General features: G+C 67.0%; 52 protein-coding genes, 5 tRNA genes, 1 other RNA gene and 1 pseudogene (2 of these 59 cut by a window edge). 30 read left to right on the plus strand and 29 right to left on the minus strand.

Features of this window, described 5'->3' with window-relative positions; genetic code table 11:
* Positions 1-156, minus strand: partial view of a neutral zinc metallopeptidase gene (locus BJ987_RS04470; protein ID WP_245365812.1) — the beginning only. Its footprint begins 777 nt before the window's first position; the window shows 156 of its 933 coding nt (coding positions 1-156); its start codon is at positions 154-156; its stop codon lies off the left edge, out of view.
* 345 nt (positions 157-501) lie between these two features.
* Between BJ987_RS04470 and BJ987_RS04475 the strand changes: the two genes are divergently transcribed.
* On the plus strand, positions 502-2,115 hold the full coding sequence (locus tag BJ987_RS04475; protein ID WP_209884948.1) for a DUF2207 family protein: 1,614 nt from the start codon (positions 502-504) through the stop codon (positions 2,113-2,115).
* A 44-nt stretch (positions 2,116-2,159) separates the two neighbouring features.
* On the opposite strand, the gene BJ987_RS04480 is transcribed toward BJ987_RS04475, so the two are convergent.
* The 3 genes from BJ987_RS04480 to BJ987_RS04490 form a co-directional block, all read right to left on the minus strand.
* On the minus strand, positions 2,160-3,119 hold the full coding sequence (locus BJ987_RS04480) for an acyl-ACP desaturase (RefSeq protein ID WP_209884949.1): 960 nt from the start codon (positions 3,117-3,119) through the stop codon (positions 2,160-2,162).
* Between the two features lie 109 nt (positions 3,120-3,228).
* Positions 3,229-3,317, minus strand: a tRNA-Ser gene (locus tag BJ987_RS04485).
* Between the two features lie 54 nt (positions 3,318-3,371).
* Positions 3,372-4,334 carry a hypothetical protein gene (locus BJ987_RS04490; RefSeq protein WP_209884951.1) on the minus strand — a complete coding sequence of 321 codons (963 nt, stop codon included), beginning with the start codon at positions 4,332-4,334 and terminating at the stop codon, positions 3,372-3,374.
* A gap of 119 nt (positions 4,335-4,453) precedes the next feature.
* Here BJ987_RS04490 and ffs point away from each other — a divergent pair.
* Positions 4,454-4,548, plus strand: an RNA gene (ffs, locus tag BJ987_RS04495) — signal recognition particle sRNA small type.
* A gap of 111 nt (positions 4,549-4,659) precedes the next feature.
* Complete coding sequence (locus BJ987_RS04500; protein ID WP_209884953.1) at positions 4,660-5,949, plus strand: aspartate aminotransferase type Ic; 1,290 nt, start codon at positions 4,660-4,662, stop codon at positions 5,947-5,949.
* 48 nt (positions 5,950-5,997) lie between these two features.
* On the opposite strand, the gene BJ987_RS04505 is transcribed toward BJ987_RS04500, so the two are convergent.
* Positions 5,998-6,840: a methyltransferase domain-containing protein gene (locus BJ987_RS04505; RefSeq protein ID WP_209884955.1), complete on the minus strand. Its 843-nt coding sequence runs from the start codon at positions 6,838-6,840 to the stop codon at positions 5,998-6,000.
* Positions 6,841-6,915: 75 nt separating this feature from the next.
* Here BJ987_RS04505 and BJ987_RS04510 point away from each other — a divergent pair, with 75 nt between their 5' ends.
* The 3 genes from BJ987_RS04510 (at position 6,916) to BJ987_RS04520 (ending at position 9,916) form a co-directional block, all read left to right on the plus strand.
* A complete protein-coding gene (locus BJ987_RS04510; RefSeq protein ID WP_209884957.1) occupies positions 6,916-7,497 on the plus strand; it encodes an HhH-GPD-type base excision DNA repair protein in 582 nt (193 codons plus the stop codon).
* A gap of 92 nt (positions 7,498-7,589) precedes the next feature.
* On the plus strand, positions 7,590-8,303 hold the full coding sequence (locus BJ987_RS04515; protein ID WP_209884959.1) for a DUF8020 domain-containing protein: 714 nt from the start codon (positions 7,590-7,592) through the stop codon (positions 8,301-8,303).
* A gap of 341 nt (positions 8,304-8,644) precedes the next feature.
* Complete coding sequence (locus BJ987_RS04520; protein WP_209884960.1) at positions 8,645-9,916, plus strand: ROK family protein; 1,272 nt, start codon at positions 8,645-8,647, stop codon at positions 9,914-9,916.
* Between the two features lie 18 nt (positions 9,917-9,934).
* Here the strand turns inward: BJ987_RS04520 and BJ987_RS04525 are convergent, their stop codons facing one another.
* Positions 9,935-11,389: a wax ester/triacylglycerol synthase domain-containing protein gene (locus tag BJ987_RS04525; protein ID WP_209884962.1), complete on the minus strand. Its 1,455-nt coding sequence runs from the start codon at positions 11,387-11,389 to the stop codon at positions 9,935-9,937.
* Between the two features lie 132 nt (positions 11,390-11,521).
* Here BJ987_RS04525 and qcrB point away from each other — a divergent pair, with 132 nt between their 5' ends.
* Entirely contained in the window at positions 11,522-13,159 is a 1,638-nt protein-coding gene (qcrB, locus tag BJ987_RS04530; RefSeq protein WP_209884964.1) for a cytochrome bc1 complex cytochrome b subunit, read from the plus strand.
* 65 nt (positions 13,160-13,224) lie between these two features.
* Here qcrB and BJ987_RS04535 read toward each other — a convergent pair whose 3' ends face one another.
* A complete protein-coding gene (locus tag BJ987_RS04535; RefSeq protein WP_209884966.1) occupies positions 13,225-13,434 on the minus strand; it encodes a DUF397 domain-containing protein in 210 nt (69 codons plus the stop codon).
* 413 nt (positions 13,435-13,847) lie between these two features.
* On the opposite strand from BJ987_RS04535, the pseudogene BJ987_RS37130 reads away from it, so the two are divergent.
* The 3 genes and pseudogenes from BJ987_RS37130 to BJ987_RS04550 all read left to right on the plus strand — a co-directional run.
* A pseudogene (locus BJ987_RS37130) lies at positions 13,848-14,186 on the plus strand (DUF309 domain-containing protein); the annotation flags it as partial.
* A gap of 284 nt (positions 14,187-14,470) precedes the next feature.
* A complete protein-coding gene (gluQRS, locus tag BJ987_RS04545; protein WP_209884970.1) occupies positions 14,471-15,418 on the plus strand; it encodes a tRNA glutamyl-Q(34) synthetase GluQRS in 948 nt (315 codons plus the stop codon).
* A 131-nt stretch (positions 15,419-15,549) separates the two neighbouring features.
* The gene (locus tag BJ987_RS04550; protein WP_209884972.1) at positions 15,550-16,269 is read left to right on the plus strand and encodes an RDD family protein; all 720 of its coding nucleotides are present in this window, start codon (positions 15,550-15,552) and stop codon (positions 16,267-16,269) included.
* 4 nt (positions 16,270-16,273) lie between these two features.
* On the opposite strand, the gene BJ987_RS04555 is transcribed toward BJ987_RS04550, so the two are convergent.
* Entirely contained in the window at positions 16,274-16,789 is a 516-nt protein-coding gene (locus BJ987_RS04555; protein ID WP_209884974.1) for a DUF4190 domain-containing protein, read from the minus strand.
* Between the two features lie 37 nt (positions 16,790-16,826).
* Here BJ987_RS04555 and BJ987_RS04560 point away from each other — a divergent pair, with 37 nt between their 5' ends.
* Complete coding sequence (locus tag BJ987_RS04560; protein WP_307869474.1) at positions 16,827-17,600, plus strand: queuosine precursor transporter; 774 nt, start codon at positions 16,827-16,829, stop codon at positions 17,598-17,600.
* Positions 17,601-17,666: 66 nt separating this feature from the next.
* The gene (locus BJ987_RS04565; RefSeq protein WP_209884977.1) at positions 17,667-17,978 is read left to right on the plus strand and encodes a chorismate mutase; all 312 of its coding nucleotides are present in this window, start codon (positions 17,667-17,669) and stop codon (positions 17,976-17,978) included.
* Here the strand turns inward: BJ987_RS04565 and tgt are convergent.
* From tgt to BJ987_RS04590, 5 genes are all read right to left on the minus strand, one after another.
* Entirely contained in the window at positions 17,962-19,221 is a 1,260-nt protein-coding gene (gene tgt / locus BJ987_RS04570) for a tRNA guanosine(34) transglycosylase Tgt (protein WP_209884979.1), read from the minus strand. The two genes, BJ987_RS04565 and tgt, sit on opposite strands and share 17 nt — an antisense overlap.
* 28 nt (positions 19,222-19,249) lie before the next feature.
* Complete coding sequence (locus BJ987_RS04575; protein ID WP_209884981.1) at positions 19,250-21,211, minus strand: ABC transporter ATP-binding protein; 1,962 nt, start codon at positions 21,209-21,211, stop codon at positions 19,250-19,252.
* On the minus strand, positions 21,208-22,941 hold the full coding sequence (locus BJ987_RS04580) for an ABC transporter ATP-binding protein (protein ID WP_209884983.1): 1,734 nt from the start codon (positions 22,939-22,941) through the stop codon (positions 21,208-21,210). Before BJ987_RS04580 ends, BJ987_RS04575 begins: the two co-directional genes overlap by 4 nt.
* Before the next feature lie 72 nt (positions 22,942-23,013).
* Complete coding sequence (locus tag BJ987_RS04585) at positions 23,014-23,532, minus strand: RrF2 family transcriptional regulator (RefSeq protein ID WP_209884985.1); 519 nt, start codon at positions 23,530-23,532, stop codon at positions 23,014-23,016.
* Between the two features lie 48 nt (positions 23,533-23,580).
* Positions 23,581-24,174 carry a TetR/AcrR family transcriptional regulator gene (locus tag BJ987_RS04590; RefSeq protein ID WP_209884987.1) on the minus strand — a complete coding sequence of 198 codons (594 nt, stop codon included), beginning with the start codon at positions 24,172-24,174 and terminating at the stop codon, positions 23,581-23,583.
* Positions 24,175-24,381: 207 nt separating this feature from the next.
* Between BJ987_RS04590 and BJ987_RS04595 the strand changes: the two genes are divergently transcribed.
* Both BJ987_RS04595 and BJ987_RS04600 read left to right on the plus strand, forming a co-directional pair.
* The gene (locus BJ987_RS04595) at positions 24,382-26,721 is read left to right on the plus strand and encodes an MMPL family transporter (RefSeq protein WP_209884990.1); all 2,340 of its coding nucleotides are present in this window, start codon (positions 24,382-24,384) and stop codon (positions 26,719-26,721) included.
* Between the two features lie 216 nt (positions 26,722-26,937).
* Positions 26,938-29,235, plus strand: a complete 2,298-nt coding sequence (locus tag BJ987_RS04600) for an MMPL family transporter (RefSeq protein WP_209884991.1) — start codon at positions 26,938-26,940, stop codon at positions 29,233-29,235.
* Between the two features lie 67 nt (positions 29,236-29,302).
* Here BJ987_RS04600 and BJ987_RS04605 read toward each other — a convergent pair whose 3' ends face one another.
* Positions 29,303-29,554 (minus strand): hypothetical protein, encoded by a 252-nt coding sequence (locus tag BJ987_RS04605; RefSeq protein ID WP_372446835.1) that lies wholly within the window; start codon positions 29,552-29,554, stop codon positions 29,303-29,305.
* Between the two features lie 124 nt (positions 29,555-29,678).
* The gene (locus BJ987_RS04610; RefSeq protein WP_209897830.1) at positions 29,679-29,879 is read right to left on the minus strand and encodes a hypothetical protein; all 201 of its coding nucleotides are present in this window, start codon (positions 29,877-29,879) and stop codon (positions 29,679-29,681) included.
* Between the two features lie 305 nt (positions 29,880-30,184).
* Here BJ987_RS04610 and BJ987_RS04615 point away from each other — a divergent pair, with 305 nt between their 5' ends.
* From BJ987_RS04615 to BJ987_RS04625, 3 genes are all read left to right on the plus strand, one after another.
* Positions 30,185-32,008: an ABC transporter ATP-binding protein gene (locus BJ987_RS04615; RefSeq protein WP_209884993.1), complete on the plus strand. Its 1,824-nt coding sequence runs from the start codon at positions 30,185-30,187 to the stop codon at positions 32,006-32,008.
* Entirely contained in the window at positions 32,008-33,945 is a 1,938-nt protein-coding gene (locus BJ987_RS04620) for an ABC transporter ATP-binding protein (RefSeq protein WP_209884995.1), read from the plus strand. Before BJ987_RS04615 ends, BJ987_RS04620 begins: the two co-directional genes overlap by 1 nt.
* A gap of 236 nt (positions 33,946-34,181) precedes the next feature.
* On the plus strand, positions 34,182-34,730 hold the full coding sequence (locus tag BJ987_RS04625; protein WP_209897833.1) for a putative glycolipid-binding domain-containing protein: 549 nt from the start codon (positions 34,182-34,184) through the stop codon (positions 34,728-34,730).
* A gap of 18 nt (positions 34,731-34,748) precedes the next feature.
* Here the strand turns inward: BJ987_RS04625 and BJ987_RS04630 are convergent, their stop codons facing one another.
* On the minus strand, positions 34,749-35,699 hold the full coding sequence (locus tag BJ987_RS04630; RefSeq protein ID WP_209884997.1) for a prephenate dehydrogenase: 951 nt from the start codon (positions 35,697-35,699) through the stop codon (positions 34,749-34,751).
* Positions 35,700-35,757: 58 nt separating this feature from the next.
* Between BJ987_RS04630 and BJ987_RS04635 the strand changes: the two genes are divergently transcribed.
* The 5 genes from BJ987_RS04635 to BJ987_RS04650 all read left to right on the plus strand — a co-directional run bounded on the left by BJ987_RS04635 (position 35,758) and on the right by BJ987_RS04650 (position 37,780).
* Complete coding sequence (locus BJ987_RS04635) at positions 35,758-36,297, plus strand: tRNA adenosine deaminase-associated protein (protein WP_209884999.1); 540 nt, start codon at positions 35,758-35,760, stop codon at positions 36,295-36,297.
* A 47-nt stretch (positions 36,298-36,344) separates the two neighbouring features.
* Positions 36,345-36,779, plus strand: coding sequence for a nucleoside deaminase (locus BJ987_RS04640; RefSeq protein ID WP_245366537.1), 435 nt, complete (start codon positions 36,345-36,347; stop codon positions 36,777-36,779).
* Between the two features lie 48 nt (positions 36,780-36,827).
* Positions 36,828-36,918, plus strand: a tRNA-Ser gene (locus BJ987_RS04645).
* A gap of 78 nt (positions 36,919-36,996) precedes the next feature.
* Positions 36,997-37,125 (plus strand): hypothetical protein, encoded by a 129-nt coding sequence (locus tag BJ987_RS37680; protein WP_281070354.1) that lies wholly within the window; start codon positions 36,997-36,999, stop codon positions 37,123-37,125.
* Positions 37,126-37,198: 73 nt separating this feature from the next.
* Positions 37,199-37,780 (plus strand): hypothetical protein, encoded by a 582-nt coding sequence (locus BJ987_RS04650; protein ID WP_209885001.1) that lies wholly within the window; start codon positions 37,199-37,201, stop codon positions 37,778-37,780.
* Positions 37,781-38,043: 263 nt separating this feature from the next.
* On the opposite strand, the gene BJ987_RS04655 is transcribed toward BJ987_RS04650, so the two are convergent.
* Entirely contained in the window at positions 38,044-38,283 is a 240-nt protein-coding gene (locus BJ987_RS04655) for a hypothetical protein (protein ID WP_209885003.1), read from the minus strand.
* A 206-nt stretch (positions 38,284-38,489) separates the two neighbouring features.
* Between BJ987_RS04655 and BJ987_RS04660 the strand changes: the two genes are divergently transcribed.
* On the plus strand, positions 38,490-39,716 hold the full coding sequence (locus BJ987_RS04660) for a helix-turn-helix domain-containing protein (RefSeq protein ID WP_209885005.1): 1,227 nt from the start codon (positions 38,490-38,492) through the stop codon (positions 39,714-39,716).
* Between the two features lie 15 nt (positions 39,717-39,731).
* Here the strand turns inward: BJ987_RS04660 and BJ987_RS37685 are convergent, their stop codons facing one another.
* The 3 genes from BJ987_RS37685 to BJ987_RS04670 form a co-directional block, all read right to left on the minus strand.
* Entirely contained in the window at positions 39,732-39,863 is a 132-nt protein-coding gene (locus BJ987_RS37685; RefSeq protein ID WP_281070355.1) for a hypothetical protein, read from the minus strand.
* Between the two features lie 9 nt (positions 39,864-39,872).
* Positions 39,873-41,795 (minus strand): long-chain-fatty-acid--AMP ligase FadD32, encoded by a 1,923-nt coding sequence (gene fadD32, locus BJ987_RS04665; protein WP_209885007.1) that lies wholly within the window; start codon positions 41,793-41,795, stop codon positions 39,873-39,875.
* A 132-nt stretch (positions 41,796-41,927) separates the two neighbouring features.
* The gene (locus BJ987_RS04670; protein WP_209885009.1) at positions 41,928-43,178 is read right to left on the minus strand and encodes a KasA/KasB family beta-ketoacyl-ACP synthase; all 1,251 of its coding nucleotides are present in this window, start codon (positions 43,176-43,178) and stop codon (positions 41,928-41,930) included.
* Positions 43,179-43,456: 278 nt separating this feature from the next.
* On the opposite strand from BJ987_RS04670, the gene BJ987_RS04675 reads away from it, so the two are divergent.
* The 4 genes from BJ987_RS04675 to BJ987_RS04690 all read left to right on the plus strand — a co-directional run bounded on the left by BJ987_RS04675 (position 43,457) and on the right by BJ987_RS04690 (position 46,403).
* Complete coding sequence (locus tag BJ987_RS04675; protein WP_209897836.1) at positions 43,457-44,581, plus strand: DNA cytosine methyltransferase; 1,125 nt, start codon at positions 43,457-43,459, stop codon at positions 44,579-44,581.
* A gap of 15 nt (positions 44,582-44,596) precedes the next feature.
* The gene (locus BJ987_RS04680; RefSeq protein ID WP_209885011.1) at positions 44,597-45,010 is read left to right on the plus strand and encodes a very short patch repair endonuclease; all 414 of its coding nucleotides are present in this window, start codon (positions 44,597-44,599) and stop codon (positions 45,008-45,010) included.
* A 359-nt stretch (positions 45,011-45,369) separates the two neighbouring features.
* Positions 45,370-46,014 (plus strand): DUF998 domain-containing protein, encoded by a 645-nt coding sequence (locus tag BJ987_RS04685; protein ID WP_245365818.1) that lies wholly within the window; start codon positions 45,370-45,372, stop codon positions 46,012-46,014.
* Positions 46,011-46,403, plus strand: coding sequence for a RidA family protein (locus BJ987_RS04690; RefSeq protein ID WP_209885013.1), 393 nt, complete (start codon positions 46,011-46,013; stop codon positions 46,401-46,403). Before BJ987_RS04685 ends, BJ987_RS04690 begins: the two co-directional genes overlap by 4 nt.
* A 5-nt stretch (positions 46,404-46,408) precedes the next feature.
* Here BJ987_RS04690 and BJ987_RS04695 read toward each other — a convergent pair whose 3' ends face one another.
* From BJ987_RS04695 to BJ987_RS04710, 4 genes are all read right to left on the minus strand, one after another.
* Positions 46,409-47,143 (minus strand): maleylpyruvate isomerase family mycothiol-dependent enzyme, encoded by a 735-nt coding sequence (locus BJ987_RS04695; protein ID WP_209885015.1) that lies wholly within the window; start codon positions 47,141-47,143, stop codon positions 46,409-46,411.
* A 177-nt stretch (positions 47,144-47,320) separates the two neighbouring features.
* Positions 47,321-47,393 (minus strand) — tRNA-Arg (locus BJ987_RS04700).
* Positions 47,394-47,410: 17 nt separating this feature from the next.
* Positions 47,411-47,500, minus strand: a tRNA-Ser gene (locus BJ987_RS04705).
* A gap of 92 nt (positions 47,501-47,592) precedes the next feature.
* Complete coding sequence (locus BJ987_RS04710) at positions 47,593-48,309, minus strand: dienelactone hydrolase family protein (RefSeq protein WP_209885017.1); 717 nt, start codon at positions 48,307-48,309, stop codon at positions 47,593-47,595.
* 178 nt (positions 48,310-48,487) lie between these two features.
* On the opposite strand from BJ987_RS04710, the gene hisC reads away from it, so the two are divergent.
* The gene (gene hisC, locus BJ987_RS04715) at positions 48,488-49,567 is read left to right on the plus strand and encodes a histidinol-phosphate transaminase (RefSeq protein WP_209885019.1); all 1,080 of its coding nucleotides are present in this window, start codon (positions 48,488-48,490) and stop codon (positions 49,565-49,567) included.
* On the opposite strand, the gene BJ987_RS04720 is transcribed toward hisC, so the two are convergent.
* Positions 49,560-50,654 carry an alpha/beta hydrolase gene (locus BJ987_RS04720; RefSeq protein ID WP_209885021.1) on the minus strand — a complete coding sequence of 365 codons (1,095 nt, stop codon included), beginning with the start codon at positions 50,652-50,654 and terminating at the stop codon, positions 49,560-49,562. The two genes, hisC and BJ987_RS04720, sit on opposite strands and share 8 nt — an antisense overlap.
* Positions 50,655-50,714: 60 nt before the next feature.
* The gene (gene nicT, locus BJ987_RS04725; RefSeq protein WP_209897840.1) at positions 50,715-51,749 is read right to left on the minus strand and encodes a Nickel transporter NicT; all 1,035 of its coding nucleotides are present in this window, start codon (positions 51,747-51,749) and stop codon (positions 50,715-50,717) included.
* Between the two features lie 593 nt (positions 51,750-52,342).
* Here nicT and BJ987_RS04730 point away from each other — a divergent pair.
* Entirely contained in the window at positions 52,343-53,464 is a 1,122-nt protein-coding gene (locus BJ987_RS04730) for a nitric oxide synthase oxygenase (protein ID WP_209885023.1), read from the plus strand.
* Between the two features lie 35 nt (positions 53,465-53,499).
* Here BJ987_RS04730 and BJ987_RS04735 read toward each other — a convergent pair.
* Positions 53,500-53,587: transfer RNA gene (locus BJ987_RS04735), tRNA-Ser, on the minus strand.
* 33 nt (positions 53,588-53,620) lie between these two features.
* Positions 53,621-54,796 (minus strand): lactate 2-monooxygenase, encoded by a 1,176-nt coding sequence (locus tag BJ987_RS04740; protein ID WP_209885025.1) that lies wholly within the window; start codon positions 54,794-54,796, stop codon positions 53,621-53,623.
* Between the two features lie 309 nt (positions 54,797-55,105).
* On the opposite strand from BJ987_RS04740, the gene BJ987_RS04745 reads away from it, so the two are divergent.
* The gene (locus BJ987_RS04745) at positions 55,106-56,107 is read left to right on the plus strand and encodes an NAD(P)H-quinone oxidoreductase (protein WP_209885027.1); all 1,002 of its coding nucleotides are present in this window, start codon (positions 55,106-55,108) and stop codon (positions 56,105-56,107) included.
* Between the two features lie 20 nt (positions 56,108-56,127).
* Here BJ987_RS04745 and BJ987_RS04750 read toward each other — a convergent pair whose 3' ends face one another.
* A protein-coding gene (locus BJ987_RS04750; protein WP_209885029.1) for a cysteine desulfurase-like protein crosses the window boundary here: on the minus strand, positions 56,128-56,473 show its final stretch. The gene runs 857 nt beyond the window's last position; 346 of the gene's 1,203 nt are visible here — the last part of the coding sequence; its start codon lies off the right edge, out of view; its stop codon occupies positions 56,128-56,130.

Consider the following 56,473-nt stretch of genomic DNA (forward strand, 5'->3'; position numbering starts at 1 on the left):
CAGACCGCCGGTCACCAGGACGATCACCGCCAGCAGCAGCGCGAGCACACCGCCACCGCCACGCTTCCGGGGTGGCCGCGGCGCACCACCGGACGGGCCGTAGGGCATGGGCGGCGGCATCGGCGGGCGCGGTGGGGGCGGCTGATTCGGACGCAATGCCGGAAAACCTTGCGGCGGAACATATCCCGGAGGCGGCAGGTGCCCCGGCGCTTCGCGATATCCCGGCGGTTGGGGGCGTTCGACGCGGTGCGTCGGAACATATTCCTCGGCGGACTCGGGACGATCGATGCGCCGAGTCGGGCCGTCGTCGGCCGGGTTGTACCCCGGACCTGGCCCGTAGGGCGGCTGCGAGCGATATCCGGGTGCCGGAAACCGTTGTCCACCAGGTGGAATCGGCCCCTGGCCGTACGGTGGCTGGCTCACTCCCCCGTACCCCCTCGTCTCAGTATCGTCGTCATGCTCCGCTGACGCAGGATAGCAACCTGTCTAAAGTGAGCGACCATGCTGACATTTCGGGGGCTCCGAGCCGGGGTGCTACTGCTCACCGGCCTGGGGATGATCGCGACCGCACCCCTGGCGCACAGCCAGCCGGCGGCGCCCGGCGCGACCATCGTGGCCGACCTGACCCTCACCCGCGACGGCGTGCTGCGCGTCGAGGAAACGATCATCGTCCCGGAGGGCGGTGATTTCGCCATGTCGCTGCCGCTGCGCCTGCAGGTGCGGGACGACGTGGTGCGCACCTTCCAGGTCACCGATGTCACCGCGACCGGCACGGGCACCACGAAGATCGCGAACGATCAGTTCACCATCGACGCCGACCCCGGCGAGTCCAAGTACACCTACACCATCCACAACATGGTCACCGACGAGCCGGGCACCCAGGAGCTGCGCTGGCTCGGCGTGGTGAACAACGACATCGCGTCGATCAGCGTCGCGATGATCAGCCCGAGCTTCGAAATGGGCATCGTGGACTGCAAACTCGGGCCGCCGGGCGCAACCCGGCCGTGCGCCGATGTGAAGGTCGAGTTCGACGGCGCGCTGTACCTGGAGCAGACCGACCTGCGCAAGGGCGATGCCATCGACCTCACCGTGCAGTTGCCGCCCGGCACCGTGGCGACCGCCGCCGACGCGCGGAACCCGTTCGCCCTCACCCAACCGGTGCTGCTCGCCTTCGGTGTGCTGCTGCTCGCGCTGGCCGGACTCGCCGCCTACGCCGCGCGCGCCCGTCGCGAAAATGCCCGCGCCACAGCCGGTTCCGACGTCATCGATCCGCTCCGCCGGGTCGGCGACCAGGTGCAGTTCACCTCACCGGGTGGTCTGCTGCCCGGCGAGGCGGGCCTGGTCGTCGACGAGTACGCCGACCCGATCGACATCGCGGCCACCGTGGTCGATCTCGCCGTTCGCCGCTACCTGTGGATAACGCCGCTGGGGGCCGACTCGAACGATTGGCAGATCAGCCGGGTGAACACCCCCGACGATCAGCTGCGCGACTACGAAAAGGCCGTCTACGCCGCGCTGCTGCCGGCGGGCACGGATTCGGTGCGGGTCAGCGAACTGCGGGTGCCGGGCCGGATCCCGGCCGCGCGGATCGGCAAAACCGTCATCGCCGACGCCGTGCACCGCGATGCGATCGTCGACCGCAACCGCACGGGGCCGGCCACCTGGCTCGGCGGCGGGCTGATCCTCGCGGGCGCCACGGCCGCTGTCGTCCTCGCGTTCACCGTGGGGCACGCGCTGGTGGGTGTGGCGATCCTGCTCGCCGGCGTGGCCACCGTGCTGCTGCCCAAGTACCTGCCCGCGCGGACCGCGCTCGGCCGGGAGCTGGCCGGGCAGGTGCGGGCACTGCAGCGCGGGCTGGATGCCATTCGGCCGGAACAGATTCCGCCCGCGGATCAGGAAACGGTGTTCTCCCGCGCGCTGCCCTTCGCGGTCGTCGCCGGTCGCGCCGACAATTGGGTCCGCACCTTCCGGGACCTCAATCCGTCCGCCGACTCGCAGCCGGGCATCTACTGGTTCGGCGGCTTCGATCGTGATCGCGATCTGCGCCGTTTCGCGGGCCACTTCCCCTACTTCATCACCGCCATGGAAAGCCTGTTCGGCAAGCAGGGCGGCTGACAGACAGAGCGCCGGAGCTGGTCGGCTCCGGCGCTCGTCGCGCGCTACACCGCGGCGGTCGCGGCTTCGGCTCGGGCGGCTTCGCGGGCCAGCAGACGATCTCGCTGCTCCTCGAAACGGACCACGTCCTTCTCCAGCTTCGCCAGGTAGGCGAGCAGTTCCTCGCGCGCCTGTTCGCCGCGAGCCGTGAAGTCGGTGCGGTCGAAGATGTTCCAGATCTTCAGCACCGGCAGGACCACGTCGTCGAGATGCTGGCGCAGATCGTAGATGCCGTGCTTGACCATCAGCACGCCGTTGCGCCGCCAGTTCGGCATGCCGTGGCCCGGCATGGCGAAGTTCAGCACCACCTTGGTCACCGATTCCATCGCTTGATCCGGCGCCAGATCGAAGGCGGCGCCGGCGACGTTGCGGTAGAAGATCATGTGCATGTTCTCGTCCTGCGCGATGCGGGCCAGCATCCGATCGCAGATCGGGTCACCGCAGACGCGGCCGGTGCTGCGGTGGCTGACCCGGGTCGCCAGCTCCTGGAACGTCACGTAGGCGACCTGGTCGAGCACGCCGCCGAAATCCTCGGGCGCGTGCACACCCCTGGTCATGTGCACCATGCGATCGTTCTCCAGCGCGACCGGGTCGACCCCGCGGGTGACGACCAGGTAGTCGCGCATGGCGATGCCGTGCCGGTTCTCCTCGGCCGTCCAGCGCCCCACCCAGGTACCCCAGGCGCCGTCACTGGAGAAGTTCTCCTCGATGGTGCGGTGGTAGGAGGGCAGGTTGTCCTCGGTGAGCAGATTGGTGATCATCGCGACCTTGGCCACCTCCGACAGCCGGGACTGCTCCGGTGACCAGTCTTCCCCGCCCATGGCGGCGAAGTTGCGCCCCTCGTCCCAGGGGATGTAGTCGTGCGGATTCCAGTCCTTCACGGTGGCCAGGTGCCGGTCGAGGTTCTGAGCCACCACCGGCTCCAACTCCGACAAAAGCTGCAATTGGGTCAAATCCGTTGTCATGAACGCCTTTCGGTATCGATGAGATCAACCGGGCAGAACAAGAACTCAGATATCGCGGGCAACCGTAGAGCACAGAAAAGGCCCTGATCAAGCGATCAGGGCCTTTCCGTGGCGGAGGATAGGGGATTTGAACCCCTGAGGGCTGTTAACCCAACCCGCGTTCCAGGCGAGCGCCATAGGCCACTAGGCGAATCCTCCGTCGTGCAGCTTACCGGGTTGACCCCGGTCAGTACCAAATGCGCCTGTCAGGGGCTACTTCTTCAGGCCGGCGAGGGCTTTGCGGACCTGCTCCTCGGCGACGGTGGCGACTTCTTCCTTGTCGAAGGAGTCGCCGTCGGCGCGGTCGATGCTGATCTCGACCTTGACCGAGACATTGCTGTCCTGCACCGCCACTGTGTAATCGGTCACGGCGTAGCTGGAGTAGTCGCGGACCTCGGAGTGCCAGTAGCCCTGGGCGCCGATGCCGGTCACCTCACCGGAGGACCGGCCGGTGCCGGTGGTGCCGGTGTCGTACTGCTTCCAGGAGTCGTAGTCGTGGTCGGCGAAGGAACTGTCGCCCAGAAAGGACACCTCGAGCTTTATCTCGGCGTTGTTCGTGTGGTACTTGCTGGTGGCGCTGGCTTCCTTGTACTTCGCGGTGCACTGGAGTTCGCCGCCGGTGTAGCTCTTGGGCTGGGTCTCGGTGTGCTCCGGCGCGGCGGCCTGCGTCTTGGCCCACTTGCTGACCACGGAGGTGTCGATCAGGCTGCAGGCGTTGGTGATCTTGTCCATCGAGTAGTTGCCCTCGGCATTGCCGCCGCCGTTGTCCAGCGAGTCCTTGGCGGAGCTCACCAGCGCGACGCAACCGGCGAAGAGGCCGAGCACCAGGACCAGGGCGATGCCGCCGCCGATCAGCCACGGGGCCTTGCTCGACTTGGGCCGCTGATACGGCGGCGGCTGCTGCGGGAAGCCCTGCGGGCCGGAGTACTGCTGCGGCGGCGCGGTGTAGGGCGGCTGCGGTGGCGGCGGCGCCGCGGCGTACGGCTGCGGCGGCGGGGTGTACTGGTCGTAACCCGCGAAAGGCGTTGTGGGACCGCCGATCATGGTCGGCTCGGAACGCGCCGGGTCGGGCGCGTCCGCTGCCGCGGTCGGCTGTTCCCACCAGTGCACGGTCGGGTCGGCCTGACTCGCACCCGCCGGTGTCGATTCGCCGTTGGGTGGATTCTTCTCAGTCACGCGACCGATCCCCTCGTACTTCTTTTGGGAAAGCCCCTCCGATGTTGGACCGATCGTAGCCACTATGCCCGTATTCGGGGCACCCGATATCGCGACGCAGGCCGTCCGCTACACTCATCAACGGATCCCGCGCGGCGCGCATCCTGTGAACTCCCCCAGGGCCGGAAGGCAGCAAGGGTCAACGGGCTCTGCCGGGTGCGCGGGGTCCCCTTAAATTCCCCTCCACTTCGGAGCAGCACCCAGGTAACGTGAGTCCGCGGTCCACCCTGACAAGTCCAGGACCGCCAACTACATGCCACTTCGCTGCTTCGAAAGGCTGCACAGGATGCCCCGGCAAACGCAGATCGGTTTGATGAGCCACGAGGAGCTCGTGTCCGAACACGAGACCCAGACCGCGAATTACGCGACGCTCCAGACCGAGAAGCTCACGCTGGACCTGACCCGGGGAAAACCTTCGCCGGAACAACTCGACCTCTCCGCCGGCCTGCTCTCCCTGCCCGGCGCGGGCGATTTCAAGGACGGCACCGGCACCGACTGCCGCAACTACGGTGGCCTGCACGGCCTCCCGGAACTGCGCGCCATCTTCGGTGAACTGCTCGGTATCCCGGTGTCGAACCTGCTGGCGGGCAACAACGCCAGCCTCGAACTGATGCACGACACCATCGTTTTCGCAATGCTGTACGGCACCAACGATTCCGAACGCCGCTGGACCGCCGAAGAGACCGTCAAGTGGCTCTGTCCCGCCCCCGGCTACGACCGGCATTTCGCGATCACCGAGGCGCTCGGCGTCGAGATGATCCCGATTCCGATGAACCACAACGGCCCCGACACCCACGCCGTCGCCGAACTGCTGGCGCGCGATCCGCAGATCAAGGGCATGTGGGCGGTGCCGAACTATTCCAACCCGACCGGCCTCACCTTCTCCGAAGATGTTGTGCGGGAATTGGTTTCGATGCCGGCCGCCGCGCCGGACTTCCGCCTGTTCTGGGACAACGCCTACGCGGTGCATCCGCTCACCGACACCGCGGAACCGGTGATCGACGTGCTCGGCCTGGCCGCCGCGGCCGGAAACCCCAACCGCCCCTTGGTGTTCGCCTCCACCTCGAAGATCACCTTCGCGGGCGCGGGCGTCAGCTTCCTCGGCGCGTCCACCGCGAACCTGGACTGGTACCTGTCGCATGCCGGGAAGAAGAGCATCGGCCCGGACAAGATCAACCAGCTGCGTCATCTGCGGTTCTTCACCGACGCCGCCGGTGTGCGGGCGCACATGCAGAAGCACCGGGAGATCCTGGAGCCGAAATTCAAACTGGTGCTGAAGATCCTGGAGGACCGGCTGGGCGCGTCCAAGGTGGCGTCCTGGACCGAACCCAAGGGCGGCTATTTCATCAGCTTGGACGTGCTGGAGGGCACCGCGGCGCGGGTGATCGCGCTGGCCAAGGACGCGGGAATCGCGCTGACCGCCGCCGGTTCGGCCTTCCCGTACCGGAATGATCCGGAAGACAAGAACATTCGGATCGCGCCGAGTTTCCCGCAGTTGCCGGAGCTGGAGCAGGCCATGGACGGCCTGGCCACCTGCGTGCTGCTGGCGGCGACCGAGAAGTTGCTGGACAAGTAGGACAACGAAAACGGCGGGTGTCCATGGACACCCGCCGTTTTCGCCGTTTCACTCCGGTTTGTGCGCCAGTACCGCGAACATGGTCACGGACAAATGGATGTCCCCGTTGTCGGCTCCCCGCCGCAGCTCCGCGAGCAGTTCGTCGCGCTGTGTCTCGGTGATCGAGCCGCGCGCCACCGCCATCGCCGAAATGCGGTGCACCAGTGAGCCGGCGCCGACGGTGCGGTCTTGGATCAGGGCGTGCGAACCGATCTCGTCGATGACCAGGCCCGCCTTGGTGAGCAGACCCGGCAGTCGCCGCCCGGCGAACGGGTTCGTGGTCGCCGCGATCAGCGTGTCGATGACCCCCCGCACCGTGGCAAGGTCGCCGGGATGCACGATGGCGGTGCCCCAGTCGACGTCGACCACCACGGCGCGGCCGCCGGGCCGCAGCACGCGGGCGATTTCGGTGGCGGCGCGCGCGGGCGCGGTGAGGTGCTGGAACACGCGCTCGCACAGCGCGGCGTCGAAGCTGTCCGCGCCGAACGGCAGGCCGTAGGCGTCGCCGGTGTGGAATTTGGCTCGCGAGCCCGCGTCAGCGGCGCGGCGCTCGGCCGAGGCGAGCAGGTGCGGGTCGGGTTCGACGCCGATCGCGGTGCCGGTCGGGCCGACCGCGTCGGCGAACACCAGTACTTCCGATCCGGTGCCGGAGCCGATATCGAGCGCGCGCTCACCGGGTCGCAGCGCGAGCGCGTCGTGCGCCCACTTCCGCAGCCGGTGGATGCCGGGCAGTGCTGCTTGCAGGTCACGCACGTCGACCAGTTGGTCCTGGCCGGCGCGGTCGAAACGGTCCGGACGCGGTGCGTAGGTATCCCTGAGTCCATCCGAGGATGAGGCCGTCGTCTGAGGCATGGCCGGGAGCATACGCCCAGCTGTGACGCAGCGCACTCGGATGTCCGGCCAGCCCGAGGTGGGATGATCGATGCCATGACCGTCAAGTTGTGTCTCGCCCAGGAACCGGAGGCGGATCGACTGCTCTCCGAGGATCCCTTCGCACTGCTCACCGGCATGCTGCTGGATCAGCAGTACCCGCTCGAGCACGCCTTCCGCGGCCCGAAGAAGATCGCCGACCGGATGGACGGATTCGACATCCACAAGATCGCCGCCGCCGACCCGGCTGCCTTCGAGGAGCTCTGCTCCACACCGCCGGCCATCCATCGCTACGGCCGCTCGATGGCCCGCCGCACCCTGGAGCTGGCGCGGTACGTCCTCGACCACTACCACGGCGATACCGCGGCCATCTGGACCGAGGGTGACCCGGACGGCAAGGAGGTCTTGCGGCGACTCGAGGAGCTGCCCGGTTACGGCAACCAGAAGGCGCGGATCTTCTTGGCGCTGTTGGGCAAACAGCTCGACGTGCGGCCCCCGGGCTGGGAGCAGGCGGCCGGAGCCTATGCCGAGCACAACTCGCGCCGCTCGGCCGCCGACATCGTGGACCAGGAGTCGCTGCTCGAGGTGCGCGCCTTCAAGAAAGCGGCGAAAGCGGCCGCCAAAGCCGCGGGCAAGTAAGAATCCTCCTGCGTTTTTCCCTCGTCACCAGCTGTTTCCCCGAGGAAGCTTGGCCCTCGAGCAAGCACCACCGAGATGAGGGATTGCAGTACATGAGGATGAGGAAGCTGGCCGTCGTGGCCGCACTGGTGACGGTGGCGACCGGGGTTGCCGCGGGCAGTTCCGGCGCGGCGCCCGAAGCCGACGGTGGAGTGATCAATTTCCGCGCCGAACAGACCGAGACGTCCGCGATCGTGCACACCGACGCCGGCTCGATCGTGGTCGAGGACGACGCGCTGAAGATCAAGGCGGCCGACGGCACCACCGTCGCGGGTACCCCGCTGAAGTACAAACTGGATGACTTCGAACTTCCGATCGCCGCCGAGATCTCCGGGCGCACAGCGGTTTTGACGCCGCAGCTCGACGCGAGCAAGGCGGTCTACAAGCCGGTCGCCCTGCCGTTCGAGGACAAGGCGCCGTGGAAGACCGAATACGAACGTGAGCAGGCTGCCTGGTCCCGCCTGACCTCCACCATCTCCATGGGTGCGACGGTCGGCACCCTGGTCGGTGGCCTGGGCGGTGCGGCTGTCGGCTGCGTGCTGGGCGGCGTGCTCGGCGGCGTCATTGTCGGCGGCACGGTGGTCGGCCTGTTCGGCCCGTTCATTCCGGCCGCGCTCGCCGGCTGCCTCGGCGGCATCGCCATCGTCGGGGCCCTGGGCACCGTCGCCGGGCAGATCCTCGTGACCGCGCCGGTCGCGATCGGCGCGGCGATCCAATACTTCACCACCATCAATCAGCCGTTCGTGGCACCCGCGCCGGCCAAGTAGCCGACCCGGGAGTCCGCCCCGCCCAGCCCTATTCGGCTGGGCGGGGCTTTCGCGTTTCATGGGCGCTGACCTGCGAAGACAACTGTGTCATGCGGCACCTCCGAAAGCTGGGGCTTGGTCTGAGGTCCCTGTCGATGTTAACTTCGTATGGTGTCTACCAGTCCCTCCATCGCGTTGCGGGTCACCTATGTGACTGCCGCGCTGGGGTTGCGGCTGCCTTTGACGCGGGAGCTGTGTTGTTCCCGCTGTCGCGGCTGAGTTCTGTCGAACCGGCCGCCTCGTCGCCGACCCCGTAGACATGTCCCCGCCTCTGGCCGGGACCCAAAGCTTGGACTCCGCACATGGCTCTCTCCACCCTCGAACGGTCCGGTTCCCGCGTTGCCGCCGCCGGTCGTCCCCGCGTTCAGCGTCCGGTCATCGCACCGGAATTCCGGATCGGCGACAACCCCGCGGCAGCCGTCCTGCGGGCCGCGACCAGCGGGCCCGTCTCGCGCGACAATGCCGCGCGCACAACCGGTTCCAGCATCGCGACGGTGAACCGTCAGGTATCGGCGCTGCTCGCCGCGGGGCTGCTGCGCGAACGTCCCGAGCTGGCGACCTCGGGCGCGGTGGGCCGCCCCCGGGTGCCGTTCGAAGTCGACAACGACGCCTACCTGACGCTCGGCATCCACATCGGCGCCGCCGCCACCAAAATCGTGGTCGCCGATCTGCGCGGGCGAATCCTCGGCGGGCTCGCCATCGCCACTCCCCAGACCGGCCAGGATTTCGCCACCACCACCGTGGCCCGCAGCGCGAAGGCTTTCTTACAGCGCTGGCACCGGCGAAAACCACTCTGGGCCGGCGCCGCCATCGGTGGCCGCGTCGACCCGGCCACCGGTCTGGTCGACCACCCCAAACTCGGCTGGCAGGGCGCCGCGCTCGGCGCTGTTCTCGGTGATGTGCTGGAACTGCCGGTGTCGGTGGCCCCGCACGTCGAGGCCATGGCCGCCGCCGAGCTGCTGCTGCCCACCCCCGAGCCGCGCACCGGACAGGAACGCGGTAGCAGCCTCTACTTCTATGTCCGCGAAATGGCGGGCATCGCGGTGACTTTCGACGGCCGCGTGCACACCCCGAGCAACGGCCCCGGGTCCATCGCCCACTTGCCCACCGGCTCCCAGGTGCAGTGCACCTGCGGTCGGCGCGGCTGCTTGGAAGTGACCGTCGGCGACCGCTCGCTGCACGCGCGCGCGGTCGGCCTCGGCATCATCCCGGCGCACAACGGAACCGCGGGCACCACCATCGCCGATCTGTACCGCGCGGCGGAATCCGGTTCCGCTCCGGCCCAGGACCTGCTCCGGGAACGAGCCACCATCCTCGGCGACACCGTCGCCCTGGTGCGCGACATGTTCAATCCCGACCGCGTCATCCTCGGCGGGCAAGCCTTCACCGGCTACCGGCCGGGCATCACCCACGTCGCCGACGCGTTCCGCCAGAGCACCACCCTGCCGCCGACCGACATCCGGATCAGCGGTTTCGGCGGCAAGGTTCAGGAATTCGCCGCGGTGGCAACGTCATTGAGCGCCATCTACGCCGATCCGCTCGCCGCGGCCCGGCGCATCGGCCTCACCGACTGAGGCCCGCCGCCCGCGGACTCACGGTCCGTGGGCGGCTCGCACCTCCCCGACCGCCGATTCGAGCCGCGCCAGATAGGCGTCGATATCCGGTACCGCGCTCGCGTCGGCGTGCACGGAAATGGTGACGGTGTCGCCGAGGCCGTGCACGCCGTGGGTGAGGTGCATGACCGAGCCGATGGCGGGGAACCCCGCCGTGAAACGGACAGGGCCGCCGAAAGACAGGTCCGCGGGTCCACGGTGCACGCTGGAGACGACGGTGTGACCGGCGATCGCGTCCGGAACCGTGTCGAGCGGGTACCGGTCGATATCGCGACGCAGCAGTGCGGCCGGGGTGACGGCGGTGACACGGTCTTGAACCGTGAGCAAGGGGTGTTCGGCGCGGGTGCGGCGAGCGGCCAGGGTGGCGGCGATCTGGTCGGCGCGGCGACGGAGGTCGGGTTCGCCGATGTGCAGGTCGACGCCCAGACTGCGGTAGTTGTTGCGGGACAGGCTCTTTCCCGGCAGCGCCATCGGAACCTGGGCGCCGGAACTGTCCACAGGCTTCCCCAGGGATGCGAGATGGTTGGGGAGAGCCAGCGAGACGGCGGTCAGGGCGACCACGGTCACCGTCCGGCCGGGGATACGCAGTTCGTCGCTGGGGTACACCAGCATTCGGGCCTGATGCGCGGTGTCCCGTTCGGCGTTGGCCCGATTCACCAGGCTGGGGACGAAACTCGGTCCGGGGCCCGGCAGGAGCCCCGTTTCGGTGAGCTCGGCCAAGGTCTGCTGTGCGCGATAAGCGTGGAAACCGCGCACCATCGTTTGCGCCACCTGTATCGGTGCTCGCAGCAAACCGGCCACACCAGCTGTCACCCCGAACGCGGTCACCGATTCCCTGACCAGCCGAAATCCTGGGCGGCACCGGGGATGCCGCGGCGGTCGGCTGGGCTCGGCATGGGCTGGGTGGACATGGGCTGGGTCGGCCCCACCGAAAAGCATGCGGGCCAACTCCGCGGCGCGTTTGCCGTCCGCCAGCGCGTGCGACATCTGTATCACCACCACGGTGGCCAGTTCGGCCGGATCGGATCGCATCGGTGCACCGGCGATTCCGCGGAACACGTGCAGCCGCCACGGCCGGTCCGCCGCATCCACACCGGTATCGAGCAACTCCCCCAGCGCCGCCTGCACATGGGCCCAATCCGGCCGGGGCAGAGCATGTTCCACGAACTGGTCGGCCGCGAACTCGCATCGCACCCAGGACGGATAGTCGAGATCACCGGGCACCTCCCGCAGTCGCACCCGCAGATCCGGGATGAGCGCACCGCGCTGTTCGACGTGTGCGCGTAACTCGTCGGTCGGCACCCCCGAGTCCGCGAAGCTGTACAGCAGGAACAGGTCGTTGCGGGTGCGCTTGGACAGCCAGTATATGGTGGCGTCCGCTGGGGCCGTGCGGTTTCGGCCGTGCGTGCGCTGTCCCCTGGTCCGAATAACCACGCAGGCGACCCTATCGGTACCGGCGCACACGGTGCGCCCGGCCGGATTTCGCAAACCCATCGATTCCCGGCGCAGCCGCTGCTACCGTCTGTAGTAGAACCATTCCACTCACCCAGGGGCGGGGTGCAGGCCATGACCATTCCGGTAGCTCGCAAGGCAAGTGCGCAGGCGGACGCGACGGATCAGCGATATCAGGCGGCCGCGTTCCTGAAACGGTCGATCAACAAGATCTTCCCCACGCACTGGTCGTTCCTGCTCGGTGAGATCGCGCTGTACACCTTCATCATCCTGCTCTTGTCCGGGGTGTATCTGACCTTGTACTTCGACCCGTCGATGAGCGAGGTCGTCTACGACGGCGCCTATCAACCGCTGCGCGGCGTCACCATGTCCCGCGCCTACGAGACCTCGCTGAACCTCTCCTTCGAGGTGCGCGGCGGCTTGTTCGTGCGGCAGGTACACCACTGGGCCGCCCTGCTTTTCGCGGCATCGATCATCGTGCACCTGTTCCGCGTCTTCTTCACCGGCGCGTTTCGCAAACCGCGCGAAGCGAACTGGGTGATCGGCGCGATTCTGCTGATCCTGGCCATGTTCGAGGGCTACTTCGGTTACTCCCTGCCGGACGATCTGCTCTCCGGCACCGGCCTGCGGGCGGCGTTCTCCTCGATCACCCTGGGCGTGCCGGTGGCCGGCACCTGGTTGCACTGGTTGCTGTTCGGCGGCGACTACCCGGGCACCATCATCATTCCGCGTCTGTTCATCGCGCATGTGCTGCTCATTCCCGGCATCATGCTGGCGCTGATCGCGGCGCACATCGCGCTGGTCTGGTATCAGAAGCACACCCAGTACCCGGGTCCCGGCCGGTCGGAGAAAAACGTGATCGGCGCGCGGATCGTGCCGGTGTTCTCGCTGGATCAGGGCGCGTTCTTCGCCTTCACGCTGGGCATCGTCGCGATCATGGGCGGCCTGCTGCAGATCAATCCGGTATGGAACATGGGTCCGTACAACCCGGCGATGATCTCGGCGGGTACCGCGCCCGATTTCTACATGATGTGGACCGACGGCATGATGCGGCTCATCCCGCCGTGGGAGCTGTACATCTTCGGGCACACGGTGCCCGGGTCGTTCTGGGGCGCGCTGATCATGGGGCTGGTCTTCACCCTGCTGATCGCCTACCCGTGGATCGAGAAGCGGCTCACCAAAGACGTTGCGCCGCACAACCTCCTGCAGCGGCCGCGGGATGTACCGGTACGCACCGCGATCGGTGCCATGGTGATCACCTTCTATCTGGTGCTCACGTTGACCTGCGTGAACGACGTCATCGCCTTCAAGTTCGACATCTCGCTGAACGCGACGACCTGGGCCGGGCGCATCGGCGTGCTGTTGCTTCCACCGCTGGCCTACTTCATCGCCTACCGGATCTGTCTCGGCTTGCAACGCAGTGACCGGGCCGTCCTCGAACACGGGATCGAGACCGGCGTGATCCGCCGGCTGGCGCACGGGGAATACATCGAACTGCATCAGCCGCTGGGGCCGGTCGACGAGCACGGGCACCCGGTTCCGCTGGAGTACCAGGGCGCACCGGTGCCGAAGAAGATGAACCAGCTCGGCGCCGCGGGCAAACCAGGCACCGGCAGCTTCTTCCGGGCCGATCCTTGGCAAGAATCCGAACGCAACCTGGCGTCCGACCACGAAGCGGAACGTAAACAACTCGCGGTGCTACGCCGGGTGCAGGAGCAGAATCAGGCGCCGGGTAACGGGCACCAGAAGTAACACCAAGGCCCCGAGCCTGTGCTGCTCGGGGCCCCGTGCTGACTGCTTCGGATAAAGCCTGTGTTTCAGGATTGTCCGAATTCCCCAGCGGATACGCCGCTGAGAAACGCATCCCATTCGCCCGGGGTGAACGCCAACACCGGGCCACATCCGTTGTCTTTGGTGTCCCGAACCGCGACGTTGCCGTCGCCCACCATCGCGACTTCCACGCAGTTCCCATCGGGACCGCTGTATGTGCTCTTATGCCACACAGCATCCGTCAAATCGAGATTCACAGCACTAGCTCCTTTGCCATGTCGAAACCAGGAATTTTCTTCGGACCGTTTCCAGCGTCGAAACTCGGCGAGACCGCCGAATCTCCCTGCGCGCCCGTAAGCCGCGCGCAACATTTACGGTGCGTCTTTTCGCACTGTAGTTCGAGGTGAATTACACCCCCGGGGCTGTCCCCGCGCTTGAAACAGTAGCAGGTATCCGCAGAATTTGCCGATGTCTTGCTCGGTCAAACCTCAATTCTGCCAACGTTGCGAAGATGCGATGTTGCTATAACTTTGCTAGCTGTCCACATTCTTTCCACAGGACGATCTACCGCAAACTTTTGGTCGCCGTGATTAGCTCGTGATACGTCACCTATCGCGTTTCTAGATCAACCGGGGTACCCCGCGAGCGATGCATCGTGGATGATGGTTTCATGGTCGAACGCCCCCGCGACGAGGCAGGTCGCGCCCGCAACCCCCGTCCCCGTGACCGATTCGGTCGCCCGCTGCCGCTCGGCAGCGTCGGCGTACCGCGAATTCCCGATGATCTAGAACTCCCGCCCCAGCAAACTCTAAACCTGGCGCAGCAACTGCTGGATGACGGCTTGGCATTCAACGCGCACGAGGTATTAGAGGCGGCATGGAAGAACGGACCGTTCGCCGAAAGGATGCTGTGGCAGGCTCTGGCGCAATACGCGGTCGGAATCACGCACATCCAGCGGGAAAATCCCAAGGGTGCGCGCACGCTACTGGAGCGCGCGGTGACCCGGTTGCTCAGCTACGCGCCAGTAGATAGCGGAGAATCGAACAGCGGTCCGAATATTGACAATTGCGAAGACAATCAAGGCGACTACCAAATTGCGAAAGCGACGCGAACCGAGGGTCCGGAGGCGGTAGCGCAGCGTGCCCGCGCCGAGCCCGGCGAGCACCCCCGATCTGGCGCCGTGCCATACGGGATCGACCGCGACGGACTCATCGCGCACGCCCGCGGGCTACTGGCGGCACTCGACGCCGGGACGCCGATCGGCCCGGAGGATCTGAAGCCGCGCCTGGCAAAATGATCTCCGTGCACACCGACCCCGCCCAGCAGTCGACCGCGGGCGCGGGCCGGTACGCACCGAGTCCCAGCGGAGATCTGCACCTGGGCAATCTGCGCACCGCTGTGCTGGCCTGGCTCTTCGCACGCAGCACCGGACGCCGCTTCCTGATGCGCATCGAAGACCTGGACCGAGTCCGCCCGGGCGCCGCCGAACGCCAGCTCGCCGACCTGGCCGCCATCGGCTTGGACTGGGACGGCCCGGTGGTCCGGCAATCCGAGCGGCTGCCGCGCTACACCGCGGCCATCGATCAGCTCACCGCCGCCGGCCGCACCTACGAATGCTTCTGCACCCGAAGGGAAATCCAGCAGGCCGCGACCGCGCCGCACGGACCGATGGGCGCCTACCCGGGCACCTGCCGGACGCTCACCGCCGAGGCGCGGGCCCGGCATCTCGCCGACGGCCGCCCCGCCGCACTGCGCTTACGCGCGGACACCACCGACTTCGAGATCATCGACGAACTACACGGCCGCTACCGCGGCGCGGTAGACGACCTGGTGCTGCGCCGCGGCGACGGCCTGCCCGCCTACAACCTGGCCGTCGTGGTCGACGACGCGGCACAGGGCGTCGATCAGGTGGTGCGCGGCGACGACCTGCTCCCCTCCACCCCGCGCCAGGCTTACCTGGCCACCCTGCTCGGGTTGCCGGTCCCGCACTACGCCCATGTCCCGCTCGCGCTGAACCCGGCCGGGCAGCGGCTGGCGAAACGGGATGGCGCCGTCACGCTGGCCGACCGTCTCGCCCTCGGCAACACGCCCGAGCAAGTGATGGCGGTACTGGCCGATTCGCTCGGATATATTGCGAGCTCACCGGCCCAGCTCCTGCACCAGTTCGATCCCGCGCGGCTGCCGCGCGAGCCATGGATCGTGCGGGAGAACGGGTTGTTGCGACCCGACGCGGGTCCGTAACGTACGCAGGCGACCGAAGTTGGCTGATCGACCGATCACGACGCGGGCCGAGCTCAGGGTCCGGAGGCGGTAGTGCAGCGTGACCACGCAGGACCCGGTGAGGGCCGCGAATCCGACACAGAGGACGACCTATGACTAGCGGTGGGTACGACCCCAACCAGAACCCGCAGGGCGAGCAGCCGTACGGGCAGCAGCCGTATCCCCAAGGCGGGCAACAGTATCCACAGGGCGATCCCTACGGGCAGCAACCGCAGTACGGGCAGGATCCCTACGGTCAGCCGCAGTACGCCCAAGACCCCTACGCACAGCAGCAGCCTTACGGCCAGGATCCCTACGCCCAGCAGCAGGGCTACGACCAGGATCCTTACGCACAGCAGCAGGGTTACGGTCAGCCCTACGGGCAGGGCTATACCTATGCCGGATCCGGAACTCCGGCCGATCTCGGTGTCCGCGTCGGCGCCCGGGTGATCGACACGTTGATCGTCCTGATTCCGGTGAACATCATCATGCGGGTGCTCTACGGCAGCGGGAGCGGCTTCTTCGTCGGCGTCAGTGTGCTGGGCGCGATCGCCCTGACCCTGTATTTCGTCCTGATGGAGACCCAGCAGGGCACCACGCTCGGCAAGAAACTGCTGGGCCTGCGGGTGCTCGGCCCGGGCAGCGCGCCCAAGGTCACCGCGGAACAGTCGCTCAAGCGCAACCTGTACACGATCGTCTACGTGATTCCGTGCATCGGGCAGATCGCCTCGCTCGCGTTGATCATCTACATGATGATCACCACGTCGCAGGACCCGAACAAGCAGGGCTGGCACGACAAGTTCGCCGGCGGCACCCAGGTGATCAAGGGCTGAGCAGTCAGGCCCCGCTGAAGATGACGAGGCCCCAGTACAGGATGGTGAGCACGATGCCGCCGACGCCGACCCAGATGCCCGCCTGGGCCATACCGCGGCCCTCCTGATACGGGTTCTCCTTCAACTGGTTCAGCGCCAGCACACCGAGCACGATGCCGACCAGCGAGCCGATGCCGCAGCTGCAGACGCCGACGATCGAGGCGACGAGCGCGCCGATGGCCAAACCATTGGTCGAACTCTGCGCCGGGGCGTAACCGTAGGGCTGATACCCCGGCGGGCTCGGATAAGCGGGACCCGGGGCCTGCGGAAACTGTTGCGGCCCGGACTGATACGGCTGCACCGGCGGCTGCTGGTACTGCGGCTGCGGAGCCGGCTGCTGCGGATACTGCGGCGCCGAGGGATACCCCGACGGTTCGGAAGTCGGGTACTGCGGAGTCGAGGGCTGTGCGCCGGAATCAGCCGACACGCCTTCACCGCCGTACTGCTTCCACCATTCGTCGGAATCGCCGGGCTTCGTCATGGCTACAGGGTATGTGAGACCTGGTTGTATAAAGCTTGTGAGTGACTTACAGACAAACCCAGCACACGACGGGTCTGGACACCCCGCGCCGAACCATGCGGCATTCGCCCAGGTCGCGCGGGGGTACTACACACCCATTGTGGCGCTGTTCACGGCCACACTGATCATCTCCAATGTCTGCGCCAGCAAGGGCGTGGAGTTCTTCGGCGGTGCATCGCTGTCGGTCGGCCCGTTCCAGATCCTGCCCATCGGTACCGACGGCGCCTTCTTCCTCTTCCCGCTGGCCTACGTCCTCGGTGATGTGCTCAGCGAGGTCTACGGGTTCCGCGCCACCCGTCGCGCCATCTACTACGGCTTCGGCGCGCTGCTGCTGATGGTCGCCTGCTTCAGCATCGCGGTGCACCTGCCGGCGGCCGGTTTCTACGAGCACCAGGAAGCGTTCCGGACCGTGCTCGGCGTCAGCTGGCGTCTCGTGCTCGCCGGGCTACTCGGCTATTTCGTGGGCCAGCTGCTGAATTCCGCGACACTGGTGCTGATCAAGGAGCGGACCAAGGAAAAGCATCTGTGGGCCCGGCTGATCGGCTCCACGGTGGTCGGTGAATTCGCCGACACCCTGATCTTCTGCTCGATCGCCGCCGGCGTCATCGGTATCGAGACCTGGCAGCAGTTCCTCAACTACCTGATCGTCGGCTTCCTCTGGAAGACGCTGGTCGAACTCCTGGTCATGCCGATCACCTACCAGGTCATCGCGCTGCTCAAGAAGAAGGAACCGACCTACGCGCCCAAGGAATCCGATCCACTACACGTCTGACCACCCAGCGCCTGCGCGCCCTCGCCGACCGGCGGGGGCGCGTTCGTTTGGCTAGAGTCAGCGCTCGTGTCCGTTCCCCAGTCCCTCGCCGAAGTCCGCGCTCGGATCGACGCCCTCGACGGCGACCTGATCCGGTTGCTTGCCGAACGGCAGGCACTGGTCCGGGCCGCCGCCACCTTCAAAACCGATCAGCGGGCGGTGCGCGCACCCGATCGGGTCGAGCGCGTCGTGGCGCTGGCCCGGGAGCGCGCGACCGAGTCCGGTTTGGCGCCCGAGGTGGCGGAAGCGGTGTGGCGGGCCATGATCGGGGCGTTCGTCGAGCTCGAACTGACCGAGCACGCCGAGCTGACCCGCGGCGGAGCTACGACGGGGTCTTGATCCGGCCCTGCCAGACGCCGAGGGTTTCGGCCTTGAACTCGTCGAAGTAGCCGCCCAGGATCGACTCTCGAATACGGTCCACCAGACGCACCGTGTAGCGCTCGTTGTGAATGGTGCACAGGGTCGCGGCCAGCATCTCCTTCGCCTTGAACAGGTGATGGATGTAGGCGCGGCTGTAGTTCGCGCAGGTATAGCAATCGCAGGTGTCGTCGATCGGGGTGAAATCCCGGCGGAAGCGGCTGGTGTTGATGTTGAACCGGCCCTCGGCGACATAGATCGCGGCATTGCGCGCGACCCGGGACGGGTTCACGCAGTCGAAGGTATCGGCGCCGTTCTCTACCGCCGTGAAGATGTCCTCCGGCTCGCTGATGCCGAGCATGTGCCGCGGCTTTTCCTCGGGCAACTCGGCACAGCACCAGCCGACGATGGTGCCCAGATTGTGTTTCTCCAGCGCGCCGCCGATGCCGTAGCCGTCGAATCCGCTGCCGCCGCTGCCGCGCAACTCCTCCAGGCCGCGGCAGGCCGAACGGCGCAGGTCCTCATATTGCGCGCCCTGGATCACGCCGAAGAGTGCCTGGTAGGGGCGGTGCGCCCGCTCGGCGGTCAACTTCTCGTGCTCGTCCAGGCAGCGCTTGGCCCACAGGCGCGTGCGTTCCAGCGACTTCTCTTGGTAGCCACGGGTATTGAGCAAGGTGGTGAGCTCGTCGAAGGCGAACATGATGTCCGCGCCCAGCTGATGCTGGATGCCCATCGACACCTCGGGCGTGAAGCGGTGCTTGGAGCCGTCCAGGTGCGAACGGAAGGTGACGCCGTCGTCGTCGACGGTGGCCAGGCGCTCTTTGCCCTTGGCGATCACGTCGTCGTTCTGCACGCCGACGGCCTCCATGGCCAGCACCTTCTTGAAGCCGACACCCAGCGACATCACCTGGAAGCCACCGCTGTCGGTGAAGGTGGGGCCGTCCCAGTTCATGAACTTCGCGAGGCCGCCCGCCTCGTCCACGATGTCGGGGCCGGGCTGCAGGTACAGGTGGTAGGCGTTGGCGAGCAGGGCCTGCGACCCGAGTTGCTTCATGGTCTCCGGCAGCACCGCCTTCACCGTCGCCTTGGTGCCCACCGGGATGAACGCGGGCGTCGCGACCTCGCCGTGCGGTGTGCTGATCACCCCCGCGCGGCCGTGGCGCCCGCCGTCCAGCCGGGCATCGATGCGGAACGAGAACTGTTCGGGGTCAGACACGGGATACATCTTCCCAGGTGGCCATCCCGCGCCGCGCTCAGCTCTTGCCCAGGGCCACCGCGCCCGGTTCGGGATCTTCGAGGGTGCCTGTGCCGTCGGTGAGGGCGGCGGCGAACTGGGCGTTGTAGAGGCGGTAGTAGGCGCCGCGCTCCTGCAGCAACCGTTCGTGGTTGCCGTGCTCGACGATGCGGCCCGCCTCCATCACGACGATCAGGTCGGCGTCGCGGATGGTGGAGAGACGGTGCGCGATGACGAAGCTGGTGCGGTCGCGGCGCAGGGCCGCGGTCGCGTGCTGCACCAGGAGTTCGGTGCGGGTGTCGACCGAGCTGGTCGCCTCGTCCAGGATCAGGATGGACGGTTTGGCCAGGAACGCGCGGGCGATGGTGATGAGCTGCTTCTCACCCGCGCTGACGCCCGAGCCCTCCTCGTCGATGACGGTGTCGTAGCCGTCGGGCAGCGCGTGCACGAACCGGTCGACGTAGGCCGCGCGGGCGGCCTCGAGGATTTCGGCTTCGGTGGCGTTCGGGTTGCCGTAGGCGATGTTCTCCCGGATGGTGCCCTTGAACAGCCAGGTGTCCTGCAACACCATGCCGATGCGGGAACGCAGGTTGTCGCGGGTCATCTCGGTGATGTCGACGCCGTCGATGGTGATGGCGCCCGCGTCGAGTTCGTAGAACCGCATCAGCAGGTTCACCAATGTGGTCTTGCCCGCGCCGGTCGGGCCGACGATCGCGACCACGTGACCGGGTTCGGCGACCAGCGAAAGCCGTTCGATGATCGGCTTTTCCGGCTCGTACCGGAAGGAGATGCCCTCGAATTCGACGCGCCCGCGATCCAGCGGACGGGTGCTCTCCATGACCGGATCGGGCGACTGCTCCTCCGCGTCGAGGATCTCGAAGATGCGCTCGGCCGAGGCCACGCCGGACTGCAGCAGGTTGGCCATCGCGCCGATCTGCGTGAGCGGCTGGCTGAACTGCCGGGAGTACTGGATGAACGCCTGCACCTCACCCAGCGAGAGATTGCCGGTGGCCACCCGCAGGCCGCCGACCAGGGCGACCAGCACGAAGTTCACGTTCCCGAGGAACATGATGGACGGCATGATGAGGCCGGAGATGAACTGCGCTTTGAAGCTCGACTCGTAGAGTTCCTGGTTCCGCTTGTCGAATTCCTCGCCGACCTCGCGGCTGCGGCCGAACGCGGTGACCACCTCGTGCCCGGTGTAGGCCTCCTCCACCTGGGCGTTGACCAGACCGGTGTATTTCCACTGGTTCACGAAGTGCGGCTTGGATCGTTTCGCGATCTGCGCGGTGATGACGATCGCGGCCGGCACGGTGAGCAGCGCGATCACCGCCAGCAGCGGCGAGATCCAGAACATCATGATCAGGATGCCGAGGACCGTGAACAGCGAGGTCAGCAGCTGACTCATGGTCTGCTGCAAGCTCTGCGAGACATTGTCGACATCGTTGGTGACGCGGCTCAGCAGGTCGCCGCGCGGCGAGGTGTCGAAATAGCGCAGCGGCAGCCGGTGGATCTTGTCCTCGATATCGCTGCGCAGGCGCTTCACCGTGCGGTTGATGACGATATTGAGCAGGTACGCCTGCAGCCAGCCGAACACCGAGGCGCCGATGTAGAGCGCCAGTACCAGCATCAGGACCCGGCCGACCGCGTCGAAATCCACGCCGACACCGGGCGTGACGTTCATGGCGCCGAGCATGTCGGCGAAGGTGTTGTCGCCGTTGGCCCGAAGTTGTTGAATGACTTGCTCTTTGCTGGCGCCGGCGGGCAGCTGTTTGCCGACCGCGCCGTCGAACACCAGGTTCGTCGCCTTGCCGAGCAGGTACGGACCGAGCGTGTTCAGCACCACCGAGATGACGACCAGCGCGATGATCAGGCCGACATGCAGCCGCTCCGGCGCGAGCCGGCGCATCAGTCGTTTCAGCGACGGTCCGAAGGACTTCGGCTTCGCGTCCGGCGCACCGGGATTGACGCCGGGCCTCATCGCACCTCCTCCGCGCTGAGCTGGGATTCGACGATCTCCTGGTATTCGGGACAGTCACGCAGCAATTGCTCGTGCGTACCGATGCCCGCCATCGCCCCGTCCTCCAGCACCACGATCTGATCGGCGTCGCGGATGGTGGAAATCCGTTGCGCGACAATGATTACCGAAGCGTCCCTGGTCACCGGCCGCAGCGCGTCCCGCAGGCGGGCGTCGGTGGCCACGTCCAGGGCGGAGAACGAATCGTCGAACAGATAGATCCGCGGCTGCCGGACCAGCGCTCGGGCGATCGCCAGGCGCTGGCGCTGACCGCCGGACACGGTGGTGCCGCCCTGGGCGACCGGGGTGTCCAGGCCCTGCGGCATATCCCGCACGAAATCGTCGGCCTGCGCGATTTCCAGAGCGCGCCACAGTTCTTCGTCGGTGGCGTCGGGTTTGCCGTAGCGCAGGTTGCTCGCGACCGTCCCGGAGAACAGGTAAGCCTTCTGCGGCACCAGGCCGATCTGTTCGCGCAGCAGCTCGAGATCGAGGTGGCGCACGTCGGTGCCGCCGATGTACACCGCGCCATCGGTGACATCGATGAGCCGCGGAATCAGATTGAGCAGCGTGGTCTTGCCCGCGCCGGTGGATCCGACGATCGCGGTGGTCGTCCCCGGCCGCACCTCGAACTTGATCGCCTTCAGCACCGGCTTCTCCGCGCCCGGGTAGGCGAATTCGGCGTACGAGATGTCCACCGCGGCCGGGTCGGAAGCGAAGGATTTCGGGAACTTCGGCGGCACCACCGAGGTCTCTGTCTCCAGTACCGCGCCGATCCGATCGGCCGAGACCGCCGCGCGCGGGGCCATCATGGCCAGGAACGAGGCCATCATGACGGCCATCAGGATCTGCATGATGTAGGACAGCATCGCGGTGAGCGATCCGATCTGCATCTGCCCGGATTCGATGAGGTGCCCGCCGAACCAGATGACCGCGACGGCGGTCAGGTTCGAGATCAGCATGACCGCGGGGAACATCAGCGCCATCAGCTGGCCGACGCGCAGCGAGGTCTCGGTCAGCTCCGTATTCGCCAGCCCGAAGCGCCAGGTCTCCTGCCGTTCCCGGACGAACGCGCGGACCACCCGGATACCGGTGATCTGCTCGCGCAGCACCCGGTTCACCTCGTCGATCCGGTGCTGCATATCCCGGAAGCCCGGCACCATGCGGGCCACGATGAGCCCCATCGAGACGGCGAGCGCGGGCACCGCGATCAGCAACAGCCAGGACAGCCCGAAATCTTCGCGCAGCGCCATGAAGATGCCGCCGAAACACATGATCGGCGCCATCACCAGAATGGTCGCCGACATCACGATGAGCAGCTGAACCTGCTGAATGTCATTGGTATTGCGGGTGATCAGCGACGGTGCGCCGAACAGTCCGACCTCCCGCGCGGAGAAGGTACCGACCCGATGCAGCAGCGCCCCGCGCATATCGCGGCCCGCGGCCATCGCGGCCTGCGCGCCCAGATACACCGAGCAGGCCGACGCGACGATCTGCACACCGGTCACCGCGAGCATCCACAGACCGGTGTTCCAGATGTATCCGATATCGCCCTTGGTGACGCCGCTGTCGATCAGATCGGCGTTCAAACTGGGCAGATACAGCATCGCGATAACCGAGATCAGCTGAAGCACAACAACCCCCGCCAGCTGGGCGCGGTAGGGGGCCAGATAGGTGCGGAGCAGTCGGATCAACATGATGTCAGGCAGGCTACCGGCTGGCGCTGACGCCCGTCGCGAGGTTTTGCCGGGCCGCCCGCTATGGCGTGCTCAGCTGGGCTGCGGGTGCGGTTCCCGGCGCGCCCACGCCCCCGGGTCGGCGACCAGCGCGCCGACGAAATCCGGGAGCTGGTCCTCGGCGATGTCACCGATCGACACGTTCTCCAGCACCGCACGCAGATTCACCCGCACCGCGATCCACACCCGCTGCAGCGGTTCGGCCACGCCTTCGTATGCGACGTCCTCGGGCCGCTCGCCGCGCACCGAGGCCAGCGGACCCTCGACCGCGCGGATCACATCGGCGATGGAGATATCGGTGGCGGGGCGCGCGAGCCGGTAACCGCCGTCGGGCCCGCGCCGGCTGATCACCAGTTCGGCCCGGCGCAATTCGCCGAGCACGGTCTCGAGCACCTTCGGCGGAATGTGCTGCGCGCCCGCGATGGCGTCGGCCTTCAGGGGGGCGGCGGACAACGAAGTCGGCGGGGGTGCGTTCAGCGCGGTCAGCTGGGGCGCGCGGGCGATTTCGAGCAGGGTTCGCACCGCGTAGTCGACCTTCGCGGTGATATGCACTGCCTGCTCCCTGAATTCGATGGCGTCCCCGAAGAGAAATCTACTGCGTCAGCGCGTGCCGCAGGCGGTGAGTACACAGGTGGCCGCATCCAGCAGCGTGGTTTCGACGAGGGTCTCGTCGGCCCCCGGCGCGATCTCGCTGGAGAACAACGCCACCTCAAGCACTTGCAGGGCCGCACTCGCCCGCAGCTTCGCCTCGGGGCTCGGGTGCGGGCCGGCCAGCCAATCCCCCAGTTGCCGGCTGAATTCGAACATGTCCGGGTAGCGACCCGCCATCGCGTTGAGAATGGCGACGGTGTCGCGCACGCACAGCGCGCCGGCGTCCCGGTTGCGCAGCATGCCGCGAATGTAGGCCTGCAGTACGGTCCGCACGCCCTCGGCGCTGTAGGGCACAGTCTTGATGTCCTCGGCCACCGCGCGCATGTTCTCCACGATCGGACTGACGATCGCGACAAGCAGATCCAGCTTCGAGGGGTAGTGATAGTAGAGCGAGGCCTTTGTGATTCCTACCGCATCCGCGACCTCGCGGAGGCTGGTCTGCTCGAATCCTTTGCTGCCGAACAGCTCCACCGCGGCGTCCCGAATCGCCGTTTTAGTCCCACTACCTGCGGAAACGGATTCTCTCGTCGCTGAGGTGTCCATCGGAGTCCTGTTCTACTCACTGAGCCGCGCCCACTGTGCCACTGAAAATAGAGGTTGTACCTCCGCTTAGCCGCTCGGTAGTCTACCTACCGCACGGTAGGCAGAAAGCGTCAATGGAGGCGAGGGCCATGCAGGGGCCCCGCGAGTGCTGTCTACGGGCCTCGGATTTCAGCACGTCCCAGTGTCTTTCGCTTAGGAGTATCCCTCGTGTCCGTATTTCTCTATAGATGGGGAAAGTTCGCTTTCCGCCGGAAATGGATCGTGCTTCCCGTCTGGCTGGTCCTGCTGATCATCGTGGGCGGCGTGGCCGGTGCCATCAGCAAACCGATGAACGACGATTTCTCGATGCCGAACCTGCCGTCCGAGCGGGCCACCGAGATCCTCGACAAGCACTTTCCCGGCATGTCAGCGCAATTCAGCATGGACGCCGTCCTCGGCACCTATGTGATCAAAGCGCCGGAGGGCCAGAAGCTCACCGATCCGGCCAACAAGACCGCCATCGACGACCTGATCGCGAAACTGCGCGAACTGCCGATCGTCGACACCGGCAATGCCAACAAGCCGCTCGTCAACCCGGTCACGGTGGCCGAGAACATGCCGATCGGCCCGGAGAAGTCGATCAACTGCGTGGCCGTCGATCGCGGCGGCGACGAGGCCAAGTCCTATTGCGCCGGTGCGCCGTTGAACGTGCTGGGCGACCAGCCCGACACCGTCGCGGTGCTCGAGGTCCCGTTCAAGATGGCGACGATCACCGATGTCACCCCCGAGGATCGGGCGCTGGCCTACGACGTCGCCGACGCCGCCCGTAATGCCGGCCTGACCGTCGAAATGAGCGGCTCGCTGCCGCTGCAGCAGGAAGCGCCGAGCGCCTCGTCGGAAGCGATCGGCTTCGGCGTCGCCTTCCTCGTCATGATCATCGCATTCGGTGCGCTGATCGCCGCGTTCGTGCCGCTGATCACCGCGATCGTCGGCCTGGGCCTGGCGACCTCGACCATCCTGCTCGGCACCTCGTTCCTCACCATCCCCACCTTCACGCCGATTCTGGCGACCATGATCGGCATCGCGCTGTCCATCGACTACGCGCTGTTCATCGTCTCCCGGTACAAACACGAACTCGTCGTGCAGGATTCACCCGAGGAAGCCGCGGGCATCGCCCTGGGCACCGCGGGCTCGGCGGTGGTGTTCGCCGGGCTCACCGTCATCATCGCGCTGACCGGCCTGAGCATCGTCGGCGTGCAGTTCCTGACGTTCATGGGCCTCGGTGGCGCGATCGCCGCCGCGTTCGCGGTGCTTACCGCGATCACGTTCCTGCCGGCCCTGATGGGCGCGTTCGGACGATTCCTGTTCAAGCCGAAGGTGCCCTTCGTCGCCAAGCACGACCCGGAGGACGACAACTCGGTCACCAACGGCACCCGGTTCGCCCGCGTCATCGGCAAGATGCCGCTGGTGACCTTCATCCTGAGCGTCGTAGTGCTCGGTGCGCTGGCCGCACCCGCGGCGGGGATGAACCTCGGTCTGCCGGGCGAGGGCAGCATGGCCAAGGACACCACCGTCCGCAAGGCGTACGACATCCGGACCGAGGGCTTCGGCGAGGGCAGCAACGGTCTGCTGAACATCGCGGTCGATCTCACCGATGTTCCTGCCGCGCAACGGGAACCCGCGCTCACCGCACTGCGGGAGAAGATCGCGTCCTACCCCGACATGGACTATCTGACCGCGACCATGTCCAGCGCCGACGGCGCGGGCGCGATGTTCAACGGCGTGCCGAAGTCCGGCCCGAACGAGCAGGTCACCAAGGACCTGGTCAAGCATGCCCGCGACGCCGAGGGCGCGTTCCAGGCGGAGTACGGCATGGAGTACGGCGTCACCGGTGTCACCGCGATCTACGCCGATGTCGACAATGTGCTGCTCGGCAAGATCGTGCCCTACCTGGCCATCGTGGCCGGCGCCGCGTTCCTGCTGCTGATCCTGGTGTTCCGCTCGATCCTGGTACCGCTGACCGCGGCGCTCGGATTCCTGCTGTCCATGGCGGCGACGTTCGGCGCGACGGTGCTCATCTTCCAGGAGGGCGCGTTCGGCCTGATCGCGGATCCGCAGCCGATCATCAGCTTCCTGCCGATCATGCTGATCGGTTTGGTGTTCGGCTTGGCCATGGATTACCAGGTGTTCCTGGTGACCCGCATGCGCGAGGAATTCGTGCACGGCAAGTCCGCCAAGGAAGCCATGATCAGCGGTTACCACCACGGTGCCCGCGTGGTCACCGCCGCCGCGGTGATCATGATCTCGGTGTTCGGCGGCTTCATGCTGATGCCGGACGCGACGGCAAAGTCGATGGGCTTCGCACTGGCCGCGGGCGTGTTGTTCGACGCGTTCCTCGTCCGCATGGTGCTGATCCCGTCGCTGCTGGTGCTCATGGGCAAGTGGGCCTGGTGGATCCCGAAGTGGCTGGACCGGATCCTGCCGGATATCGATGTGGAAGGCGCCAAGCTGCAGGGTCTGCAGCGCAAGGCCGTCGAATTGCAGAAGGAGCCGGTCGGCGTGAGCTGACCTGTCCCGAGTGACGCTCGGCCCCGCACCTGACTTCAGGCGCGGGGCCGAGTGCGTTTCCCCTTCATAACTAGGTGCCGTCAGTTCTTGATCTTGTGTCCGGTCCGCAGCAGACTCAGCAACAAGTTCCGTTCTTCAGCTCGGTTGTCCACCGGCGCTCTTCGGACCGGTGAGCACGTCCTACCAGGATCGATCCGATCACCGCGAGGAGAACCCGTGTCCGTCTGGCTATATCGGTGGGGAAAGTTCGCCTTTCGCCGCAAATGGATTGTGCTGCCCATCTGGCTGCTGCTGTTCGTGATCCTGGGCGCGCTCGGCAACGGGCTGAAGGAGCCGATGACCAACGACTTCAGCATGCCGAACCTGCCCTCGGAGCGGGCGACGAACATTCTCGACAAGCACTTTCCCGGCATGTCCGAAGGCTTCGAATTCGACGCCGTCACCGGCACATACGTGATCGGCGCGCCCGCGGGCCAGAAGCTCACCGACCCCGCCAACCATGCCGCGATCAAAGAACTGATCGGCAAGGTGGAAACGCTGGGCATCGTCGACCACGGCAAACCGATCGTCGACCCGATCGAGGCCACCGAGAAGATGGGCTGCCTGGTCCCCGACGCCGATCCCACCAAGTGCAGCGGTGCGCCGCTCAACGTGCTGAACAAGACCGCCCCGGACACGGTCGCCTACTTCAGCGTCCCGTTCACCATCACCGACTTCACCAAGGTCACCGCCGAGGACCGAAAGTCCGCCTACGACGCGGGCGACGCGGCGCGGTCCGCCGGGCTGACGGTCGAGATGAGCGGCAGCATCGCCATGGAGCAGGAGATGCCGAGCGGCAAGTCCGAGATGATCGGTATGGGCGTCGCGTTCCTGGTCATGATCATCGCGTTCGGCGCGATCGTGGCCGCGTTCGTCCCGATCATCACCGCCATCATCGGGCTCGGCGCGGCGACGTCGCTGATCTTCCTCGGCACCTCGGTGCTGTCGGTGCCCAGTTTCACCACGTTCCTCGCCTCGATGATCGGCATCGCGCTGTCCATCGACTACGCGCTGTTCATCGTCTCCCGGTACAAACACGAACTGGCGGTGCAGGATTCGCCGGAGGAGGCGGCGGGCACGGCGCTCGGTACGGCCGGTTCCGCCGTGGTGTTCGCCGGTCTCACCGTGATCATCGCGCTGGTCGGACTCGGCATCGTCGGGGTGCGATTCCTGACGTTCATGGGCCTCGGCGGCGCTGTCGCGGCCGCGTTCGCGGTGCTCACCGCCATCACGCTGATGCCGGCGCTGCTCGGCGCGTTCGGGCGCTTCCTGTTCAAGCCGAAGCTGCCCTACATCGCCGCGGACGACCCGGAGGACGACAGCGTGGTCAGCGTCGGCACCCGCGTCGCGCGGGTGATCGCTCGCGCGCCCTGGGTGACGCTCGGGCTGAGCGTGCTGATCCTGGGTCTGCTCGCCGCCCCGGCCGCCGGCCTGAATCTCGGCCTGCCCGGCGAGGACAGCATGCCCAAGACCTCCACCGTCCGTAAGGCCTACGACCTGCGCACCGAAGGTTTCGGCCCGGGCAGCAACGGCATCCTGCAGGTGGCGGTGGATCTGACCAATGTGCCCGCCGACCGGCGCGCGGCCGCGTTGACCGCGCTACACGACAAGCTCGCGTCCTATCCGGACATGGACTACGTGACCGAGCCTATGCTGAGCCAGGACGGCAGCGGCGCGCTGCTCGAGGGCGTGCCGAACGACGGGCCCAATGCCAAGGGCACCAAGGATCTGGTGTCGGAGGCCCGGGACGCCGAAGCGCAGCTGAAATCCGAGTACGGGATGGAATACGGCATCACCGGCACCACGGCCATCTACGCCGATATCGATCACGTGCTGCTCAGCAAGATCGTGCCGTATCTGGCGATCGTGGCCGGTGCGGCGTTCCTGCTGCTGATCGCGGTGTTCCGCTCGATCCTGGTGCCGCTGACCGCGGCGCTGGGCTTCCTGCTGTCCATGGCGGCCACCTTCGGCGCGACCGTGCTGATCTTCCAGGACGGCAAGTTCGGCCTGATCAAGGATCCGCACGCGATCGTCAGCTTCTTGCCGATCATGTTGATCGGCTTGGTGTTCGGTCTCGCCATGGACTATCAGGTCTTCCTGATGACGCGCATGCGGGAGGAATACGTGCACGGCAAGTCACCGACGGAAGCGGTGATCAACGGTTACCACCATGGGGCCCGGGTGGTCACCGCGGCCGCGATCATCATGATCTCGGTGTTCGGCTCGTTCCTGCTGGAGACCGACGCCACCGCGAAGTCGATGGGTTTCGCCTTGGCGGTCGGCGTGCTGCTGGACGCGTTCCTGATCCGGATGGTGCTGATCCCGTCGCTGCTGGTGCTGCTGGGCAAGTGGGCCTGGTGGATGCCGGGATGGCTGGATCGCATCGTGCTGGACATCGATATCGAGGGCACGAAACTGCGCGCACTGCAAGATGATTCATCGAAATACGCGGACTCCGGCCCCCGGTCCACCTGAATCGTCCACGACCGAGCCCCCATGCGGAACATGGGGGCTCGGTGTTTGCCGGAGGGCCTGCGACCGATCAGCCACTCGGCTGCGGCAAGGTGCACTGCCCGACCTTCGGGTTCACTCCCGTGTAGTTGAGGGGGCCGGAAACGGCCGTGAGGGCGATGGTGGCGAATCCGGAGCAGGTAATCGGACCGTTCGTGAAATAGCCACGCTGACCCGCGGCAAAGAGCCCGGCGACCAGCCAGGCCAGGAGCAGGAGGCTCGCGATCTTGGCGGGGAGACCGTGCTCGCGCTCCGATCGCCCATAAGAGGCACGTTCGCGCATAATTATCGCTCCCTTCCCCTTCGACCGTACGCGCGCGATGGTGACTGGCCGGTGGCTGTTCGACCAGGGGATGGGAACGCCCGGCTCCCGTATCCGGCAGCCGGGCGTGGTCCGTACGACTTACCTACGGACTGGGTTGCGGCACATCGCAATCGTCGACCTTGGGGTTGACGCCCATGTAGTTGAGCGGCCCCGCGATCACCGTCACGACGATCGTGCCGAACCCGGCGCAGTTGACCGGCCCGCTGTCGAAATAATTTCGCTGAGCTGAGGCAATCACACCGATCAGCAGCCAGATCAGAACTATGACACTTCCGATTCTCATGTAACTCTCGCGCATCTTCTCTAGCGGACGATCGGCGACGCATGGCACGCCGCTCCTTCCCGCTGCCTATCCGGTGTGCGGTATACCCCCGCCCGCGAGATTTACCCCCGGTTCGGACCTGCGGTTCTTGACTTCAACATTACTTCAGGTTGTTGGCTGGGGTCATGAGCGACGCACGGGCCGGCCGGCCGGAAATTCGGTGGCCTGGAGCACGTCGTTTTGACACCCTGAGATGTCGGACCCCGGTGGGAACATCACGGGCGTCGCGTTCTTGACACCGCAAACCACCAACCCGAGGGGGAGCTTTGTCAGTTGCACTGGAGATACCCGCCGCCGAGCCCGAAGGCGACAGACTTCCGCGGTCCGGGGCAGCCGAACCACCGGGCCGCCTGGTCTCGCTGCGCCGCTTCGGCCCCTATGTGCGGCCACACCGGAACGCCCTGCTCGCGGCGACCGGCCTGGCGCTGCTGAGCGCGCTGACGGCCATCGTCATCCCGGTGGTGATCGCCAGAATCATCGACGGGCCGCTCGCGCGGGGCGATTTCGCCGGGGTGCTGTGGCCGGTGGCGCTGGTGCTGGTGCTGGGGTTGCTGGAGTCGGTGGGGGTCTGGGGGCGGCGCTGGCTGGTTTCCAAACCCGCGACACAGGTGGAAATCACCATGCGCGCCAAGATCTTTCGCAAGTTGCAGGCGCTGGCGATCGGGCGGCACGACGCGTGGGAGTCGGGGCAGTTGCTGTCCCGCGCGGTCGACGATATGGCGACGCTGCGCAAGTTCATCGCGTTCATCGGGCCGTTCCTGCTGATCCACATGGTGCTGATTCCGGTCGGCATCGTGGTGCTGGTGGCGTTGAACTGGCGGATCGGGTTGCTGTTCGCGGTCATCGCCCTCCCGCTGACCTGGTTCTGCGTCCGCTTCGAACGTAAATACGCGGTGGCGTCCCGGCGTTCGCAGGACCAGTCCGGCGATCTGGCCACCACCGCCGAGGAATCCGCGCAGGGCGTCCGGGTACTGAAGGCCTTCGGGCGGGGCGCGTTCTTCGGTGCCAGGTTCACCGCGCAATCACGGGAACTACAGCAGACCGAGTTGCTGAAGGTTCGGCTGGACGCGAACCTGTGGTCCGCCATGGTCGCGGTGCCCCAGCTGGCCATCGCGTTCGCGCTCGGCTATGGCGCGTTCGCGGTGGCGAACGGCACGATGACGCTCGGCACCCTGGTCGCCTGCATCACGCTGGCCAACTTCCTGCAGTGGCCGATCATCTGGACCGGCTTCCTGCTGGCCGAGTGGAACGACGCGCGCACGGCGGCGGATCGCTACTGGGAGATCATCGATACCCCGATCGATATCACCGATCCACCGGATCCGGTGCCGTTGCCCGTACAGATCCGCGGCGAATTGCGTTTGGACGGCGTGCGATTCGGCTTCACCCCGGAACCGGAGGACGGCGGCTCGGTACTGGAGGACATCTCGCTCACCGTGCGTCCCGGCGAGACGGTGGCGCTGGTCGGTGCGACGGGCAGCGGAAAGACCGCGCTGCTCAACCTGATTCCGCGGCTCTACGACGTCACCGGCGGCGTGATCAGCATCGACGGTATCGACATCGCCACGATGCGGGTATCGGACCTGCGTTCGCTGGTCTCGGTGGCGTTCGAGGAGCCGGTGCTGTTCTCGGCCAGCGTGCGCGAGAACGTGGCGCTCGGCAATCCCGACGCTTCGGACGACGACGTGCGGCGCGCCCTCGACGTCGCCCAGGCCACCGAGTTCGTGGACAACCTGCCCTGGGGTCTGGACACCCGGATCGGCGAACAGGGCATGAGCCTGTCCGGCGGACAGCGGCAGCGGCTCGCCTTGGCGCGAGCGGTGCTGACCGGCACCGGCAAGGGCGGCCGGATCATGGTGCTCGACGATCCGCTCTCGGCGCTCGACGTGGAGACCGAGGAGCGGGTGCAGGAGCGGCTGCGCACCGTGCTCGCCGACGCGACGACTCTGCTGGTGGCACACCGGCCTTCCACGGCGGCGCTGGCCGACCGGGTAGCGGTGCTCGCCGACGGGCGCATCGTCGCCGAAGGCACCCACGACCAGCTGATGCGCGGCAGCACCGTATATCGAGATCTGATGGGAGGTGAGTAGTGAGCACCGAAACGATCGAGTCGAAAGACGCGGCGGCGCAGGAGGAATCGCGACGACGCGATGAGGTCGCCGGCTGGCGCGGCATCGCCAGCGAGGACAAAGAGGTCACCGCGACCGGCAACCTGGTGCTGGCCGAACGATCCCGGCGGCTGCTGCTCGAACTGGTTAGGCCGTATCGCAGACAGGCGATCCTGGCCCTGGTCCTCATCGTGGTGGACAATGCCGCGAAGGTGGCGGGTCCGCTGTTCATCGCCTACGGCTTGGACACCGCGATCGCGCAGGGCGGCAAGGGCAACTGGGCACCGCTGATCTGGACCGTGGCGGGTTATCTCGGCACGGTCGCGCTCAGCATGGTCACCACCTTCGTATTCCTGCGCGTCTCCGGAAAGCTCAGCCAGAGCGTGCTTTTCGATCTGCGCGTGCGCGCGTTCGCGCACACGCAACGGCTGAGCGTCGCCTTCCACGAGAAGTACACCTCCGGCAAGGTGGTGTCCCGGCTCACCGGCGACATCGAGACCCTGCAGGAACTGCTGGAGAGCGCGCTCAATCAGGCGCTCAGCGCGATCCTGTCCGTGGTGACCATCGCGGCCATCCTGATCTACCTGAATCTCACGCTGGCCGCGATCGTGCTCGCCGGGTTCGTCCCGCTGCTGCTGGTCACCCGCTGGGCGCAACGCCGTCAGCGCGCCGGCTACCGCAAGACCCGCGGCGCCATCGCGAAAGTCGTGGTGCAGTTCGTGGAATCGATGGGCGGCATGCGCGCGGTTCAGGCGTTCCGCCGGGAGCAGCGCAACGAATCGGTGCTGGCCTATGAGGACGCGGCCTACCGGCAGGCGACCATTTCCGCGATGCGCGGCATGGGCGATTACGCCGGCTTGACCAGGCTGCTCGGCAACTTGACCACGGTGATCATCATCCTGGTCGGTGCCTGGATGGTCATCGAGGGCAACCTCGCGGTGGGCGTGCTCGCGGCCTACCTGCTGTATCTCACCGAGTTCTACGGTCCGCTCGACGAACTCGCGCAGGTCTTCAACTCGTATCAGTCGGCCGCGGCGGCGCTGGAGAAGATCTCCGGCGTGCTGGAGGAAGAGCCGTCGGTCCCGGAGCCGAAAACGCCGGTGCCGCTGGGCAAGGCGACAGGCGCGGTCCGGATGGATCACGTGTGGTTCGGCTACGACCCGGGATCGAAGCCCACCGAAGACGTCCTCGAAACCGGCGGTGACAGTGCGAGTTCCGACGGCGTAGTGGCCAAGGCGGTGCTGCCCGAGTTCAGTTTGGCGATCCCGGCCGGGCAGGTCGTTGCCCTGGTCGGTGCGACCGGCGCCGGAAAGTCGACGCTGGCGAAACTGCTCACCCGGTTCTACGACCCGTCCGGCGGCGTCATCACCCTCGACGGAGTCGATCTGCGCGAGGTGGCCGATGCCGACCTGCGGCGCAATGTCGTCATGGTGACTCAGGAGGCATACCTGTTCTCCGGTTCGGTGGCCGACAACATCCGGCTCGGCCGGCCGGACGCGACCGACGCCGAAGTGCACGCGGCGGCCCGTGCGGTGGGTTTGTCCGACTTCGTCGCCAAACTCCCGCGGGGCTTCGACACCGATGTGAAGAAGCGCGGCGGCCGATTGTCGGCGGGTCAGCGGCAGCTGGTCGCGTTCGCCCGGGTGTTCCTGGCCGATCCGGCGGTGATCGTGCTCGACGAAGCCACCTCCAGCCTGGACATTCCGAGTGAGCGGCTGGTCCAGCGGGCACTGGAAACGGTGCTGCACGGGCGGACCGCGGTGATCATCGCGCACCGGCTGTCCACCGTCGCGATCGCCGACCGGGTGCTGGTGCTGGAAAACGGGCGAATCGTGGAGGACGGCGCACCGGCCGAATTGATCACAGGCAGCGGCCGGTTCGCGGGTTTGCACGCGGCCTGGCGGGAATCACTGGTGTGAGCGGTGGTCCATGTGCGTCGACCGGCTACGGGGTTGGCCGGTCGCGCACATGGCGCTCGATCGGTTCCAGCGGTTTGCTGCGGGCGCCGCACAGTTGATGCTGGATGTACCGCCCGTGACCACCGGGGGGCGACGCGGAGTCGCTGGTGTGGTGCGGGCTCACCCGGTTTGTCGCTTACGGTAGATACGTGACCAACCCAGCCCCTGGCTCCGGCACCGCTTCCCGCTGGCCGGCGATGCTCACGTGGCGCGCGCACAACGCGACGCGGATGGAGTCGGTGCGCGTGACCTTGAACGGCAATCGCATCCGGGCCGCCGGGCGCATGATCGGCGGCGCGTGCGACGAGCATCCCGCGTTCAGCGCGTCCTACGACCTGGTCACCGACGAGAGCGGTGTCACCAAGCGGCTGTCGCTGCGCACCACCACACCGGCGGGCGAACGGCATGCCTCGCTCGCCCGCGACGAAGAGGACTACTGGCTGGTCGACGCCGGCGGCAGCCATGTGCGCTCCACCTTCGCCGGTGCGCTGGATGTCGACGTGGTGCTCAGCCCGTTCTTCAATACGCTGCCGATCCGCCGCTTCGGATTGCAGAACGCGGTGCAGGACGTGCAGGTGCCGGTCGTCTACGTCCGCTTGCCGGATCTGCTGGTGCAGGAAGCCAGCCTGACCTACAGCAGCGGCCCGAACGGCATCAATGTGCTGTCCCCCGTCTCCAGCGCCACCGTCACGGTCGACGCCGACGGTTTCGTCCTCGACTATCCCGGTCTAGCCGAGCGCATCTGAACTCGCGCCGCGGTGTGATCAGGGCAACTCGGTCAGGACGCCGCCGCGCTGACCCGCGACACGCAGGGCTTCAAGCCAATCGTGCTCGCCGGGGCGCACATCGGTGATCGCCCAGCGTTCGGCGGTCTCGTAGTCCCGGCGGCCGTCGTGTCCCGCCGTCACCAGGTCGGCCAGAGAACCGTTGTCGCGCAGACTGTCCCGGGCGGCGCTCAGCACCGTGAGCGTGTCCTCCAGCACCTCGAGCAGGGCCGCCCGGTTCGGCTCACAGATGGCGCGCACCAGATCCGGCGCGGTCCCGGCGACCCGGGTGCCGTCCCGGAACGAGCCCGCCGCCAGTCCCAGCGCCAGCGGTCCCCCGCTCGCCCCGCTGACGGCCAAAGCCTCGGCCAGCACGTGCGGCAGATGCGAGATCCGCGCGACGGCGCGGTCGTGTTCCGCCGCCACCACGGGCACCACCACGGAGCCACAGTCCAAAGCCAGTCGCACCACCCGGCGCCACGGGTCCACGTGCGTGCCTTCGTCGACGCCCACCGCCCACACCGCGTCCCGGAACAGCTCCGGGAAGGTCGCCGCCCACCCGGACTCCGAGGTCCCCGCCATCGGATGCCCGCCGACGTACCGCGCCGCGAGCCCGTGCCGGTGCACCGCCGCCAGCACCGGACCCTTCACGCTCACCACATCGGTCAGCGGGCAACGCGGCGCATAGGCGGCGATCGTGCCGAGCAGGTGATCGACCGCGGGCATCGGTACCGCCACCACGATCAACGCATCGGATTCCGCGGCCCTGGTCAGTGCCGCCACCAGATCGGATGTCACGTCGAATCCGTCGGCTCGGGCGGCCCGCGCCCCGTCTTCGGAACGGTTGTAGCCCCAGTTCTCGTAGCCCGCGGCGGTGGCGGCCCGCAGCAGAGACCCGCCGATCAAACCGGTTCCCAGCACGCAGATCGGGGCCTTCAGGTCGCGCGTCATCGGAACAGATTGGCATACGACTTCAACATTTCGGGTCAGGCAGACTACCGTTGCGACCATGGCAGCACAGCGCTCGGGCACGAACAGTGCGGCGTCGGAAGACTATGACGTCGTCGAGGGGTTCGCCGTGGCGGTGGTCCGTGAAGAAGGCAAATGGCGGTGTAGCCCATTGAGCCAGGCGGCCCTCACCAATTTGTCCACAGCGGAAACCGAATTGAAGGCTTTGCGCAGTTCAGGAGCGGTCTTCGGGCTGCTGGACGTGGACGACGAATTCTTCATCGTGCTGCGGCCCGCGCCGAGCGGCACCCGGATGCTGGTCTCGGACGCGACGGCCGCGATCGACTACGACATCGCCGCCGATGTACTCGAGGCGTTGAACGTCGAGATCCCCGATATCGACCCGGACGAACTCGACGATGTCGAGCCGTGGGAAGAGGGCGATCTCGGTGTGCTCGCCGACCTCGGTTTACCGGAGCCGGTGCTGAGCGTCATCCTCGCCGACACCGACCTGTACCCCGATGAACAGCTCGGCATGATCGCCCAGCGCCTCGGTTTCGCCGACGAACTATCGGCGGTCCTGGACAAACTGCCGCGTTGACCGAGCGGACCGACGGCACCCCCGGCGCCGTGCCGTCCGACGCCGAGATGGTGCGCGCCGCGCTCGCCGCGGCCGCCACCGCCGATCCCCGTGACGTCCCGGTGGGCGCCGTCGTCTTCGACGCGTCCGGCCGCGAACTGTCCCGCGCCGCCAACGCCCGCGAGGCGCTCGGTGATCCGACGGCGCACGCCGAAGTCCTCGCCCTCCGCCAGGCAGCCCAACTGCACGGCGACGGCTGGCGCCTCGAAGGCTGCACCTTGGCCGTCACCCTCGAACCCTGCACCATGTGCGCCGGCGCCCTCGTCCTCGCCCGCGTCGACCGCGTCCTCTTCGGCGCCTGGGAACCCAAAACCGGCGCCGTCGGCTCGCTCTGGGACGTAGTCCGCGACCGCCGCCTCAACCACCGCCCCCAGGTCCGCGGCGGCATCCTGGAACCCGACTGCGCCGCCCTCCTCGAATCCTTCTTCACCCGCCAACGCTGACCACCACCCGATTTAGCGATCCGCCCCCTCTCCGGTATGGTTGTCGGCGGTGGCGTGTCCGAGCGGCCTAAGGAGCACGCCTCGAAAGCGTGTGAGGGGTAACCCCCCTCCGAGGGTTCAAATCCCTCCGCCACCGCCAAAAGCCTCTCACTTGCATTGCAGGTGAGAGGCTTTTTCTATGCCTTCAGCAGGCATCGAAACGAAATGTTCGGAGAACGTGAGCGACGACTTCGCCAAGAGCCAGATCCGCGCGCGAGTAGAAGGCCGATTCGAGGTCGACATCTTCCAGCCGCTCGGCGACGTTTCGATTTCCACAACCAACTCGCGCTGCCCGCTGGCTCCGTGACTGGATGTCGAGTCATCCCTCGCGGCCTGTATTTTCCTGCGCCACTGCCGGTTCCGGGTGCGATGCTGTTTGGGTGACTCCGTGGCTCCCGCTAGTCAGCTCGCTCGTCGTCGCCTCGGTGACGCTTATCGGCATCCGAATCAACAACCGCACGAATCGTGCTGCCATTGCCGCAACTGATGTGCGCGAGTTCCGAAAGTGGCAGCGCGAGACGGTCTTGCGGCAGTGTGTCGAGGCACTCGAAACCGCTCATGTTGCGCACGACGAGTTCCACAACATCTGGAGCCGACTGTCCAAGCCGAGCATGGCTGAACTCAGAGGCAAAACTGACGAGTTCTACCGGAAGTTGTCCCTGTCGGCCACGACGCTCGAGATGCTCGACGCGCCCGCCGTTTCTGTGATTTGCCATGATCTGCGCTTCCAGATCGGTGAGACCCAGTCCGCATCGTGGTTTGTCCTGGATCATCCAGATCTGGAGTACGACGACCTGAACCTGGACGATCTCGAGAGGAATGTGAACCTGCTAGACGGTCTTGTCGACCGCCTGGCAGCAGCGGCACACGACGAATTCGAGCGGCTTGCCCGTGCCGACCACCCAGCGCGGGCGACCCCCATCCGAGCACGTTTTCTGCGTGGCCACCGCAGCAACGACTGACGCCAGACGCCAACGTCACGAGCCTCTGTGACTTACGAGCACAACGACGTTCGGCGATCCGCAGGGTTACGCCCCCCAACGGTTCCAGACGACACACACCCACTGTGGATCGTTCGATGTCCCGTACCCGGTGAGCACATCCACGTGCCACTGCGGGTGCCACTCCTGAATGTTGAGTGCGAAGAGGGCCACTTCGGCCGGCGTATCGGGCAAGGTCGTGCCTAGCTGGGGTTTCGTGCTGGTGTCCAGGCCCCACATGGTGATCACTCCCACGCCCACAAGTTCCAATAAGGAAGCTCAGGCACTTCGGCCGGTTCGTTCTCGACAGGCTCGACCTCAACGGTGTACTCAGGGTGCCAATTCTTCAGTGCCCGTCCGAATCTCGCGATCACATCTGCGGGAGCCGAGTAGTAGAGCGCCGGATGTCGTGCGCGGTCGCCGAAGTTGACGCGCATCACTCGGCGCGGGAGATCTGGTAGATCGTTGCCTGTACCGGGTTCCATGGCCGCCGCCTCGTGCGTGGTCGATGTGCTTGGTGAGCACCCGCCGCCGGGGCCGAGCTGGGCAGTGTCGTCAACCCGACGGCGGGTTGAGGTGAACGCTAAGTGCCTGCATCTCGGCGGTCGGGTACGTTCCGTACCCCCTTCTCGGCCGCCGGCCTCCGGCTACGCTGGAAATACTCGAACCATCCGGCGGAAGGTGTGAGGCGATGTATGGTCCTGACGACAGCGCACCAGTCGGCAGGCGGATCAAGTGGCAGCGCGAGCGCGTTGGTATGTCGCGGCCTGTCCTGGCCGGTTTGGTCGGCCGATCTGCCGAGTGGCTGAAAGCTGTTGAGAGCGGCCGGATTCAAACTCCACGGTTGCCCATGCTGCTGCGGATCGCGCGCGCACTCGAGCTCGAGGACCTGGCGGAGCTGACCGGCAACGACCACGCTGTGCCCGTGTCGGTGTTCGCCGGCGAGCGGCATTCGACACTCAACGATGTTCAAGCGGCACTGACCGACTTCCGGTTGAGCCCGCCGGACCGCGCCGCGAACGTCGATCACCTAGGTGAGCGAGTCCGGCAGGCGTGGCAGGTTCGGCACGCCAGCCCGGATCACCGAACACAGCTCGGCGTGCTCCTGCCGGGTCTGATCAGGGACGCGCAGGGCGCGGCCCGCTCGGCCGGAGATGAGCGCCGGGCCGCCCGCCGTGCGCTGGCGGCCGTCTATCAACTCGCTGATTTCTACGTCGCGTATCAGCCTGCGCCCGAACTGGTTTGGTTGGTCGCTGACCGCGCCCTGAACGAGGCGTACGAGGCCGACGACCCGTACACAATCGCGTGTAGCGCATGGGCCATGGTGCAGGCGCTGAGGGATTCGGGCCGTTGGATCGAGGCAATCACTTTGGCGCGCAACGCGATCGAAGGACTCTCGCCCTACCTGGACAGGGCGGGGATCGCAGACGACTGGCGCGGCATCGCCGGCGCCCTCGAGGCCGAGGTCGCATACGTCCACGCGCGCCGGGGCCGCTACGGCGAAGCGTGGGAGCACTGGGAGCGCGCCGACCAGATTGCCCGCCGGCTCGGTCCGGCGTACCGGCATGTACAGACCTCGTTCTCGATGCCGGTACTGGCAGCACACGCGACGACGCTCGGCGTCGAGTTGCGCCGTCCCGCCGAGGCATTGCGCGCGTCCGAAGGTTTCGACGCGGACAGCATTGCCTCGCTGCCACGCCGCAGCCGCCATTTCATCGAGGTGGCCCGCGCGCATTTCCAGCGCGACGAGTCGACTGCCGTGCTGGCACTGCTCGACAAGTCCGAGCGGACAGCGCCCGAAACGATCCGGTACAACGGCTATGCCCGCGAGATGCTGCGTGCCCTGGCGGAGCGTCCGCCGTCCGGTATGCGCGAGGACGTTCGGGCGCTGTGCCAGCGGGTCGGCGTCGCTAGCTGAGCGGGCACGTGCGGACTACACCGTGCACTTCAGCCGGTGCGGGAGTTGCTTGCAGCGCGTGAACTCGTCGTCCAGGACCTCGTAGAGGGCGACCAAAAGCAGGAGGATGACCCAACTGGGGATCATCCATCCCAGCAGATTCGTCATGGTGCCGATCTAGGAGACGCCCGCGTTCTCCGGTTCCCGGTCGACGGTGTCCGGGAAGGCCTGTTGCTGGTAGCCGCCGCGCAGGGTGCCTTCCAGATAGGCGGCTCGGCAGGCGCGGCGGGCGATTTTGCCGCTGGAGGTGCGCGGGATGGAGCCGGCGGGCACCAGCAGGACGTCGCGGACGGTGACGCCGTGCCGTTGGGAGACGGCGGCGCGGACGGTGTCGGCTACCGGTTGCGGGTCGAGTTTGGCTGCGCCGCTGCCGCGTTCGGCGACGATGACGAGTTGTTCGGAGGTGTCGTCGGCGTCGAATTTCAGGCCGGAGTGGCTGTCCTGGGCGAAGACCAGCGCGGGCAGTTGGTTGGCGGGGACGGAGAAGGCCGCGATGAAACCGGGGCGCAGCGCCGAACTCGCTTCCTGCGCTGAGTATTCGAGATCCTGGGGGTAATGGTTGCGGCCGTCGACGATGACGAGATCCTTGACCCGGCCGGTGATGTAGAGCTCGCCGTCCAGGTAGGCGCCGAAATCGCCGGTGCGCATCCAATTCGCCTCGGGATCAGTGCCTTTGGCGTGGCTCTCGGGTTGGCGGACCCGGAGCTTGTTGTGGAAGGTGGCTTCGCTCTCCTCCGGTTTGCCCCAGTACCCGATGCCCATGTTCTCGCCGTGCAGCCAGATTTCGCCGACTTGCCCCTCCGCGCGTTCGGCCCCGGTTTCGGGGTCGACGATGACGGCCCACTGCGACAGCGCCACGTAACCGCAGGAGACCTGGGCAATCGCGTTGTCGGCGTGCGGGTCTGTCTCGACCATGCGGCCGTCGTTCAACGCGGCGCGGTCGACGTAGACGACCTTGGCTTCGTCCTCGGCTTTGGTGGCGGACACGAACAGGGTCGCTTCGGCCATGCCGTAGCAGGGTTTGATCGCGGTCTTGGGCAGGCCGTAGGGCATGAACGCCTCATTGAACTTCTTCATCGAGGACACCGACACCGGCTCGCTGCCGTTGATCAAGCCGATGACGTTGGACAGGTCCAAGTCCTCACCGGGCTTCGGCCGGCCGCGGGCCGCCGCATGCTCGAACGCGAAATTCGGTGCAGCCGCGAATGTTCCGGCGCCGTCGGAGACCGCCGCCAGCTCTTTGATCCAGCGGTAGGGCCGCCGCACGAACGCGCTCGGCGACATGATGGTGATGAACCCGCCGCCGACCGTCGGCAGGATGACGCACAGCAGCCCCATGTCGTGGAACAGCGGCAGCCAGGTGACGCCGCGCGAATTCTCCTTCACGCCGATCGCGTCGATCATCTGCAGCAGATTGGTGCCGACCGCGCGGTGGGTGATCTCCACGCCGGCCGGCGTCCGGGTGGACCCGGAGGTGTACTGCAGGTAGGCGACATTGTCGATATCGATGTCCGGGCGCACCCACGTCTCGCCGACGCTGTTCGGAATCGCGTCGACCGCGATGATGCGCGGGCGTTGCGCGGCGGGCAAGTGCCGGAAGAAGTTCCGCACCCCCGCCGCCGAGGTGGACACCGTCAGGATCGCGGCCGGTGTGCAGTCGCTCAGCACGGCGTGCAACCGGTCGGTGTGGCCCTGCTCCTCCGGATCGAACAGCGGCACCGCGATATTGCCCGCGTAGACGGCGGCGAAAATCGACACCACGTAGTCCAAGCCCTGCGGCGCGAGTATCGCGACCCGATCGCCCGGCTGCGTAACCTGTTGCAACCGTGCGGCTACCGCCCGCAACCGGACACCGAACTCGCGCCAGGTGAGGTCTTGGTACTCACCGTCACGCTCGCGCGAGTAATCGATGTAGCGGTAGGCGAGGGCGTCGCCGTTCTCCGCGCTGTGCTTGTCGACGAAGTCGATCAGGGTTTTGTCCCCGAGGATTTTGATATTGCCGTGCTCGTCCAGATAGTCGTCAAAGGTCTCGCCGATCATCGCTTTTATCCTTCATCCCACGCACGCACCGGGAGTGCCGTGACACCGAACACAGGTCGACCATGGAGCGCCGGGAAGGTTAGCAGGTTATGCGCCCATAGTCATTCCGCCTGGATATAACTCAGCTTCTCCTCAGTACCGCCCGAAGGTGATGGCCACGTTGTGACCGCCGAACCCGAAGGAGTTGTTCACCGCGTAGTCGATGCGGCCCGGCCGGGCTTGTCCCTTGACGATGTCGAGATCGACGTCGGGGTCCTGATTCTCCAGATTCAGGGTGGGTGGGACGACGCTGTCGCGGACGCTGAGCACGGTCAGCACCGATTCCAGCGCGCCGACCGCGCCGATGGAATGTCCGAGGGCCGACTTGGGCGCGTAGACCGAGGCGTGGTTGCCCACGGCTTTGCTGATCGCGTTGGCCTCGGCCGTGTCACCGATCGGGGTGGCGGTGGCGTGCGCGTTGATGTGGTTCACGTCGTGCTTGGTGATGCCCGCGGTCTGCAGCGCCCGGGTGATCGCGCGGGCCGCGCCCGATCCGGTGGGATCCGGTGCGACCAAATGGAATCCGTCGGAGGTGACGCCCGCGCCGAGCAGGCGTGCGTGGATCGTCGCGCCTCGCGCCTTGGCGTGTTCTTCGGTCTCGATGACCATCATGGCGCCGGCCTCGCCGAACACGAACCCGTCCCGGCCCATGTCGAAGGGCCGCGAGGCCGCCTTCGGGTCGTCGTTGCGGGTGCTCATGGCACGCATCATGGTGAACGCCGCGATCGGCACCGCCTGGATGGAGCCCTCGACGCCGCCGGTGACCACCATGTCGGCGTCGCCCATCACGATCATCTTCCAGGCGTTGGCGATCGCCTCGGAGCCCGACGAGCAGGCCGACACCGGCGTGCAGACGCCCGCGCCGGCGCCGAGTTCCAGGCTCACGCAGGCGGCCGGACCGTTGGGCATGATCCACTGCACGGTCAGCGGCGAGACCTTGCGATAGCCGCCGTTCTGCATTTTGTCGCGCTGATCGATGATCGCTTCGGCGCCGCCGAGACCCGTGCCGATGGAGACCCCGAGCCGGGTCTTGTCCACCTCCGGGCTGCCCGCGTTGCGCCACACCTCGCGCCCGAGCACCGTCGCCATTTGCTCGCAATAAGCCAGTCGCCGGGCTTCGCCCGGGGTCAGGCTAGCCGACGGCGACACCTTGAGATGGCCGCCGATCCGGACCGGCAGCCCGAACTGGTCGATGAATGAGTCTTCCAGCACGTCGATCCCGCTCTCACCATTGAGCAGGCCCTTCCAGGTTGAATCGACATCGCCGGCGATCGATGTCGTCGCGGCCAGGCTGGTCACGACGACATCGGGGAAGTTGCCACGTTTGGTGGACGAAATCTGCATAGGGCTCGCTCTCCTGGCATCACGGGTTGAACCGGGGAACTGCGCGGGAAGATCGGCAAAGCGCCGCAAGCCTAGAACGGCTCGGGCCGAATCGAATTATCGGGGAGGCGGAGCTAATCCGCAGCAAGACACGCAACCTGGTACGAACGTACTGGTCTGTGCGCATCCCGGAGCCCACACGGCCGCGCGCCGCCGGGCCGCCTCGAGTAACGTGCACTGGGCCGCGTCGGCGGTGACGAAGGCTTGCAGCTGAAAGGTGGACAGTGACGGGCGGGCGGATGGTCGGGCTGTTCGCCGGGATCGGCGGGCTGGAGCTCGGCCTCGGCAGGCACGGCTGGCGCTCGGAACTGCTGTGCGAAATCGATCGAGGCGCCCAGGGCGTGCTCGCCGCCCGCTTCCCCGAGGTCGAGTTGCACGCCGACGTCACCCGGCTGCGATCGATTCCGGCGGGCACCGAGCTGGTGGCCGCGGGCTTCCCGTGCCAGGACCTGTCTCAGGCCGGACGCACCGCCGGCATCACCGGTTCCCGCTCCGGTCTCGTCGACGAGGTGTTCCGGCTCGTGCGCCGCAAACGCGGCCCGCGCTGGCTGCTGATCGAAAATGTCCCGTTCATGCTGCAATTGGGCCGCGGCGCGGCCATGCGGCACATCACCGACGTGCTGGAGGAGCTCGGTTACACCTGGGCCTACCGGGTGGTCGACGCGCGCGCGTTCGGATTGCCGCAGCGCCGCCAGCGGGTGCTGATGCTGGCCTCGCGCACCGAAGATCCGCGGCCGGTGCTCTTCGGCGACGACGAGGGTCCGCGCGAAGTCGGTGACCCGCACCGCGATCCGTGCGGCTTCTACTGGACCGAGGGTGTGCGCGGGCTGGGGTGGGCGGTGAACGCGGTGCCGACCTTGAAGGGCGGTTCGGCGCTGGGCATCGCGAGTCCGCCCGCGGTGCGGTTGCCGTCGGGGGAACTCGTCACGCCGGGGATCATCGACGCGGAACGGTTGCAGGGCTTCGACTCCGAGTGGACCGCCCCCGCGACCGAGGTGCCGGGCGTGCGGGCCGGCCATCGATGGAAGCTGGTCGGCAACGCGGTGAGTGTGCGGATGGCGGAATGGGTCGGATCCCGGCTGGCGGCGCCGGAGGGTGACTTCCCGGCGGGGACCCCGCTGGCCGAGAACACGGCGTGGCCGACCGCCGCGTGGGGCCGCGCGGGAGTTGCTGAACGTATGCCAGTGTCCACGTGGCCGGTCCAGGAACCGTATGAGGATCTGAAGAATTTCCTCGCCGATTCCCGCCTGCTCTCGGCTCGGGCCACAGCGGGATTCCTGCGCCGGACCACCATGGGCAATTTGCGCTTCCCGCCCGGTTTCCTGGATGACGTGCACAGCCATCTGGCCCGCATGCGTACGTGAGTAACTTGGAACCCGATGACGAGCGCGAGGCCCCGGACCGACGCGGCGACCAGTGCGCGCATGTCGCGGCAGCGGCGCACCGGCACCAAACCGGAACTGGAATTACGGAGAGAACTGCATCGGCGCGGTCTGCGCTATTTCGTCGACCGGGCGCCGCTGCCCGGTCAGCGCCGTCGGGCCGACGTCGTGTTTCCGCGTTTACGCATCGCCGTCTACGTCGACGGATGTTTCTGGCACCGCTGCCCTGACCACGCGACGGACCCGAAGAACAACGCCGAATGGTGGGCGGCCAAACTGGCCGGCAACGTGACGCGCGACCGGGCCACCGACGTCGCGTTGATCGCCGCGGGCTGGCAGGTGATCCGGATTTGGGAGCACGAGGACCCCGTGGCGGCGGCCGACCGGGTGCAGGGCGCTTTGCGGCGGTGAGCTAGCGGCGACGGTGACCGACCGCGTGCAGGCCGCGTTGCTGCGGTGGCCTATCAGCGCGACGGCGGCCGACCGTGTTGCAGCCGTGGCGCGGCGGTGAGCTATCGGCGACGGCGCTGAACGATGCTCGCGGGTGCGTGCGTCGAGAGATATCCCGAAACCACCATGCCCGCTGTAACCGCGAACCCGGCGAAAGCTGTCATCAACCCATTCATGGTTCCAGACTCGGCCGTGAACCTGGCAGGACTCTGAGCGGGCGATGGGAATGCGATGCGAATGCCCTCCGATAGCAGAGAATGGAGCCCGTGTCCGATAGCCGAGAGATTGCTATGCGACGGAAATGGGTCGCGTCGTGCTGCATGGCCTTCGCCCTCGTCCTCGCCGGACTCTGCTATTCATCCTGGGTGCTGGAGTTCGTTCTCCCGGTCCACGCCGACCCCGTCAACACCTTTCTGAGCGAATTGGACGCCGAGGGCAAGCCCTACCGCTGGGTTTTCGCCACCGGCGACAAGATCACCGCCGCCCTGCTCGTCCCCACCGCCCTCACCGGCCTGTGGATCTTCCCCCGCCGCCGCCTCAGCACCCTCGGCTGGGCCGCGCTGCTCTGCTTCGGCGCCGCCACCATCGCCGACGCCCTGTTTCCACTCACCGACTGCGACGCACCGTCCTGCGGCGACGATCGCAGCGCCCTGTTCCCGCAACTGCATCAGCCGCATGCCATGACCAGCACACTCGCCGTCACCTCGATCGCGGTCGCCGTCTTGGCCTTCAGCCTCGCCGCCTTCCGCTATCGCCCGCACTGGCGCGTCCTGCGTGAACTCGGACTCGGCTTCCTGCTCGTCGGCGCGCTCGCCACGGTCTGGATGCTGGTCGCCGACAACCTGTCCGGTGACTACGCCCTCGGCATCGCGCAGCGCGTCCAGGTCGCCGCCATGTCGCTATGGCTGGGCACCCTAGGAATTGCCGTGCTCCGCGAAGCACGCGATGACATGCTGTCCGCGTGAGCACTCGTATCAACATCTCCTCCGAATCGGAATTCGAAGACGTCGTCGGCTACTCCCGCGCCGTCCGCATCGGCAACGTCGTCGCGGTCAGCGGCAGCACCGCGGCGGCTCCCGGCGGCACCGCGGTCGGCGGGGACGACATCGCCGAACAGGCCCGAGAGGCGCTGCGCCGCATCGCCACCGCGCTCGACAAGGCCGGTGCGAGCCTGTCCGACGTGATCCGAACCCGCATCTTCGTCACCGACATCGCCCGCTGGCCCGAGGTCGCCGAGGCCCATCGCGAATTCTTCGGTGACATCCGCCCCGCCGCGTCCATGTACGAGATCCAGGCCCTGATCACCCCCGCGCTCTTGGTGGAGATCGAAGCCGACGCCGTGCTCAGCGAATAGCGCCCTCACTTCCACGCAGGCAATTCCGGCAGCGGACCGGTGAGATCGGAACCGTCGGAGCGACCGAGCAGCCAAGCGAGCAGAGCCGTCGCCGACCCCGACACCGTACGATCAGGTTCGCCGGAACCGATGGTTGCGGCGAACCCGGTATCAGTGGTCTCGACCGCGAAAGCCGTTGTGCCGGTTCCTGTTTTGGCGGCGGCCTTCGTGAGATCGATCGCCGCCTCCGGCAGCAGCCGGGCGACGAACGGCGCGGGCCAATCAGCGGGCCGGTAACCGAGCCCGAGATCCACATGATGAATCTCGACCTCCCGCAACCGCATCCACGGAATGAACGACCCAGGAATCTCGCCCCCCTGCCGATTCCGCACAGTAGCGCGCCACGCCGCATCCGAAGCGGTCCGCGCGAGCTCCAGCCAACGCGCCGCCGTCGCCTCGACATCGGCGAGCTGCTCCCCCAACCCCCGCGGCGCCCCCTCCTCGATCTCCCGATCCCGAACGGAAACGCTTGCGTACTGCGGAGTTTCGACCCCCGTCCGCGCCCACATCAGCAAATTCACCAAACTGTCGGCATTCCGAGCGATATGCGCCAGCACATGCCCCCGCGTCCACCCCGGCAACAACGAAGGCTCCCCCACCCCCGCCTCCCGCATCCCCTTGACACTCTCGAGCAACCGAGCGGTCCCCTCAGCCACTTGATCGATCACATCGGTAGGCGCGGCGGAATCAACACTGGTCACCCGTCGAACCCTAATCCGCCCAACCAAACCCGGTCCATAGGTCAGGCACTGAGGCTGGCCGGGGGTCCGGGGGCAAAGCCCGCCGGGCGGGCGTGGGGGCTGCGCCCCCACATAAACACAACGAGATAAGGCCCCGGCAAGCGCTCTACGCGAGCACAAGCCAGGGCCGTAATCGAGTGCGCCCGAAGGGATTCGAACCCCTAACCTTCTGATCCGTAGTCAGATGCTCTATCCGTTGAGCTACGGGCGCATGGGTATTCAGTTATGTGGCGGAGGCGAGAGGATTTGAACCTCCGGTCCCCGTGAAGGGACAACTCATTAGCAGTGAGTCCCATTCGGCCGCTCTGGCACGCCTCCTGGAGCCTTCTCTTCGAGGGCACCGGTCCTTTCGAACCGCCGAGCATGAAGATTACAGGAGGCACCGGTCAGAGTACAAAACGCCTGGTCAACTAGCGTAAGTTGCTGTCGAACCAGTCGAAGATGCGGGTTTGGGCGGCGATGAAATCGGTGTCGTCTTCGTCGGCTCCGGGGCCGGAGTGGTCGGCGCGGTGGTGCAGGCCGGGGTAGCTGACGACCAGGGAGGCGACGGAGGCGCGGGCGGCAGCGTCGCGGAGTTGGTCGATGTGCGCGGACGGGATGGCGGGGTCGTCCGCGCCGTAGAGGCCGAGCCACGGAGCCTGCAGTTCGGGAGCAGCTCGGACCAGGGCGTCGCAGTCGTCGGTGAGGGGTTCGAGAATGCCGGGGGCGGCGACGCTGACGGCCGCTCCGACCGGGCGGTTGGTGGCGACGAGGAAGGCGGCGGTGCCGGCGTGGTCGAACCCGAGGACGCCGATGCAGTCGGGGAAGACGCCGTGCGCGGTGAGCCAGTCGTGACAGGCGTCGAAGTCGTCGAACAATTCGTCGCCGAAGACTTCGTGAGAAGGATCACCGTTGGCGCGATGGAAGAGGTTGGGGGCGACGACGGTCCAGCCGTCGACCGCGAGCGCCTGCATGAGCTCCAGCAACGGCGCGGTGAACTCGCGGGATTCGTGCAGGACGACGATCGCGCCGCGGGCATGGCCCTCCGGTTCGATCACCATGATCGGCACATGCTTGTCGGCGTCAGGACGCTCCGCCAGCGTGGTGGCTCGGCGTAGGGGGGCAATATCGTCAAAGGTGCCCGACATGGCATCCAGAGTAGGGCGACAGCCTGATCTTGGCGAGAAGTTGCACGTGAGCGGGTTCCAACCGCAATTTTTCCGGTACGGACGACCTGATCGGTGTCTGGACCGAGCCCGGATCGAGACCTGCGCCTCGGTTCCGCACCCCGATCCGAGGCCGTGCCGCGCCCTCTAGGGTGTAGGAGTGAGTGCGCAGATCCGGCCGGACCTTTCCGCTATTCCGGCGTACACCCCAGGCCGCAGCTATCCCGGCGCGGTCAAGCTGGCAAGCAACGAGACCACGTTGCCGCCATTGCCCGCGGCCGCCAAGGCGATCGGTGCGGCAGCGGAGCTGGCACACCGCTACCCGGACAATCAGGCCACCGAACTGCGCGCGGCGCTCGCGGATTTCCTGGACGTCACCGTGGAGCAGGTGGCTGTCGGCTGCGGCAGCGTCGCGCTGCTGCAGGAGCTGGTCCAGATCACCTGCAGTTCGGCGCAGGACGAGGTGCTGTTCGCCTGGCGCTCGTTCGAGGCGTACCCGATCGTCGCTCAGGTCGGTCACGCGACGGCCGTGCAGGTGCCGCTGACCTCGGAGCATGTGCACGATCTCGACGCGCTCGCGGCGGCGGTGACACCGCGGACCAAGCTGGTGTTCGTCTGCAATCCGAACAATCCGACGGGGACGGCCGTCGGCCAGGACGCGCTGGTGCGCTTCCTGGATGCCGTGCCCTCGGATGTGCTGATCGTGCTGGACGAGGCCTACTTCGAATACTTGCGGCTGGCCGGCACCGGCCAGTGCCCGGACGGCGTCGAACTCGGCCGTGGCCGCCCGAATGTCATTGTGCTGCGCACGTTTTCCAAGGCGTACGGGCTGGCCGGGCTGCGGGTCGGTTACGCGGTCGGCGATCCGGAGGTGATCACCGCGCTGATGAAGGTGCACATTCCGTTCAGCGTGAACCGGGTGGCGCAGGCGGCGGCGATCGCGTCGCTGGAGGCACGTGGTGAATTGCTCGAACGCACCGATGCGCTGATCGTCGAACGGGAACGAGTCCGGGCGGCGATGCGCGGGGCCGGTTACGAGGTGCCGCCGAGCGAAACCAACTTCATCTGGCTGCCGCTGGGCGGGCGCAGCGCCGCGTTCGCGGAGGCGAGTGCGGAAGCCGGCGTTCTGGTGCGCCCCTACACCGCCGACGGCGTGCGCGTCACCATCGGCGACCCGCACGAGAACGACACCTTCCTGCGTTTCGCCACCGATCCCGAGGTCGCGGCGCGCTTCAGCTGAGACCGGCCGCCAGCGCCGGCCAGGACGCGGCCAGTTCGTCGGACCAGTACGGCCAAGAGTGCGTGCCGGTCGGTCGCAGGTTCACCGCGGCCGGAATACCCAGTGCGGCAAGGCGATCGGCGAGGCTGCGGGTGCAGGTGAAGGTGGCGGCCTCCAGCGGGCCGCCGAAGCCGACGGCGCTGACCAGTTCCGGATTGCCGGGCACGTCGTACTTGCCGGGTATCCCGCTGCCCGCGGACAGGTAAATCGCCTTGCCGCGCAACGCGTCCGCCTGCGACAGCACATCGTGGGCACGCCACTGCGGATCTTCCTCGGGGCCGAACATATTGTCCGCCTTGCCGTTATAGGTGGCGACTACGGCGCGCGCCTGCGCTTGCCCGGCATCGCTGCCCATCTCGTAGCAGCCGCTGTGCCCGGCCACGGCGGCATAGAGCTCCGGCTGTCGCACCGCCAGCATCAGCGCGGCCTCCGCGCCCATCGACACGCCCATGACGGCATTGCGGCCGGTGCCGGCGAACTGGGCGTCGATCAGCGGGGGCAACTCCTCGGTGAGGAAGGTTTCCCACTTGTTCAGGCCGAGCACCGGGTCCTCGCGGCGCCAGTCGGTGTAGTAGCTGGCCGGGCCGCCGACGGTAAGGACCACGGTGACGTCTTTGTCCTCGAAGAATTCGGCGGCGCCACCGAGTACCGTCCAGTTGTTGCTCTCGGATTTGGCGCTGCGGCCGTCGAGCATGTAGACGACCGGGCGCGGCTGAGAAGTATTGCGCGGCAGTAGAACCTGCACCTCGACGGTGCGGCGCATGGCGGGCGAGGAGATGAACACGCGCAGCTTGCGTTCGCCGACCTGGGTGATGCGCTGGATGAAGGGGGTGGCGGGCGGCGCGGTGGTGGGCGCGGCCGGATCCGGCTTGTCCGAGGAACCGCTGTTGGGCTTGACCTGCGGGTCGGAAAGGGCCGCGGGCGGCCCTAGGGCCGCCGCACCGGCTAGCAGGGCGGCGGTGGCGAGCACGCCGGATAGCCGACGTAGTGCCTGTGCTGACGGCTTGTCCCGGATGTGCTCGGAGACGATTTTGCGCCGAGACCGCATGGATTCCATACTGCCAGAAATGGGCGGTTCATCCCGCGCGCCAGCGGTTCTCGCGGCGAGTTACGCGGGCGCGTCGAGGTTTTCCTGCCATCGGCGCTCCACGCCGGCGAAACGCCAGACGGCGACGGCGACGACCCAGGTGAGGACGAACAGGCCGACGATGATGTAGCCGAGCGCGCCGAGATCTAGGTTGCCGACCCAGGCGACGGGCCCGGCTTCGATTTCCAGTTTCTCGACGAAGATCGAGATGATCTCCTGGCCGCCGATGAGCAGCGCCACCGCGACCGAGAGGCCGGTGATCACCAGGTTGTAGTAGATCTTGCGGACGGGTTTGGCGAAAGCCCAGTCGTAGGCATAGCTCATGAAGGAGCCGTCGAGCGAGTCGAACAGCGTCATGCCCGCCGAGAACAGCACCGGCAGAACGAGAATCGAGTACCAGGGCAGCCCGGTGGCCGCCGCGCCGCCCGCGATGACCAGCAGGCCGACCTCGGTGACGGTATCGAAACCGAGGCCGAAGAGCAGGCCGACGGGGTACATGTGCCGGGGTTTGCGGACCAGGCCGACCACCGGTCGCAGGATGCGGTTGAGCAGGCCGCGGTTGTCGAGTTCGCGTTCCAGGGCGGCTTCGTCGAACTCGCCCCGGCGCATGCCGCGGAAGACCCGCCAGATTCCGATCAGCGAGGCCAGGTTCAGCAGACCGATGGCGATGAGGAACGTGCCCGAGACGCTGGTGCCCCACAGCCCCGTCCAGTGCTGCAGCGCCGAATCCTCGTCCTCCAGGTTGGCGGCGAGCGCACGCACGCCGAACGCCAGCAGCGCGACCAGGATGAAGACGACGCTGGAGTGACCCAGGGCGAACCAGAAGCCGACGGTCTGGACCTTCTGCTTGCCGTTCTCCGCGACCAGCTTGCGGGTGGTGTTGTCGATGGCGGCGATGTGGTCGGCGTCGAAGGCATGCCGCATGCCGAGGGTGTAGGCGGTGACGCCCAGGCCGACGCCGAATACGGCCCCGCCGACCATGTGGTGGCCGGGCACCACGAACAGCAGCAGAGTGCCCCAACCGAGAATGTGGAGTGCGATGACGGCGACCACCATCCCGATCACGCTGTATCCGCCTGCCAACCCCTTGCGCACTGTGCACCTCGCTACCTCGCCCAACCGATCGTTGAACGGTACGACAGGCGTATGACAGCGAGGTTGCCTGGAAGCCCCTGGCAAACTCCGATTCGGTCGCTTGACTGACAGCGCAGGCCAATCCAACTGGGATTACGTCGAATTCGGGCACACGACCAGCACACCGGTCGTACGCTTTTCCCCGGGCCTTCCTCAGGCGTCGATCGGATACCGGATGACCGCGCGCAGCTCTGCCCCACACCCAGCTCAGGGTGTTGCGTGCGCGGACATGCGCAAGAGACGCCGAGAACGCGCCCGCACCGACAACATCGTTCGCCCCGCACCAGCCCGGCGATACGGGCTACTTCACGGCATCACGGAGCGCCGCTCCGGCCGCGCTCCCCCGACACCGTTCCACGTCCGTCGCGCATACCCCTCGCGAACTTTCGCGGCGGGCTGACCCGCACGGCTCCTGGCCCGGCCGGCGTACGCCGGTGATCGATCCACGCTCCACGTTCGATGTCTTGTCTGTTCTCGCAGTACCTGATGCCCGACCGGAGAAAATCGTGAATCAAATGTTGCCCGTTCGTCAGTTCCAAAACCTCACCGACGCAGGCGCTTTCGGCCCCGAGCAAGCACGCCGGCTGCGCGAGTGCGACGAATTCTTCCGACAACCGGAATTGGCGCACCTGCCGAGCCATCGCCGCCGGGTCGCCCTGCGCGAACTCGAACACGAGGCCGTCTACGAGCACACCGCCGAGGAAATCCTGATCGGCGCCAAACTCGCCTGGCGAAACCATGCCCGCTGCGTCGGCCGGAAGCATTGGCGCGCACTGAAATTGATCGACGCACGCCATGTGCGCTCGGCCACGGAACTGGCCGAGGCCTGCTGGGAGCATCTGCGCCTGGCCACCAACGGCGGCGCCATCCAATCCATGATCACCGTCGGGCCGCCGCGCCGGCCCGACGGTCGCGAATTCCGCATCGTCTCCGCACAACTCATCCGCTACGCGGGCTACCGCAATGGTGACGGCACCGTCACCGGCGACGCCGCTCACGTCGCGGTCACCGAATTCGCGCAGAAGCTCGGCTGGCGCGGCGCGGGCACACCCTTCGACATCCTGCCGGTGCTGATCAGCACTCCCGACGAACCGATCCGCTGGTTCGATGTGCCGCGAGAGCTGGCGCGCGAGGTCGCCCTGGAACACCCGGACTTCGACTGGTTCGCCAGCCTGGGCCTGAAATGGCATGCGCTGCCGGTCGTTTCCAATATGGACCTGGAGATCGGCGGCGTCACCTACCCCTGCGCGCCGTTCAACGGCTGGTACGTCGGCACCGAGATCGGGGCCCGCAACCTCTCCGACACCAACCGCTACAACATGCTGCCGCTGATCGCCGACCTGATGGGCCTGGACACCTCCAGCGCGCGCACGCTCTGGCGCGACCAGGCCCTGATCGAACTCAACCGCGCCGTGCTGCACAGCTACCGCAAATCCGGCGTCTACCTGGTCGACCACCACACGGTGGCCAAACAGTTCTGCGACCACGTCGCCCGCGAACAGGCCGCAGGCCGCACCTGCCCCACCGACTGGTCCTGGATCAACCCGCCCATCTCCGCAGGACTGACACCCACCTTCCACCGCTACTTCGATCCGCCGGACGACTCGATCCGCCCGAACTTCGTGCGCCGGGGATAAGGAAAAGCCTCTGACCTTATCGAGGTCAGAGGCTGTGGCGGAGACGGAGGGATTTGAACCCCCGGTCGCTTTCACGACGCACGCTTTCAAGGCGTGTGCATTCGGCCGCTCTGCCACGTCTCCAGGGCCTGATGCTATCGCACGGGGTGGAGGGGGTCAGCGTGTAGTCGCGATCAGGGATCGGTCGAGTTCGGCGGGGGACGCGCAACCGACGAGGCCCAGGGCGGAGTCGAAGTCGGCTAGGAGTAGGCGGAAGGCGTGGCGGGCGCCGGCGCGGCCGCCGATGCCGAGGCCGTAGGCCCATGGGCGGCCGTAGAGCACCGCCTTAGCGCCGAGTGCCAACGCGACGAGCATGTCCGAGCCGGTGCGGATGCCCGAGTCGAACAGGACGTCGGCGCGGTCGCCGATGCTCGCCACCACGGCGGGCAGGGCGTCCAGGGCACCGATCGCGCCGTCCACCTGGCGGCCGCCGTGGTTGCTGACGATGACGGCGTCGGCGCCCGCGTCCACGACCTGACGGGCGTCGTCGGGATGCTGGATGCCTTTCACCGCGATCGGCAGATCGGTCCATTCCCGCAGGTGCGCGAGATCGGCGGGGCGCAGGGTGTGCTTGCCGAACAGCCCGACCCAGGTGAGGACCGCGAGTTGCATCGCTTCCGGGCTCTCCTCCGGCGGGTTGGGCAGCTTCGAGCGGAACACCGGATCGGAGAGGTAGTTGGCGATGCCCTTGCCGCGCAGGAAGGGCAGGTGCGCCAGTTCGAGATCGCGGGGCCGCCAGCCCAGACTCGGGGTGTCGACCGTGACGACGATGGCTTTCGCGCCCGCGCGTTCGGCGCGTTCGACGAAGGAGCGGGCCAGTTCGTCGTCGTTCGGCCAATACAGCTGGTACCACCAGGCGTCCGCGGCCGCGCCGACCTCCTCGATAGTGGAAGACGATGCCGTGGACAGCACGGTGCCGATGCCGAGCTCCTTGGTGACATCGGCGACGACCAGCTCGCCCTTGTCGTGCATCAACTCCAGTACCCCGATGGGCGCGGTCAGCACCGGCGCGGCCAGTTTGGTGCCCAGCACTTCCACCGACAGATCGCGCGCGCCGGGGCCGGTGGTGCCGCGCAGCATCCGCGGCACGATGCGATGCCGATCGAACGCGGAGCGGTTCGCCGCCGCGGTGCGCTCCGAGGAAGCACTACCCGCGACATACGCGAACTCGGCCGCACCCAGCACCTCCCGCGCCCGCTGCTCCAACCCCGCTGCCGTCATCGGCAAATCGGGCACCGCGCCACCCAGTCCCGCCAGGTAGATCTCGTTCTGGAAGTCGATAAAGCTGCTCACGGCCGGAACGCTAGTCCCTCCACCGGCCCGCCGCGCCCCGGCCACCAGATTGGCTGCGGCCCAGCCCGATCCAGTTCATCGCCGGGGCTCGAGCGGCCCAGCCGCGAACAACCACCCGCCATCGCTATCGAGAACCACCCGGCTCCCAGCGGCCCAGCCGCGATCGGCCACCACCCACCGCGACCCCACAATCACCACCGCCTCCATCGGCCGACCGGCGGCGGGCGGCCGACCGGCACGTACTTCGGCGGCACGGCGGGCCGGTGCTGGATGAGCGGCGGTGGGTGGGGGCTGGGGCAGGATGGGTGCATGCGTGGAATCAGGTTGAACGGGTTCGGTGGGCCGGAGGTCATGGAGTGGGGGGAGGTGCCTGATCCGGCGCTCGGGTCGGGTGAGGTGCTGATCGATGTGGCTGCCGCCGGAGTCAATCGGGCGGATCTGTTGCAGCGGCAGGGGTTCTACGCGCCGCCGCCCGGAGCCAGCGATTTGATGGGGCTCGAGGTTTCGGGTGTTGTCGCCGAAGTCGGGGCGGGGGTGCGGGATTGGCGGGTGGGTGATCGGGTGTGCGCGCTGCTGTCCGGCGGTGGGTATGCCGAGCGCGTCGTCGCGCCCGCCGGTCAGCTGCTGCCGGTGCCGGAGGGGCTGGATCTCGCCGCGGCGGCCGGGCTGCCGGAGGTCGCCGCCACGGTGTGGTCCAACCTGGTGCTGACGGCTGGGCTGCGCGCGGGGCAGTTGGTGCTCCTCCACGGCGGCGGCAGCGGGATCGGCACCCATGCCATCCAGGTCGCGGTTCAGCGCGGCGCCCGGGTCGCGGTGACCGCGGGATCGGACGAGAAGTTGCGGCGGTGCGCCGAGCTCGGGGCGAGCGTGCTGATCAACTATCGGGAGCAGGATTTCGTCGAGGTCGTGCGGGAGCAGCAGTCCGCCGCGGGTGGCCCGGGAGCCGACATCATTCTGGACAATATGGGCGCGGCCTATCTGGCGCGCAATGTGGAGGCGCTGGCCGACCACGGCCACCTGGTGGTGATCGGTATGCAGGGCGGAGTGCAAGCCGAGCTGAATGTCGCGACGCTGCTGGGTAAATGGGGCACCATCCACGCCACCAATCTGCGGAAGCGGCCCGCTACCGGCAGCCACAGCAAGGCCGAGATCATCGCCGAGGTGCGGCAGCATGTGTGGCCGCTGCTCGCCGACGGGCGGATCGTGCCGGTGATCCATGCCGAACTGCCGATCAGCGAGGTCGGCGCGGCACATCGAATGCTCGACGACTCAGGGACTTTCGGAAAGGTCACGCTCCGAGTCGCACACTGACGACGCCGGGACAGCGGCGGTCAGTCCAGGGCGGTGAGTGCTCGGCCGAGCTGGTCGATCTCGAATTTCGTTGTGTACGGGGCCAAACCGATGGTGACGGCCCCGCCCTCATCATTGACGCCGAGCGCGTCGAGCAATCGGCTACCACCGTGCACACCGCTCAGCGTGCCGATCCGGGCGTCGGCGAGCTTCGCCGCGACCTTCTCCGCCTGCATGCCCGCGAGCGTGAACGACACGGTGGGGATGCGGGTGGAGGCCCGGCCGATGACGGTCAGATTGGGCACCTTGTCGAGCACGTCCATCAGATGTTCGAACAGCTGGTCGTGGTAATCCTGCAACGAGGTGATCGAGACTTCCAGGCGCTCG

Source organism: Nocardia goodfellowii (genome assembly GCF_017875645.1).
GTDB lineage: Bacteria > Actinomycetota > Actinomycetes > Mycobacteriales > Mycobacteriaceae > Nocardia > Nocardia goodfellowii.

Coding starts and splice junctions, on each gene's coding strand:
- BJ987_RS04640 (WP_245366537.1), top strand. CDS start 36,345: ATGGTGCGCGCCGCGCTCGCCGCGGCCGCCACCGCCGATCCCCGTGAC.
- BJ987_RS04575 (WP_209884981.1), bottom strand. CDS start 21,211: ATGAGGCCCGGCGTCAATCCCGGTGCGCCGGACGCGAAGCCGAAGTCC.
- BJ987_RS04590 (WP_209884987.1), bottom strand. CDS start 24,174: ATGGACACCTCAGCGACGAGAGAATCCGTTTCCGCAGGTAGTGGGACT.
- BJ987_RS04745 (WP_209885027.1), top strand. CDS start 55,106: ATGCGTGGAATCAGGTTGAACGGGTTCGGTGGGCCGGAGGTCATGGAG.
- nicT (WP_209897840.1), bottom strand. CDS start 51,749: ATGGTGGTCGCCGTCATCGCACTCCACATTCTCGGTTGGGGCACTCTG.
- BJ987_RS04660 (WP_209885005.1), top strand. CDS start 38,490: ATGTATGGTCCTGACGACAGCGCACCAGTCGGCAGGCGGATCAAGTGG.
- tgt (WP_209884979.1), bottom strand. CDS start 19,221: ATGTATCCCGTGTCTGACCCCGAACAGTTCTCGTTCCGCATCGATGCC.
- BJ987_RS04510 (WP_209884957.1), top strand. CDS start 6,916: ATGACCGTCAAGTTGTGTCTCGCCCAGGAACCGGAGGCGGATCGACTG.
- BJ987_RS04655 (WP_209885003.1), bottom strand. CDS start 38,283: ATGGAACCCGGTACAGGCAACGATCTACCAGATCTCCCGCGCCGAGTG.
- BJ987_RS04680 (WP_209885011.1), top strand. CDS start 44,597: ATGACGAGCGCGAGGCCCCGGACCGACGCGGCGACCAGTGCGCGCATG.
- BJ987_RS04480 (WP_209884949.1), bottom strand. CDS start 3,119: ATGACAACGGATTTGACCCAATTGCAGCTTTTGTCGGAGTTGGAGCCG.
- qcrB (WP_209884964.1), top strand. CDS start 11,522: ATGACCATTCCGGTAGCTCGCAAGGCAAGTGCGCAGGCGGACGCGACG.
- BJ987_RS04670 (WP_209885009.1), bottom strand. CDS start 43,178: ATGCAGATTTCGTCCACCAAACGTGGCAACTTCCCCGATGTCGTCGTG.
- gluQRS (WP_209884970.1), top strand. CDS start 14,471: ATGATCTCCGTGCACACCGACCCCGCCCAGCAGTCGACCGCGGGCGCG.
- BJ987_RS04475 (WP_209884948.1), top strand. CDS start 502: ATGCTGACATTTCGGGGGCTCCGAGCCGGGGTGCTACTGCTCACCGGC.
- BJ987_RS04630 (WP_209884997.1), bottom strand. CDS start 35,699: ATGACGCGCGACCTGAAGGCCCCGATCTGCGTGCTGGGAACCGGTTTG.
- BJ987_RS04605 (WP_372446835.1), bottom strand. CDS start 29,554: ATGCGCGAACGTGCCTCTTATGGGCGATCGGAGCGCGAGCACGGTCTC.
- BJ987_RS04515 (WP_209884959.1), top strand. CDS start 7,590: ATGAGGATGAGGAAGCTGGCCGTCGTGGCCGCACTGGTGACGGTGGCG.
- BJ987_RS04730 (WP_209885023.1), top strand. CDS start 52,343: ATGTTGCCCGTTCGTCAGTTCCAAAACCTCACCGACGCAGGCGCTTTC.
- BJ987_RS04720 (WP_209885021.1), bottom strand. CDS start 50,654: ATGCGGTCTCGGCGCAAAATCGTCTCCGAGCACATCCGGGACAAGCCG.
- BJ987_RS04675 (WP_209897836.1), top strand. CDS start 43,457: ATGGTCGGGCTGTTCGCCGGGATCGGCGGGCTGGAGCTCGGCCTCGGC.
- BJ987_RS04550 (WP_209884972.1), top strand. CDS start 15,550: ATGACTAGCGGTGGGTACGACCCCAACCAGAACCCGCAGGGCGAGCAG.
- BJ987_RS04500 (WP_209884953.1), top strand. CDS start 4,660: ATGCCCCGGCAAACGCAGATCGGTTTGATGAGCCACGAGGAGCTCGTG.
- BJ987_RS04580 (WP_209884983.1), bottom strand. CDS start 22,941: ATGTTGATCCGACTGCTCCGCACCTATCTGGCCCCCTACCGCGCCCAG.
- BJ987_RS04505 (WP_209884955.1), bottom strand. CDS start 6,840: ATGCCTCAGACGACGGCCTCATCCTCGGATGGACTCAGGGATACCTAC.
- BJ987_RS04685 (WP_245365818.1), top strand. CDS start 45,370: ATGGCCTTCGCCCTCGTCCTCGCCGGACTCTGCTATTCATCCTGGGTG.
- BJ987_RS04520 (WP_209884960.1), top strand. CDS start 8,645: ATGGCTCTCTCCACCCTCGAACGGTCCGGTTCCCGCGTTGCCGCCGCC.
- BJ987_RS04610 (WP_209897830.1), bottom strand. CDS start 29,879: ATGAGAATCGGAAGTGTCATAGTTCTGATCTGGCTGCTGATCGGTGTG.
- BJ987_RS37685 (WP_281070355.1), bottom strand. CDS start 39,863: ATGACGAATCTGCTGGGATGGATGATCCCCAGTTGGGTCATCCTCCTG.
- BJ987_RS04635 (WP_209884999.1), top strand. CDS start 35,758: ATGGCAGCACAGCGCTCGGGCACGAACAGTGCGGCGTCGGAAGACTAT.
- BJ987_RS04625 (WP_209897833.1), top strand. CDS start 34,182: ATGCTCACGTGGCGCGCGCACAACGCGACGCGGATGGAGTCGGTGCGC.
- BJ987_RS04555 (WP_209884974.1), bottom strand. CDS start 16,789: ATGACGAAGCCCGGCGATTCCGACGAATGGTGGAAGCAGTACGGCGGT.
- BJ987_RS04710 (WP_209885017.1), bottom strand. CDS start 48,309: ATGTCGGGCACCTTTGACGATATTGCCCCCCTACGCCGAGCCACCACG.
- fadD32 (WP_209885007.1), bottom strand. CDS start 41,795: ATGATCGGCGAGACCTTTGACGACTATCTGGACGAGCACGGCAATATC.